59 protein-coding genes and 1 pseudogene (2 of these 60 cut by a window edge) are annotated in these 56,756 nt (G+C 50.8%); 34 read left to right on the plus strand and 26 right to left on the minus strand.

What is annotated here, in order from left to right:
• Window positions 1–36, minus strand: the 5' portion of a protein-coding gene (locus JL661_RS08870) for a TetR/AcrR family transcriptional regulator (protein ID WP_004237638.1). It extends 579 nt beyond the left edge of the window; only the first 36 of its 615 coding nucleotides appear in the window; its start codon is at window positions 34–36; its stop codon lies off the left edge, out of view.
• A gap of 93 nt (window positions 37–129) precedes the next feature.
• On the opposite strand from JL661_RS08870, the gene JL661_RS08875 reads away from it, so the two are divergent.
• On the plus strand, window positions 130–915 hold the full coding sequence (locus JL661_RS08875; RefSeq protein WP_062771598.1) for a DJ-1/PfpI family protein: 786 nt from the start codon (window positions 130–132) through the stop codon (window positions 913–915).
• On the opposite strand, the gene JL661_RS08880 is transcribed toward JL661_RS08875, so the two are convergent.
• The 3 genes from JL661_RS08880 to JL661_RS08890 all read right to left on the minus strand — a co-directional run bounded on the left by JL661_RS08880 (window position 906) and on the right by JL661_RS08890 (window position 4,044).
• Window positions 906–1,973: an alpha/beta hydrolase family protein gene (locus tag JL661_RS08880; RefSeq protein WP_062771601.1), complete on the minus strand. Its 1,068-nt coding sequence runs from the start codon at window positions 1,971–1,973 to the stop codon at window positions 906–908. The genes JL661_RS08875 and JL661_RS08880 overlap by 10 nt on opposite strands.
• A gap of 4 nt (window positions 1,974–1,977) precedes the next feature.
• The gene (locus JL661_RS08885; protein ID WP_062771604.1) at window positions 1,978–3,027 is read right to left on the minus strand and encodes a serine hydrolase domain-containing protein; all 1,050 of its coding nucleotides are present in this window, start codon (window positions 3,025–3,027) and stop codon (window positions 1,978–1,980) included.
• Between the two features lie 114 nt (window positions 3,028–3,141).
• Complete coding sequence (locus JL661_RS08890; RefSeq protein ID WP_046024562.1) at window positions 3,142–4,044, minus strand: LysR substrate-binding domain-containing protein; 903 nt, start codon at window positions 4,042–4,044, stop codon at window positions 3,142–3,144.
• 115 nt (window positions 4,045–4,159) lie between these two features.
• On the opposite strand from JL661_RS08890, the gene JL661_RS08895 reads away from it, so the two are divergent.
• The 3 genes from JL661_RS08895 (at window position 4,160) to JL661_RS08905 (ending at window position 7,075) form a co-directional block, all read left to right on the plus strand.
• Complete coding sequence (locus JL661_RS08895; RefSeq protein WP_004237632.1) at window positions 4,160–5,347, plus strand: MFS transporter; 1,188 nt, start codon at window positions 4,160–4,162, stop codon at window positions 5,345–5,347.
• Window positions 5,348–5,468: 121 nt separating this feature from the next.
• A complete protein-coding gene (pip, locus tag JL661_RS08900) occupies window positions 5,469–6,443 on the plus strand; it encodes a prolyl aminopeptidase (RefSeq protein ID WP_004237631.1) in 975 nt (324 codons plus the stop codon).
• Window positions 6,440–7,075 carry a LysE family translocator gene (locus JL661_RS08905; RefSeq protein ID WP_036417224.1) on the plus strand — a complete coding sequence of 212 codons (636 nt, stop codon included), beginning with the start codon at window positions 6,440–6,442 and terminating at the stop codon, window positions 7,073–7,075. The genes pip and JL661_RS08905 overlap by 4 nt, the downstream gene beginning before the upstream one ends.
• Here JL661_RS08905 and JL661_RS08910 read toward each other — a convergent pair.
• Window positions 7,072–7,869: a helix-turn-helix transcriptional regulator gene (locus tag JL661_RS08910; RefSeq protein ID WP_036417223.1), complete on the minus strand. Its 798-nt coding sequence runs from the start codon at window positions 7,867–7,869 to the stop codon at window positions 7,072–7,074. The two genes, JL661_RS08905 and JL661_RS08910, sit on opposite strands and share 4 nt — an antisense overlap.
• Before the next feature lie 134 nt (window positions 7,870–8,003).
• Here JL661_RS08910 and JL661_RS08915 point away from each other — a divergent pair, with 134 nt between their 5' ends.
• Window positions 8,004–9,425: an MFS transporter gene (locus JL661_RS08915; protein ID WP_036417222.1), complete on the plus strand. Its 1,422-nt coding sequence runs from the start codon at window positions 8,004–8,006 to the stop codon at window positions 9,423–9,425.
• 107 nt (window positions 9,426–9,532) lie between these two features.
• Entirely contained in the window at window positions 9,533–9,931 is a 399-nt protein-coding gene (locus tag JL661_RS08920; RefSeq protein WP_004239294.1) for a VOC family protein, read from the plus strand.
• On the opposite strand, the gene JL661_RS08925 is transcribed toward JL661_RS08920, so the two are convergent.
• Window positions 9,884–11,104: an MFS transporter gene (locus JL661_RS08925; RefSeq protein WP_062771607.1), complete on the minus strand. Its 1,221-nt coding sequence runs from the start codon at window positions 11,102–11,104 to the stop codon at window positions 9,884–9,886. The two genes, JL661_RS08920 and JL661_RS08925, sit on opposite strands and share 48 nt — an antisense overlap.
• 72 nt (window positions 11,105–11,176) lie before the next feature.
• On the opposite strand from JL661_RS08925, the gene JL661_RS08930 reads away from it, so the two are divergent.
• From JL661_RS08930 to JL661_RS08950, 5 genes are all read left to right on the plus strand, one after another.
• Entirely contained in the window at window positions 11,177–12,148 is a 972-nt protein-coding gene (locus JL661_RS08930) for a LysR family transcriptional regulator (protein WP_081113459.1), read from the plus strand.
• A gap of 3 nt (window positions 12,149–12,151) precedes the next feature.
• A complete protein-coding gene (locus JL661_RS08935; RefSeq protein WP_036417216.1) occupies window positions 12,152–12,610 on the plus strand; it encodes a nucleoside deaminase in 459 nt (152 codons plus the stop codon).
• A gap of 262 nt (window positions 12,611–12,872) precedes the next feature.
• Window positions 12,873–14,018: an MFS transporter gene (locus JL661_RS08940; RefSeq protein WP_051997309.1), complete on the plus strand. Its 1,146-nt coding sequence runs from the start codon at window positions 12,873–12,875 to the stop codon at window positions 14,016–14,018.
• A gap of 132 nt (window positions 14,019–14,150) precedes the next feature.
• Entirely contained in the window at window positions 14,151–16,310 is a 2,160-nt protein-coding gene (locus tag JL661_RS08945; protein ID WP_036417210.1) for a TonB-dependent receptor, read from the plus strand.
• Between the two features lie 15 nt (window positions 16,311–16,325).
• Window positions 16,326–17,318, plus strand: a complete 993-nt coding sequence (locus JL661_RS08950) for an ABC transporter substrate-binding protein (protein WP_032098969.1) — start codon at window positions 16,326–16,328, stop codon at window positions 17,316–17,318.
• Window positions 17,319–17,364: 46 nt separating this feature from the next.
• Here JL661_RS08950 and JL661_RS08955 read toward each other — a convergent pair whose 3' ends face one another.
• Together JL661_RS08955 and JL661_RS08960 are read right to left on the minus strand one after the other, a co-directional pair.
• Window positions 17,365–18,582, minus strand: coding sequence for a hypothetical protein (locus JL661_RS08955; protein WP_036417208.1), 1,218 nt, complete (start codon window positions 18,580–18,582; stop codon window positions 17,365–17,367).
• A gap of 102 nt (window positions 18,583–18,684) precedes the next feature.
• Entirely contained in the window at window positions 18,685–18,858 is a 174-nt protein-coding gene (locus JL661_RS08960; protein ID WP_155724825.1) for a hypothetical protein, read from the minus strand.
• A 293-nt stretch (window positions 18,859–19,151) separates the two neighbouring features.
• On the opposite strand from JL661_RS08960, the gene JL661_RS08965 reads away from it, so the two are divergent.
• Window positions 19,152–19,742 (plus strand): phosphatase PAP2 family protein, encoded by a 591-nt coding sequence (locus JL661_RS08965; RefSeq protein WP_004237617.1) that lies wholly within the window; start codon window positions 19,152–19,154, stop codon window positions 19,740–19,742.
• 56 nt (window positions 19,743–19,798) lie between these two features.
• On the opposite strand, the gene JL661_RS08970 is transcribed toward JL661_RS08965, so the two are convergent.
• From JL661_RS08970 to JL661_RS08980, 3 genes are all read right to left on the minus strand, one after another.
• The gene (locus JL661_RS08970; protein ID WP_062771610.1) at window positions 19,799–20,137 is read right to left on the minus strand and encodes a DUF2645 family protein; all 339 of its coding nucleotides are present in this window, start codon (window positions 20,135–20,137) and stop codon (window positions 19,799–19,801) included.
• An 80-nt stretch (window positions 20,138–20,217) separates the two neighbouring features.
• Window positions 20,218–21,393 carry a cystathionine beta-lyase gene (gene metC, locus JL661_RS08975; RefSeq protein WP_004237615.1) on the minus strand — a complete coding sequence of 392 codons (1,176 nt, stop codon included), beginning with the start codon at window positions 21,391–21,393 and terminating at the stop codon, window positions 20,218–20,220.
• 40 nt (window positions 21,394–21,433) lie between these two features.
• A complete protein-coding gene (locus JL661_RS08980) occupies window positions 21,434–22,720 on the minus strand; it encodes an amino acid permease (protein WP_062771615.1) in 1,287 nt (428 codons plus the stop codon).
• Window positions 22,721–22,857: 137 nt separating this feature from the next.
• On the opposite strand from JL661_RS08980, the gene JL661_RS08985 reads away from it, so the two are divergent.
• Window positions 22,858–23,847 carry a LysR family transcriptional regulator gene (locus JL661_RS08985; protein WP_004237610.1) on the plus strand — a complete coding sequence of 330 codons (990 nt, stop codon included), beginning with the start codon at window positions 22,858–22,860 and terminating at the stop codon, window positions 23,845–23,847.
• Here JL661_RS08985 and JL661_RS08990 read toward each other — a convergent pair.
• Window positions 23,817–24,467 carry a GNAT family N-acetyltransferase gene (locus JL661_RS08990; RefSeq protein ID WP_046024572.1) on the minus strand — a complete coding sequence of 217 codons (651 nt, stop codon included), beginning with the start codon at window positions 24,465–24,467 and terminating at the stop codon, window positions 23,817–23,819. The two genes, JL661_RS08985 and JL661_RS08990, sit on opposite strands and share 31 nt — an antisense overlap.
• A gap of 153 nt (window positions 24,468–24,620) precedes the next feature.
• On the opposite strand from JL661_RS08990, the gene JL661_RS08995 reads away from it, so the two are divergent.
• From JL661_RS08995 to JL661_RS09020, 6 genes are all read left to right on the plus strand, one after another.
• Window positions 24,621–25,208 carry an NUDIX hydrolase gene (locus tag JL661_RS08995; protein ID WP_004237608.1) on the plus strand — a complete coding sequence of 196 codons (588 nt, stop codon included), beginning with the start codon at window positions 24,621–24,623 and terminating at the stop codon, window positions 25,206–25,208.
• Window positions 25,205–25,708 (plus strand): DUF4274 domain-containing protein, encoded by a 504-nt coding sequence (locus JL661_RS09000; protein WP_004237607.1) that lies wholly within the window; start codon window positions 25,205–25,207, stop codon window positions 25,706–25,708. Before JL661_RS08995 ends, JL661_RS09000 begins: the two co-directional genes overlap by 4 nt.
• 64 nt (window positions 25,709–25,772) lie before the next feature.
• On the plus strand, window positions 25,773–26,135 hold the full coding sequence (locus tag JL661_RS09005) for an aminoglycoside adenylyltransferase domain-containing protein (protein WP_004237606.1): 363 nt from the start codon (window positions 25,773–25,775) through the stop codon (window positions 26,133–26,135).
• Window positions 26,132–26,647, plus strand: a complete 516-nt coding sequence (locus tag JL661_RS09010) for a DUF3828 domain-containing protein (RefSeq protein WP_004237605.1) — start codon at window positions 26,132–26,134, stop codon at window positions 26,645–26,647. Before JL661_RS09005 ends, JL661_RS09010 begins: the two co-directional genes overlap by 4 nt.
• Window positions 26,648–26,941: 294 nt before the next feature.
• Window positions 26,942–27,847, plus strand: a complete 906-nt coding sequence (locus JL661_RS09015) for a DMT family transporter (protein ID WP_004237604.1) — start codon at window positions 26,942–26,944, stop codon at window positions 27,845–27,847.
• Window positions 27,848–28,044: 197 nt separating this feature from the next.
• Entirely contained in the window at window positions 28,045–28,536 is a 492-nt protein-coding gene (locus JL661_RS09020; protein WP_036407997.1) for a P-loop nucleotide/nucleoside kinase family protein, read from the plus strand.
• Here the strand turns inward: JL661_RS09020 and JL661_RS09025 are convergent.
• On the minus strand, window positions 28,523–29,119 hold the full coding sequence (locus JL661_RS09025) for a TetR/AcrR family transcriptional regulator (protein ID WP_004237602.1): 597 nt from the start codon (window positions 29,117–29,119) through the stop codon (window positions 28,523–28,525). The two genes, JL661_RS09020 and JL661_RS09025, sit on opposite strands and share 14 nt — an antisense overlap.
• A gap of 197 nt (window positions 29,120–29,316) precedes the next feature.
• Here JL661_RS09025 and sugE point away from each other — a divergent pair, with 197 nt between their 5' ends.
• Window positions 29,317–29,637, plus strand: coding sequence for a quaternary ammonium compound efflux SMR transporter SugE (sugE, locus tag JL661_RS09030; protein WP_004237601.1), 321 nt, complete (start codon window positions 29,317–29,319; stop codon window positions 29,635–29,637).
• A 48-nt stretch (window positions 29,638–29,685) separates the two neighbouring features.
• Here sugE and JL661_RS09035 read toward each other — a convergent pair whose 3' ends face one another.
• The 3 genes from JL661_RS09035 to JL661_RS09045 all read right to left on the minus strand — a co-directional run bounded on the left by JL661_RS09035 (window position 29,686) and on the right by JL661_RS09045 (window position 32,549).
• On the minus strand, window positions 29,686–30,141 hold the full coding sequence (locus JL661_RS09035; protein WP_004237600.1) for an Lrp/AsnC family transcriptional regulator: 456 nt from the start codon (window positions 30,139–30,141) through the stop codon (window positions 29,686–29,688).
• Between the two features lie 229 nt (window positions 30,142–30,370).
• On the minus strand, window positions 30,371–31,978 hold the full coding sequence (locus JL661_RS09040) for an ABC-F family ATPase (RefSeq protein WP_073970160.1): 1,608 nt from the start codon (window positions 31,976–31,978) through the stop codon (window positions 30,371–30,373).
• Between the two features lie 118 nt (window positions 31,979–32,096).
• Window positions 32,097–32,549 carry a hypothetical protein gene (locus tag JL661_RS09045; protein WP_062771620.1) on the minus strand — a complete coding sequence of 151 codons (453 nt, stop codon included), beginning with the start codon at window positions 32,547–32,549 and terminating at the stop codon, window positions 32,097–32,099.
• Between the two features lie 117 nt (window positions 32,550–32,666).
• On the opposite strand from JL661_RS09045, the gene JL661_RS09050 reads away from it, so the two are divergent.
• From JL661_RS09050 to JL661_RS09070, 5 genes are all read left to right on the plus strand, one after another.
• Entirely contained in the window at window positions 32,667–33,410 is a 744-nt protein-coding gene (locus JL661_RS09050; RefSeq protein WP_062771623.1) for a DUF4184 family protein, read from the plus strand.
• 48 nt (window positions 33,411–33,458) lie between these two features.
• A complete protein-coding gene (locus tag JL661_RS09055) occupies window positions 33,459–33,923 on the plus strand; it encodes a YaiI/YqxD family protein (RefSeq protein ID WP_032098961.1) in 465 nt (154 codons plus the stop codon).
• A 365-nt stretch (window positions 33,924–34,288) separates the two neighbouring features.
• The gene (locus tag JL661_RS09060) at window positions 34,289–35,713 is read left to right on the plus strand and encodes an NAD(P)/FAD-dependent oxidoreductase (protein WP_062771626.1); all 1,425 of its coding nucleotides are present in this window, start codon (window positions 34,289–34,291) and stop codon (window positions 35,711–35,713) included.
• A gap of 40 nt (window positions 35,714–35,753) precedes the next feature.
• Window positions 35,754–36,242 (plus strand): RidA family protein, encoded by a 489-nt coding sequence (locus JL661_RS09065; protein WP_036414797.1) that lies wholly within the window; start codon window positions 35,754–35,756, stop codon window positions 36,240–36,242.
• Between the two features lie 192 nt (window positions 36,243–36,434).
• A complete protein-coding gene (locus JL661_RS09070) occupies window positions 36,435–37,235 on the plus strand; it encodes a hypothetical protein (protein ID WP_062771629.1) in 801 nt (266 codons plus the stop codon).
• Window positions 37,236–37,308: 73 nt separating this feature from the next.
• Here JL661_RS09070 and JL661_RS09075 read toward each other — a convergent pair whose 3' ends face one another.
• A complete protein-coding gene (locus tag JL661_RS09075) occupies window positions 37,309–40,395 on the minus strand; it encodes an efflux RND transporter permease subunit (RefSeq protein WP_062771632.1) in 3,087 nt (1,028 codons plus the stop codon).
• Entirely contained in the window at window positions 40,392–41,480 is a 1,089-nt protein-coding gene (locus JL661_RS09080) for an efflux RND transporter periplasmic adaptor subunit (protein ID WP_046024574.1), read from the minus strand. The genes JL661_RS09075 and JL661_RS09080 overlap by 4 nt, the downstream gene beginning before the upstream one ends.
• Window positions 41,481–41,608: 128 nt before the next feature.
• On the opposite strand from JL661_RS09080, the pseudogene JL661_RS09085 reads away from it, so the two are divergent.
• Window positions 41,609–41,797, plus strand: a pseudogene (locus tag JL661_RS09085) (LysE family transporter); the annotation flags it as partial.
• On the opposite strand, the gene JL661_RS18675 reads toward JL661_RS09085, so the two are convergent.
• Genes JL661_RS18675 through JL661_RS09100 form a run of 3 tightly spaced genes read right to left on the minus strand, consistent with a single transcriptional unit; the run spans window position 41,767 to window position 42,835 of the window.
• The gene (locus tag JL661_RS18675; RefSeq protein ID WP_150974907.1) at window positions 41,767–41,916 is read right to left on the minus strand and encodes a hypothetical protein; all 150 of its coding nucleotides are present in this window, start codon (window positions 41,914–41,916) and stop codon (window positions 41,767–41,769) included. The pseudogene JL661_RS09085 and the gene JL661_RS18675 overlap by 31 nt on opposite strands.
• A 12-nt stretch (window positions 41,917–41,928) precedes the next feature.
• A complete protein-coding gene (locus JL661_RS09095; protein ID WP_062771635.1) occupies window positions 41,929–42,429 on the minus strand; it encodes a hypothetical protein in 501 nt (166 codons plus the stop codon).
• On the minus strand, window positions 42,398–42,835 hold the full coding sequence (locus JL661_RS09100) for a TonB-dependent receptor plug domain-containing protein (RefSeq protein ID WP_004239337.1): 438 nt from the start codon (window positions 42,833–42,835) through the stop codon (window positions 42,398–42,400). Before JL661_RS09100 ends, JL661_RS09095 begins: the two co-directional genes overlap by 32 nt.
• 163 nt (window positions 42,836–42,998) lie before the next feature.
• On the opposite strand from JL661_RS09100, the gene JL661_RS09105 reads away from it, so the two are divergent.
• Complete coding sequence (locus JL661_RS09105; RefSeq protein WP_004239338.1) at window positions 42,999–43,604, plus strand: rhomboid family intramembrane serine protease; 606 nt, start codon at window positions 42,999–43,001, stop codon at window positions 43,602–43,604.
• Window positions 43,605–43,641: 37 nt separating this feature from the next.
• On the opposite strand, the gene JL661_RS09110 is transcribed toward JL661_RS09105, so the two are convergent.
• Window positions 43,642–44,103 (minus strand): YehS family protein, encoded by a 462-nt coding sequence (locus JL661_RS09110; protein WP_004237586.1) that lies wholly within the window; start codon window positions 44,101–44,103, stop codon window positions 43,642–43,644.
• 140 nt (window positions 44,104–44,243) lie between these two features.
• On the opposite strand from JL661_RS09110, the gene JL661_RS09115 reads away from it, so the two are divergent.
• The 6 genes from JL661_RS09115 to nemA all read left to right on the plus strand — a co-directional run bounded on the left by JL661_RS09115 (window position 44,244) and on the right by nemA (window position 50,846).
• Window positions 44,244–45,641 (plus strand): amidohydrolase, encoded by a 1,398-nt coding sequence (locus JL661_RS09115; protein WP_062771641.1) that lies wholly within the window; start codon window positions 44,244–44,246, stop codon window positions 45,639–45,641.
• Window positions 45,638–46,468 (plus strand): haloacid dehalogenase-like hydrolase, encoded by an 831-nt coding sequence (locus JL661_RS09120; RefSeq protein ID WP_004237584.1) that lies wholly within the window; start codon window positions 45,638–45,640, stop codon window positions 46,466–46,468. The genes JL661_RS09115 and JL661_RS09120 overlap by 4 nt, the downstream gene beginning before the upstream one ends.
• A 152-nt stretch (window positions 46,469–46,620) precedes the next feature.
• On the plus strand, window positions 46,621–47,550 hold the full coding sequence (locus JL661_RS09125) for a Dyp-type peroxidase (RefSeq protein ID WP_004237582.1): 930 nt from the start codon (window positions 46,621–46,623) through the stop codon (window positions 47,548–47,550).
• A 132-nt stretch (window positions 47,551–47,682) separates the two neighbouring features.
• Window positions 47,683–49,035, plus strand: a complete 1,353-nt coding sequence (gene yegD / locus JL661_RS09130; RefSeq protein ID WP_049241034.1) for a molecular chaperone — start codon at window positions 47,683–47,685, stop codon at window positions 49,033–49,035.
• A gap of 37 nt (window positions 49,036–49,072) precedes the next feature.
• Window positions 49,073–49,669 carry a TetR/AcrR family transcriptional regulator gene (locus JL661_RS09135; RefSeq protein ID WP_036417191.1) on the plus strand — a complete coding sequence of 199 codons (597 nt, stop codon included), beginning with the start codon at window positions 49,073–49,075 and terminating at the stop codon, window positions 49,667–49,669.
• Window positions 49,670–49,745: 76 nt separating this feature from the next.
• A complete protein-coding gene (gene nemA / locus JL661_RS09140) occupies window positions 49,746–50,846 on the plus strand; it encodes an alkene reductase (protein ID WP_036417189.1) in 1,101 nt (366 codons plus the stop codon).
• A gap of 41 nt (window positions 50,847–50,887) precedes the next feature.
• On the opposite strand, the gene JL661_RS09145 is transcribed toward nemA, so the two are convergent.
• The 4 genes from JL661_RS09145 to JL661_RS09160 are packed head-to-tail and all read right to left on the minus strand — an operon-like array spanning window position 50,888 to window position 55,679.
• Entirely contained in the window at window positions 50,888–51,634 is a 747-nt protein-coding gene (locus JL661_RS09145) for an ABC transporter ATP-binding protein (protein ID WP_036417187.1), read from the minus strand.
• Window positions 51,631–52,614 carry a FecCD family ABC transporter permease gene (locus tag JL661_RS09150; protein WP_015422705.1) on the minus strand — a complete coding sequence of 328 codons (984 nt, stop codon included), beginning with the start codon at window positions 52,612–52,614 and terminating at the stop codon, window positions 51,631–51,633. The genes JL661_RS09145 and JL661_RS09150 overlap by 4 nt, the downstream gene beginning before the upstream one ends.
• Window positions 52,611–53,522, minus strand: coding sequence for an ABC transporter substrate-binding protein (locus JL661_RS09155; protein ID WP_036417185.1), 912 nt, complete (start codon window positions 53,520–53,522; stop codon window positions 52,611–52,613). Before JL661_RS09155 ends, JL661_RS09150 begins: the two co-directional genes overlap by 4 nt.
• 9 nt (window positions 53,523–53,531) lie before the next feature.
• On the minus strand, window positions 53,532–55,679 hold the full coding sequence (locus JL661_RS09160) for a TonB-dependent receptor plug domain-containing protein (RefSeq protein ID WP_062771644.1): 2,148 nt from the start codon (window positions 55,677–55,679) through the stop codon (window positions 53,532–53,534).
• Between the two features lie 540 nt (window positions 55,680–56,219).
• Here JL661_RS09160 and JL661_RS09165 point away from each other — a divergent pair.
• A protein-coding gene (locus JL661_RS09165; RefSeq protein ID WP_046024580.1) for a YeeE/YedE family protein crosses the window boundary here: on the plus strand, window positions 56,220–56,756 show its 5' portion. 456 nt of this gene lie beyond the right edge of the window; only the first 537 of its 993 coding nucleotides appear in the window; it begins with the start codon at window positions 56,220–56,222; its stop codon lies beyond the right edge, outside the window.

Below are 56,756 nucleotides of genomic sequence, written 5' to 3' on the forward strand. Positions count from 1 at the left end.
ACTGTCGTAATTCCGGGGTCTGCCTTTTTGTGCCATTTGATTACCGATCAGTATAAAAACAATTTACATCATTGTACCTCATGCATTATTTTACCGGTTAGTAAATAAATATTGTCACGGAGTATTTTGATGTCTGATCATGATTATGCAGTTGAAACTATTTACGGGCTGAGCACGCCTTCCATTCAGGCGCTGATCGCTGCCGGACGCGCATCACAGCCCGCATTACTGAAAGTCGGCATTTTTGTCTGTCCGGGTTATATGCCGATGGATATCAACGGTGCGCAGTCTGTTTTTACGATTGCAGGGGCGGAAATCTATTTTATCTGGAAACGCCGGGAGCTGGTGGAGGGCTATATCGGCTGGCCGACGATGCCGACAATGACCTTCGATGAGTGTCCGGATGATCTGGATGTACTGGTGACCGGTATGGTGCCGCCTGAGGTGATTGAAGATCCGGAGGTGATCCGCTTTTTCGCGCGGGCAGGGCAAAAAGCAAAATATGTGATTGGCACCTGTTACGGTTCGCTGATACTGGGTACAGCCGGATTACTGAAAGGCAGAAGGGCAACCAGTAACAGTAATGTGGTGCCGATGCTGCCGGATGTCGGGGCTGTTGCCGTCGGCGGCAGTGATGTGGTGATAGACGATACTATCTACACCTCCGGCCCGGCTACCGGTTCGTTTGATGCCTCATTACTGGTGCTGAAAGCCCTGCGGGGTGAGGAACTGGCTGCGCTGGTTGAACTGGCGATTGAATATGACCCGCGCCCGCCGTTCCGCACCGGCTCCCCGCAACTTGCAGGGCCGGAAATGACCGCCATATCACAAAGTATGACCGCGCCGCTGAACCGGCAATATCACGAAGCGGCGAAACGGGGCTATGCCCGTTATCAGCAGATGATTCAGGACTGACAAACCGGGTAATAGGCTGTCAAATCCGGGATTTTGTTTTTTATCCAGTCAGTGATAAGAGACAATGCTCCCGGATGATAGGCTTCCCGTCCGGCATACAGAAACTGCCACTGGCGCAGTACCGGCCAGTCGCTGCTGAGCTGATAATTATAGGCGGGTGCCTGTAATAAACCGTGCCCGGCCTGCGGAAAGACAATGACTTTTGTCTTTGGATTATCTTTCAAAAGTGACTGATAACGGCAGGAATTCTGCCGGGCATCGACATTCAGATCTTCCGCGCCCCATACCGCCAGCACACGCCCGTTCATCTGAGGGATTGCCGGGGTGGCATCACTGAGATAATTTTTGACCACAAATTCAAAGCGGTCGGGTGTCATATCACTACGTTGTGCCGGGTCTTTTGAGCCATTGCGGCCAAATATCCGGTCATTCTCTGCCTGTTCTGCTGCCAGCAATTGTTTAATGTCTCCCGGCGATTTTCCCTGCTGTGCGTAGCGCAGCCCCTGATAAAATTGTCCCTGATCCCGCCAGTTCACCGCACCGCCGATAATCACGGAAAAATCAGGCTGCGATTGTGCCGCCGCTGCCGGGATCACCCATCCTGCCTGGGAGAAACCAAGAAAGCCAATCTGCACCGGGGTATTCTGATAAAGGGATTGCAGCAATGTCAGTGCGGCCACGGCTTCCTCTGCGCGATCATCCATTGATTGATGCAGCCAGTTTCCCTGACTGTTACCGATACCGGCTTTATCCCAGGAAAATACTGCAATACCGGCTTCCAGCAGGGTATTAAACAGCGGGTTATATCCGTTGTCTGAATATCTGTCCTGCGGGCCATCACCGTGGATTATCACGGCAACCGCTGCCGGATGTCCGTTGCCGGGCAGCAGCAGGGTACCGGAAAGCCTGTTTCCCTGTGAGGTGAAGGTCAGTTCTTTTGCCACTGCATTGTCAAAATCAAAATCATCAAGATGGCTGGTAAAAAACAGTACCAGTCCGGCAATCAGTAACAGCAGAGCAAGCCCGGCAAGTGTCCGGCGGAAATAACGCGCTATCATGTTGTTATTCTTCGTCCCCGCGAACAGTGATCATCGCAGGGAATGCAGGGCGGAGAAAGGCGGCAGCAGCGGCTCGGGCCAGCGTTTCGGTATCGCATTCTTCGCTGTTGGATAACGCGACGATAGTGGTGTCTGATTTTGTCAGCCGGATAAAGTAAGTACTGGTACCCATCCAGCCTCCGGCATGTTCCAGACTCAGCTCACCGAAATGATGAAGGGTATGTAACCCCGCAGCATAAGGCTCATAATCCGTAACGGGTGTGCCGTTTTCTGTCAGCGGGGAAAGGGTTTCTGCCATCTGTTGTATCAGAGCAGTACCACCAATACGGGCAGTGCGGTAGTTTTCGCCCCATTTCATCAGGTCAGCGGCACTGGAATGTACCGCGCCGTCGCCGGTGTGTGTCCACGGGCTTTCAGAAATCCGCCACTGACCGGCAGCTTTGCCGTAGCCGGTGGCAATGGTCTGCGGTGCCGGATATTGCTCAACAATAAAAGTATGGTTCATTTCCAGCGGTGCAAAAATCCGTTCACGGGCAAAATCAGCAAATGACTGCCCGCTGACCCGCTCAATAACCGGAGACAGCAAAAAATAGCCGGTATTACTGTAATCATGACGGGTACCGGGCGGAAAATCCGCTTCTGTCTGACTGACCAGATCCGCCAGGGTTTCCTGTGGTGTCAGCGGATCATAAAAGCCGGTTTTGCGGGCAAAAGCCAGATCCATATAATCCTTCAGGCCGCCGGTGTGGTGCAGCAGGTAGCGTAATGTCACCGGACGTGCATATTCGCCCAGCTCCGGTAAAACAGATAAAACAGAATCACTGAGCGAAACTTTACCTTCCTGCACCAGTAACAGCAGCGAAAATGCGGTGAATTGTTTGGAAACGGAGGCTAAGTTGAAAATAGTGTCCGGTGTTACCGGCGTGTGGGTTGCCACATCCGCCATGCCCCGGCAGCTGTACCATGTTGCGCCGTTATCGGTATGTACCATGACGATAACACCGGGCTCATCCGGCGAAAAGCCTTCTGTCAGCGCATTCAGTGCCGTTTGCATTATTGTTTCTCTCTTATTTTTACAGGGCAGGTTTATTTTAAGACTAATTGCGCTGAAAAATATTGTCGAGAAGATACTGAGATGCGCCGTCAGCGGCTTAAGGTAGTATTCAGATTAACCGGTACGTTTAAAACACTGGCTGTGTTGCAGAACAAAGTCGATAAAACAGCGCAGCCGGGGAGAAAGTGCCTGACTGCGGTAATACACCGCATTAATCGGTAGTTTGTTTTCATAAGTGTATGATGTCAGAACCTGACGAAATTCCCCGTTTTCGCGCATTTCGTGTGTCACAAAATCGGAAATACAGGCAATTCCCGCGCCGGAACGTGCCAGATTGCAGATAATTTCCCCGCTGCTCGCAGCCAGTGACGGGGTAATTTTCAGTCCCTTTTTGTTGCCGTCATACAGCGGCCAGGTATTCAGGCTTTCCGGCGCGATAAATCCCAGCAGAGTATGCTGTGCCAAATCTTCCGGCGTTTTCGGTTCGCCATGCTGCTGAAGATAACGCGGACTGGCCAGAATCCGCTGGCGGGTGTAGCCCATCAGCGTGGCATGCAGGGAAGAATCTGCCAGCGGACCGAAGCGGAATGCGATATCGGTTTGTTTTTCCAGTAAATTGGTGATGCCTTCATAGTTAGTCAGTTCAAGGCGGATTTGCGGATAACGTTCATGGAATTGTGTCACCAGCGGTGCTATCACATGGAGCTGAACTGGCGTTGAGGCATCAATACGCAGTGTGCCGGAGGGGATCTCTTTGTGGTTCATCAGCACATCTTCCGCTTCCTGTGCCAGTTGCACCACATCACGGGCTTTTTGTAAGAACAATGCGCCTTCTTCACTCAGTTTAAGCCGCCGCGTGGTGCGGTACAGCAGCGTACTGTTCATCTTTTCTTCAAGACGCAGCAGGGCGCGGCTGATGGCGGATACGGTCAGCCCGTTTTGTGCGGCAGCGGCTGTGACGGAGCCGCTGTCAACGACGGCAATAAATGCCCGCATTTCTTCCAGGGTGATTTTCATTATTGCGTTTTATTCAATTGTTTTTTGCAGATTAGCGGCTGTTTCCGCAAAAATCAATGTGGCAGAATCGCCGTCCTGACAACACTGTGACGTTGTTTTTTATTCTGAGGACATTATGCGAACAAATACTGCTCTGTTATCCCTGTCTGTCGGCGCGTTTGCTATCGGGGCAACGGAATTTTCCCCGATGGGTATGCTGCCGGAAATTGCCGGGTCACTGGCTGTTTCCATTCCTGCCGCCGGGATGCTGGTTGTGGTGTATGCACTGGGCGTGATGCTGGGTGCTCCGGTGATGACGTTACTGCTGATCCGGCGTTCGCCCAAAGCGGCACTGATTTTCCTGATGAGCATCTTTACGGCAGGTAATGTGCTGTCGGCACTGGCGCCGGATTACAATACACTGCTGTTTGCCCGCTTTATCACCAGTCTGAATCACGGCGCGTTTTTCGGCATCGGTGCGATGGTGGCGACACGGGTGGTAGCCAAAGGCAAAGAAGCCGGGGCGATTGCAGGTATGTTTATGGGGCTGACCATTGCCAATATCGGCGGCGTTCCGGCGATCACCAAACTGTCTCAGATGCTGGGCTGGCGTGAATCCTTCTTTGTGGTCAGTCTTCTCGGCCTGCTGACAATGGCGGCGCTGTTGCGATCACTGCCGCGTAATATGCAGGGACAAGAACTTAATCTGCGCCGTGAATTACAGGTACTGACCCGTCCGGCGGTATTACTGGCAATGTTGTGTACTGTGCTGGGTGCCAGTGCCATGTTTACGTTTTATACCTATATTGCCCCCGCACTGACCTTTATCTCGTCTGTGCCGGAAACGCAGATCAGCATCATGCTTGTTCTGGTCGGACTGGGCTTCACACTGGGGAATTATCTGGGCGGTGTATGGGCAAACCGTTCGGTTTCCCGCACATTGTACGGATTATTTGCACTGCTGGCGCTGACGATGGTTCTGTTTCCGCTTATGGCCCGTGACACTGTCACTGCGGGGATTATGCTGGTTATCTGGGGAGCGGCCAGTTTTGGTATCGTTCCGCCGCTTCAGGTAAAAGTGATGCAGGTAGCCTCAGAAGCGCAGGCGCTGGCCTCATCAGTCAATATCGGTGCCTTTAATCTCGGCAATGCAGTCGGTGCCGCGCTGGGCGCATCGGTGCTGGCAAACGGTGGTGATTATGCCGGTGTCAGTTATGCAGGGGCAGCGGTAGCCGCCGCCGGATTAGTGGTGCTGCGGATAACCTTACGCCGGACAAAATCGCAGAAGCCTGCTTCAGATGCAGAGCAATGCACGACTATATAAATGAATCAGCAGGTTAAACCAGTATGGCAGTCCGTGATGTAAATCCACGGACTGCTTGTCTTTTATGCGGGTTATTGATTAGAGTGGTGAATTCTGTTTACTGCTAACCGGTGATTTTGCTATGACAACCTCTTCTGACACAACATTCCGTACGTTGTATCCGGCCATTGAGCCTTATGAGACCGGGTTTCTCGATGTTGGTCATGGTCACCGGATCTATTACGAACGCACCGGCACACCCGGTGCGAAACCGGCTGTTTTCCTGCACGGCGGACCCGGCGGCGGAATCAGCCCGGAATACCGGCGCTATTTTGATCCAGCCCGTTATGATGTGCTGCTGTTTGACCAGCGCGGTTGCGGGCGTTCAACACCGCATGCGGAAATTTCCCATAACACCACATGGGATCTGGTGGAGGACATTGAGCGGCTGAGAAAGCATATCGGTGTCAGTAAATGGCTGGTATTCGGCGGCTCCTGGGGTTCGAGCCTCGCACTGGTATACAGTGAAACGCATCCGCAGCAGGTCAGTGAAATCATTTTGCGCGGTGTGTATACCGTGACAGAGGCGGAACTGAACTGGTATTACCAATTTGGCGTTTCACAGATGTTCCCGGAAGAGTGGGAAGCCTTTTTGGCACCGGTTCCGGTGCAGGAACGGCACAATATGATTGCTGCCTATCATAAACTGCTGACCGGTGATGATGTTCAGGTTCAGCTGGCGGCGGCCAAAGCCTGGACTCTGTGGGAAGGGAAAACCACCACACTGCTACCGGATGCAGAGCACGTTGGCGAATTTACTGATGACCATTTCGCCATCGCCTTTGCCCGGCTGGAAAATCACTATTTTTATCACCGGTGCTGGCTGGAGGAAGGTCAGTTGCTGCGTGATATTCACCGGCTGCAGGGTATTCCGGGAATTATTGTTCACGGCCGTTATGATATGCCGTGTCCGGCAACCTTTGCGTGGCATCTGCATAAAGCCTGGCCGGGATCGGTGCTGCACCTGATTGAAGGTGCAGGGCACGCGATGTCTGAACCGGGGATCCGGGATCAGCTGCTGCGGGCCACAGACTATTTTGCCGGTCAGGAGCCATGACCGGTAATCTGCAGGGTATTTTGGGGCTGGTGATCACCAGCTCCGTGCTGATTGCCATTCCGGGGCCGAGTATTTTGTTTCTGGTCGGCCAGGCGTTATCTGCCGGGAAGAAAAATGCCCTGAAAGGCGTGGCGGGAAATGCCATCGGTATGTACAGCATTGCGGTATTGCTTTCTTTCGGAATTGGTGCGGTGCTGATGTCTTCTCCGCAGATCCTGATGATTATCCGTCTGATCGGGGTACTGGTTTTGCTGCTGATTGGCTGGCAGTATGTCCGGGCATCCCGGATCAGTATGGCGATGGATATGCCGGCGAATAAAGGCCGTCAGTCGTTGTTTGCCGGTATTATTGTCGGTGCCGCGAACCCGAAATCCGTGATTATGTTTGGTACGATTGTTCCCGGATTTACCGGTGAAATTCCGCCGGAGATGTCCGCTACCACTGTGTTGCTGCTGATGTCGCTGATCCCGATAGCCCTGGGCATTGTTATCGATATTATCTGGGTTTATGCCGCACATGCTGTTAAATCCGCATCATTTTTCCGGGGAAACAGTCTGCGCTGGTTTAATCTGTGCGGCGGTATCCTGATGATCCTTATGGCATTACTGCTGGCGGTGGCATCGGTGATTTAATCTTCACTGGTAACCGGCGTATACACCAGTAACCGGTTGGATTTATCGATATCAAATGTCAGGGACGCATACTCGTAGGTTTCCCGTCTGCCGTTAAATTCAATTTCACGGATACCGTTACAGGGCTGATATATTTCGTGTTTATTCCACAAGATGTCAAAAGCCGCAGATTCCTGACATAACGCCGTTATCATCCGCTGAATATTGGGGTCATGCTTTGTTCTGGCATAATCCCGGCGGAAACTGGCCAGCAGACGCTGAGCATCGGTTTCCCAATCAATAAAGCGGGTCTGATAGCGGGGATCGGTAAACAGCAAATAGAGAAAGTTACACATCCCGGGCTGTGCTTCAGAAAAGTGCAGGTAACGATCTGCTTTTTCATTATACGCCAGCACATCCCAGTGCAGATTCAGCACATAGCAGAGATAATTATCCGGAAAATCATCCAGCATCCGGGTGATAACCGGCGGCACATGATGCTCTGTATCACCGGAAGCTTCCGGAGCCCGCTGGTGAGCCAGCAGATACAGGTGCTGGCGTTCTGCTTCATTCAGACGCAGTGTCCGTGCCAGGTTGTCCAGAAAGCGGGTGGATACTCCGATTTCACGCCCTTGTTCCAGCCAGGTGTACCAGGTCAGGCCCACCCCGGCAAGTGCGGCGACTTCTTCGCGGCGCAGACCGGGAGTACGGCGGCGCGAAGTATGCGGCAGCCCCACACATTCCGGGGTCAGACTTTCGCGTTTTGTGCGTAAAAAATCAGCCAGTTCCGGCCGCGTGCGCGGGTTTTCACTCATTATCAGATGCCTTATGCTATGTTGCCCTGAGTTCCTGTCACTATTAGTAATAGTATAAACGGTTAAATTGTAACAGAATAACGACCTGATTATAGTCTCATTCCTGCTTTTAAAAATGGCAAAATGAGAAAAACATGAATCAGCAGCAACGTATTGCACTGTTTGTATTAGTCCTCGCCGGGTTTGTCACTATTTTTGATCTGTTTGTCGTCAATGTGGCGATAGTCAGTATCGAACGCGGCTTACAGGCTAGTTTCACTGAACTGACACTGATTATTGCCGGGTATGAACTGGCTTTCGGCCTGCTGCTGATCACCGGTGGGCGGTTGGGCGATATTTACGGACGCCGCCGGTTATATCAGGCCGGAATGGCCTTTTTTACACTCGCGTCACTGTTGTGTGCTGTCGCACCGACAGCCTTATTACTGGTGATTGCCCGTTTTATCCAGGGACTGGCTGCCGCATTACTGTTCCCGCAGGTGTATGCAGGTATTCGCCTGAATTTTGATGAAACACAGGCAAGAAAAGCATTCGGCTGGCTGGGGATGACGCTGGGGCTGGCCGCGATTGCCGGTCAGGCACTGGGAGGCTGGCTTATTACCCTGAATCTGTTTGATATGAGCTGGCGGCTGATTTTTCTGGTTAATCTCCCTGTTGGTATTCTGGCTCTGGTATTGTCCCGCCATTTACAGGAGGGGCGCGTTGCGGACGGACTCACCACTGACTGGCCGGGCGTACTGTTATCCGCTGCCGGAATTACCGCATTTCTGTTACCGCTTCTGATGTTACCGGTTTGGGGCCTGACACTTTTCAGTGCCGGATTGCTGTTTACGGGTATGGTTCTGTTGTTCTGTTTTGTCCGTTATCAGCAGCATTTATCACGCACCGGACAAACGCCGCTGTTTGATATTGCGGTATTGAGTAACCGGCCATTTGTTACCGGCACCGGCGCTGTGCTGTGTGTCTATGCCACCTCATCCGCATTTCCGCTGATACTTTCCCTGTTACTGCAAAACGGTATGGGGGCTACACCGCTGGAAGCCGGGCTGATTTTTGTACCGTCCAGTATCGGCTTTGTTATTGCCTCCTTTATTACCCCGCGAATGATTATCGGACGGGGCGAACCGGTGATTTATTACGGTGCATTAGGGTATGCCGCCAGTTATCTGGTATTAATTGCCGGGCTGAATTTCCTGCCGCAAAGCACCGCAAATACGATACTCAGCCTGTTTCTGTTTTTGGTCGGGTTCACACAGGGCATGATTATGACCCCGATGCTGAACATTGTGCTGTCCCGGGTTACACCGGCACAGGCTGGGATGGCATCCGGACTGACGGCCACATTACAGCAGATTGGTGCGGCAACCGGTGCAACCGCAGTATCGGTTATTTTACAGTTTTCACTCCGGCACAGCGGAGATACGGTACTGTTATCCACCCCGGCCGCAGTTTACAGTGTCAGCCTCGGGTTCAATGTGCTGATGGCACTGTGTGCCGCATATCTGATTTACCGCATAACACGCGCCCGGCAGCCGGAAATAGTTTCCTGTCTGTAGTGCATCATTACGGATGTATTAAAAAAAGAAAATACCCCGAATTGTGTATTTTCAGCCAATGTGATACCACGTAATGTACGAATAACAGCGATACAGGGAGTTGTCTGATGATTACAATTTCACACCTTGACCATCTGGTTCTGACGGTGGCCGATGTTGAAAAAACCTGTGATTTTTACCGTCGCGTACTGGGGTTTTCGGTCATTACGTTTCGCGGGGATCGCAGGGCTTTAGTGTTTGGCCGCCAGAAAATTAACTTGCATCAGGCAGGAAATGAATTTCTGCCGAATGCGGATAAACCGGTACCCGGTTCAGCAGATCTCTGTTTTCTCACCGGGACCCCGGTTGAACAGACGCTGGCGCATCTGGCAAAAGAAAAAATTGTTGTGGAAGAAGGGCCGGTGGAACGCACGGGGGCAACCGGCCCGATAATATCAGTCTATTTCCGTGACCCGGATTTAAACCTGATCGAGATTGGCCTGCCGGTGACGTCCCGGCCGGTATAAGCGGATAACAAAACCGCAAATCAATATCAGCACTATTGCAGCACAGATGAGTGCTGCAATGACATTTTCCTGTAAGGAGAACGCAGACACCATCATGCCACCGGCAGCAGACCCGGCAGCAATACCGGTGTTGAAAAAGGCGATATAAAGTGACCCGGTTATTTCAATCGCTTGTGCGCTGTAGCGGATCATCCAGTTCATCAGCGTCACAGATACGCCGCCGTATGCCATTCCCCAGAGCGTGAGAATAATGATGTGTGATGCAGGAACGGCAGGCAGCAGGAGTAACCCTGCCAGGCTCAGGGCAATACCGCCGGTAATGCAGAATACGGCACGGAACAGATGACGACCGGACAATAACCCCAGCACGAAATTACCGGCAATACCTGCAATGCCGTACAGCGCCAGTAACCCGCTGAGTTCATGTGCCTGCAACTGAGGATCCCGTTGCAGAATCGGGCGGACAAAGGTAAATGCCATAAAGTGGGCAGTCACCAGCAGTAATGTGATCAGCAAGCCTGTCCGGATAACCGGGCGGCGGAGCTGGGTCAGAAAATCGCGGACAGCTGGTGCCTGAACCGGCGGCAGAGAGGGAAGATTCAGCATCAGCAGCAACACGGCCAGGGAAAACAGGCTCATGATACCAAACACACCACGCCAGCCGACCCATTCACCGAGGATCACCCCGGCGGGAATTCCCAGTACGGATGCAGCGGCAACACCGGCAAATATCAGAGAGGTGGCAAGCGCCACATGCTGGGAATCGACCAGCCTGACAGCTATTCCGCCGGCGATTGCCCAGATCCCGCCGATGCTCAGCCCGACAATAATCCTGGCCGCGACCAGAACAGAGAAGTGGGTGGCTGTTGCCGCACAGATATTGGCCACCATTAATAACAGCATCAGTATCATCAGCAGATAACGACGGTTCAGGCGGCCGGTGAACAGAATAATCAGGGGGGAACAAAGCGCAGCGACCAGGGCCGGTATGGTTAGCATCAGGCTGACATACGCCTGCGGCACCCGGAACTCTGCCGCAACCGGTGTCAGTAACCCGACCGGCAGCATCTCTGTGGTGACCACGGCAAACGTTGCGAGGGTCAGCGCAACAACAGAAAACCATCCCCGGCGGGCAGGCGGCAATGAAGGTGATAAACAATGACTGTCTGACATACATTCCTCATGGTAATAACTTTACTTGAGAAGAGAGTCTATCTGCGCCAGTATGACAGATAAATATCATCTTTGGCCAAACACCGGGGACAAATCGTGGCAGATAAAAATGGTTTACTGCTGGATAACTTATTCGATGTGCTGGTTTTTGTACGGGTCAGTGAAACCGGTAATTTCACATCAGCAGCTGAAAAACTACAGATTTCACGTTCCGCTGCCGGAAAATGCCTTCAGCGCCTGGAAAACCGTGTCAGTACCCGCCTGCTTCACCGGACCACACGGCGGTTGCGTCTCACAGAAGAGGGCGAATGTTTTTATCTGCATGCCAAACGGATATTATCCGAGGTGGATGATGCGGAAAATGCATTATATGAAGGCAGACAAAAACCTTCCGGCACATTGCGGGTCGCTGTTCCTGTGGTTTTTGGCCGCAATTATGTGATGCCGGTGATACAACAGTATGCCGCACAATGGCCCGATGTTGATATTGATGTCAGTTTTTCTGATGATTACTGTGATCTGATTCAGGAAGGTATTGATGTGGCCGTGCGTATCGGCGGTAATGATGATAGCCGCCTGGTGCGTAAAGTTCTGGCGCCGCATCGCCTGGTGACCTGTGCGTCACCGGGTTATCTGGAACGGCACGGTATACCTGAAACACCGGAACAGTTAGCAGCACATGAGTGTCTTATCTTCCGCCACCGGGGACGAAATGTTCCCTGGCAGTTTATGCGGGATAAAAACGTTCAGTTGCATCCGGTCAGCGGCCGGTTCAGTCTGGGAGATACCGGCGCGGTTCTTGATGCTGCACTGGCTGATGGCGGAATTTGCCAGTTGGGTGCTTTTCTGGCCGGGCCTGAGATAGCGAAAGGGGCATTGCAGCCGGTACTGACTGCATTTACACCGCCCGGAGAACCCGTGAGTGCGGTATATCCGTCAAAACAATTTCTGGCGCCGAAAGTCCGCGAGTTTCTCAATACACTGGAAACACAATGGCAGGGGAAAGCCATATGGGAATCCCCGTTAATCAATCATAAGGAATAACTGATGACAGATAGTGAATTTCTGGCTCAGGCGATAGCACTGGCCCGCCGGAATGCCGAAAAGGGCGGTCGCCCGTTTGGTGCCGTTGTGGTCAGAAACGGGGAAATTGTCGGTGAAGGGGTTAATCAGATGCTTGAGCTGCATGACCCGACCGCTCATGCGGAATTGCTGGCTCTGCGCCATGCCGGTAACAACCTCCGGCAGACCCGGCTGGAAGATTGTGTGGTGTATGCCAGCGGACAGCCATGCCCGATGTGTCTTGCCGCAATGCGGATGGCGGGTGTGACCCGTGCTGTCTATGCTTATTCCAATGCGGATGCGGAACCTTACGGTTTATCAACAGCATCCATTGCACTGGCTTTACGGGCCGATCCGCATGAACAAACGGGCTTCTCTTTTACACAGCAAAAACCGGAAGGTGAGCCATCACTGTATGATTTCTGGCAGCAAAAACAGAACTGATTATAGTTGCCACTGATGCTGCCGGGTTTCCGGCAGCCGGTATTCCTGATACCATACCCGCCGGTATCCTCTGCTGGTTTCGTATTTTTACCTTCTGTATTTTCCGCTCTGTTTTACATCCCTCTTATTTATCCTCTGAATATGCTGCTGTTTGTCTGCAGTGCGCCCTCAGTCTGCCAGTCATTTCGCCTGTTTTATTTTCCCCTGATGAGTGAATTCAATCCGTAACCCGTTTATTTTCATTTTGTTATACAGGATTTTTATGATTTCACCTTACACATTGCCGGTACTGGCATTCACGGTATTTTTTACCGGCGTTACTGAATTTATGGTTTCACCGATGCTCACGCCGCTGGCGGCTGCATTTGATGTCACACCCGCACAAGCCTCATGGCTTATTGCAGTGTATACCTTATCGTATGCAGTGGCTGCACCGGTGCTGGGACGATTATCAGACCGTATCGGCCGTTACCGGATGTTACGTGCTGCATTATTGCTGTTTGTGGCAGATGGTATCGCACTGGCACTGGCACCGTGTTTCAGTGTGGCTGTGGGCTTGCGTATTCTGGGCGGTCTGGCCTCTGCTGCGCTGATCCCATCTGTTTTTGCACTGATTGCAGAACAATTTCCGCATGACAGACAGGCTTCCGCGATGGGACTGGTGATGACGGGTATGACCGCCGGTATTATCTCCGGCCCGGTGATTGCCGGATGGCTGACAGTCCGCTGCGGCTGGTATGCACCTTTTCTGCTGACTGCCGCCGGAAGTCTGGTCATGTGGATAGCCTGTTGTTTTGTGTTTCGCGGTGTCAGCCGGACTTCCTCTCAACCGTCAATCCGGCCCGGTAAATGTTATTCACGGGCATTATCGGGGCTGATCACGGCAAAAGGTCTGTGGAACGGTACTGCAGTGGTTATGTTTGTTCTCAGTGGTGAATTGCTGCGTGACCGGTTCGGGCTGAATACAGAAACGATAGGGCTTATCAGTGCAATATTCGGTGGCGGATTACTGACCGGGAATCTTCTGATGCCGCTGCTCCGGCGTTTAAGCGGTACAGATACCCGGCTGCTGCTCATCAGCCTGATAGTGATGAGTGTGATGATTGCCGGATTTATCAGCGGAACAGGCGGGCTTCCCGGGATGATGTTGTGGATGTTATTGCAGGGATGCGCTCTGGGAATTGCCGCTCCCGTCAGTACAGCCATCATTGCTGAGCATGCCGGAATACGTAAAGGAGAGGCTCTGGCATTGTCAGAAAGCATGAATAATCTGAGCATCTTTATTTTATTACCGGTGGCCGCAGCACATCAGGATAGTCAGATATTATTACCCGCAGTTACCGCGCTATTATTTTGCGCTACGGCACTGACGGGGTACATTCTCAGTCCGATATATTGCAAAAAGTAATAATAACGAGAGAAATTATCTCTTCCGGAACTCATTGATACCGATCACGTTTACCCGAAGCGAAAATCAATATCATTTACGCTGTATATATAAATATATAACGATGACAGTAAAACGATAACGGATGGTTCTATGAAGACTAACTATATTTCGCGGGCACTGCTGCCTGCGCTGATTTCTGTTGCCCTTTTTCCGGCGCAGCAGGCACTGGCAGATACCATAATTGTGACGGACAAGCCTTCTCATATCACCCCGCAAACACAAGCCGGTGCCGGTTTTGTGGCGACCGATATTGATATGGGGCCGCTTGGTACCCGCCAGTGGCTGGATATTCCCTACAGCAGCAATACGGTCAGCGAAGCGATGATCCGTAATCAGCAAAGTAAAAGTGTCAGTGAAATGCTGAAATATCTGCCGTCTTCTCAGATGCAGGCCCGCGGCGGCATGGATGTGGGCCGTCCGCAGAGCCGGGGAATGCAGGGTAGTGTGGTGGAAAACAGCAGACTGAACGGCCTGAATATTGTCTCCACCACCGCGTTTCCGGTGGAAATGCTGGAGCGGCTGGATGCCGTGAACAGCCTGACCGGTGCAATTTACGGCCCGGCCAGCCCTTCCGGTCAGTTTAATTTTATCTCTAAACGGCCGACTCAGGATCCGCTGCACCGGGTGACGGTAGGATATCAGAACCGTAATGCTTACAGTGCACATCTGGATCTTGGCGGTCAGGTGGATGAAGAGAAGACTTTCGGCTACCGCCTGAATTTACTGGATGAAGAGGGTGAAGGTTATGTCCGGAACAGTAAAATCCGCCGTCAGCTGGCCGCTGTTGCCCTGGACTGGCAGATCCGGCCGGGAACACAGATACAGCTGGATGCCAGTCACTATCATTTTGTGACCAAAGGATTTCCCGGCAGCTTTGGTTACGGCCCGGATATTGATTTACCGAATGCGCCGGACAGCTCCAACCCTGACCTTGCACTCAATACCGCCGGTAATGACCTGACGACAGATTCCGTCAGTACCCGTTTTACCCACTATATGAATGATGACTGGTCACTGAGCGGCGGTATCGGCTATCAGCAGGCAGATCGGGCAATGCGCTCTGTTTCGTCGCAAATTCTGGACAGCAAAGGGACTATCAGCCGTTCAATCACGGATTCTCCGGCAGCCGGTCGTTTCCGTGTGCTGAGTAACAATCTCGCCCTGAACGGTCAGTTTGATACCGGCTCCGTAAACCATGATGTTGCTCTCGCCACCACCGGTTATACCTGGTCAATTTACAGTGCCAAAGAGCGGGGTAAAACCTTTCAGCTCGGCAATACCAATATGTATGACCCGTCTTCCATGACCGAACCTTCCGATGGCCGCATCAGAACCGGCGGGGAACGTTACAAAGCCAGTGAAAACCAGCAGCAGAGTATTATCATTGGTGACACTGTCACGTTTAACCCACAATGGTCTGCCATGGTGTATGTCAGTCAGAGCTGGATCACGACCCGTAACTTCGATAAGCAGGGACACAAAACTGACCGTGATCAGCAGACCGGTACCAGCCCGAATATGGCGCTGATGTACAAAATCACTCCGGATGTGATGACCTATATCAGTTATGCCGATTCTCTCCAGCCCGGGGATACCGCGCCGGATGATGATAAAGTCAAAAACCGGGGTGAAACACTCAGCCCGTACCGCAGTACACAATATGAATGGGGTATTAAAGCCAATACCGGCAATATGAACCTGAGTGCCGCAGTTTTCCGCCTCAAACGGCCGTTTGCTTATACCGATAGCGACCAGATCTTTAAAAAACAGGGCGAACAGGTAAATGACGGGCTGGAACTGACTGCCACCGGCAATGTCTGGCAGGGGCTGAATATCTACAGCGGTGTCACGTTCCTGAAAGCAGAACTGACGGATACCGGAAACAGTAAGACTGAGGATAAACGGGTTGTAGGGGTGCCGAAAGTACAGGCAAACCTGCTGATGGAATACAGCCTGCCATCTGTTCCGCAGTGGGTATACAGTGCCAATATTCATTACACCGGCAAACGGGCAGCAAATGATACCAACACCAGTTGGGCGGACAGCTACACCACACTGGATCTCGGTGCCCGCTATACCACTCAGATAGAAAATGTACCGGTCACACTGCGGATCTCTGCGGATAACGTTACCAACGAGCATTACTGGGCGTCTATTTTCCCCGGCAACAGTAACGGTAAAAATGGCGGCGCCAATGCCTTTACCGGTGCAGGCCGTGAATTCCGGGCTACCGTATCATTTGATTTTTAGCACGGAGGCAGCGTGATGCGGCACTATTTATCAGCGTTATGCCTGTTATTTGTCAGTACCTGCGCTTTCAGTACCCCGGCGGAAACCCCGCCGGAACCGGCACTGCGGATAGCAACACCGTGGCCGGCGCAGAATGCGATTATTATGATGCTGGGTTACGGCAGTAATATCACCGGAACCTCGCGGGTTGCCAAACAGATCCCGCTGTTCCGTCAGATGCTGCCGCAGATTGATGATGTGCCGGTCATCGGCACCACCGGCGGAAATGAGCTGAATATTGAACAAATTCTGAGTCTGAGGACAGATATTTTATTTATTCATGACGGGATCCGCGTTCCGCAGCAGGAGGTGCTGGCACAGGCCGGTGTCCGTGTGCTGGCTTTTAAAGCCAACAGTATGGATGCACTGCGGGAGCGGGTAAAACTGACCGGTGAGGCGCTTGGCCCGGATGCGGCAGAGAAAGCGGCGCAATATGAGCGCTATTTCCGTGACAATATCCGCCGCGTGCAGGAACGGCTGAAAAATGTTCCGGCGTCTGCCCGTCTGCGGGTGTATCACAGCATGGGAAACCCGTTATATACCTCAGGGCGGCCATCGCTTAATCAGGACTGGATGGATCTGGCCGGCGCAGTCAATGTGGCAGAAAACTGGTTTCCGGCACACAGCAGTGCTAACGGAGAGGTATCATCAGAGCAGATTATCGCGGCTGATCCGCAGGTGATTATTGCGATGAACCGGCGGGATGCAGAATTTATTCAGCAATCGCCGCAATGGCAGTCAATTGATGCCGTGCGTAACGGGCGGATCTATACCAATCCGCGTGGTATGTTCTGGTGGTGCCGCGAAACGTCAGAGGAGGCATTGCAGTTTCTCTGGCTGGCTACAGTGCTGTACCCGGACGCCTTTGCGGATATTGATATGAGAAATGAAACAGCCACGTTTTATCAGACGTTTTATGGGATTACGCTGACACCGCAGCAGATCACGGATATTCTGCAACCGGAGTGATCCGGATATGCCGTCGCCGGTTTCCGGTGACGGCATTGTACCTCTTTTATACTTTCACAAATTCAATATGCTGCAGCAACCCGCCGCCGGAAAGGGAACGGTCCTCATGTAATGTCAGCACAATATCGCCTTCCTCAAGGTTCACCCGGGTCTCCCGGTAAATGACCGGGCCGTAATTTGACCCGGATTTATACGGTGTCAGCACCGTTTTGGTTAAATCTGTCAGATGGGTATCGGTAACAATTTTTCCGGCCTGTTCAATCCGCAACTGAGTTTCATAATCGAAACTAAGGGAATTGGTCATATAGGCATAGTACAGGCGGATATGGTACTGCCCGGCGCTTCTGACCGGCAGTGTGACCGGGTCTCCGACTCTGTCATAACTGCGGGGTTTGGCGGCGGATAAATAATTGTAGCTGCCGTTAGCAGAAGAATTTCCGGCGGTCAGGAACAGATTGCCGAGATAAACCATATGGTTTTCAGCATTAACCGGATTGGCAGCGATATCGCTGCGTTCAGAACAGACCCTGGTGGATTTTTGTTGCGCGCCGTAAGTCAGATGATCCTGAATATTGGTGTACCCGGATGTCCAGTAAATAACGGAGCGTTTGGCCTGGCTTTCCGGATCATAAAAATCATCATTTTCGGTGTAATTATTGATTTCTGCAGTCAGCACGTCTTTAAACATAATATCCGCCTGTTCCGTCAGAGTTTTGCTGTATTTTTCCAGCATATCAGAGGCATAGCCCCAACTCTTGCCGAATACCAGGGTATCGCGCAGTGTAAAGAAATAGAGCAGGCAGGACAGGGCACACACGCCGCACAGCCGGACAATACCTATTCTTTTTGCGGTATTGATGCTGAGAATGCATAAGCGGCTCATACTTGCGATGGCAATCTTATTGCGTACCACAATCAGCTGGCGCGCCTCTTCTGTCGGTGAATTCTGCCAGGAGCTGATAGCATCCTGCAGGCTTTCGGCATCTTTGCGGACGGCCTGATATTCTGATTCCAGCCATTCAGAGGTATTTTTCATCAGTGTTTCCTGAATAATACCAATAACATCCACTTCCTTTGGCTCTGTCATTTTTTTATAAACCAGTTTCAGCACCATGCTGAGAATGGTGGTGGCAATTCCCTGCGGTGAAGCGGCAGGTACGGCGAAAGAGGCGGGCGGGATCATATTCAGTGCCTGTAACGTCAGCATATGCAACTGTGGCTGGGTACTTTCTGCGGCAAGGTGAAAGGCAGAAGTCTGAGTCATAATGTTTCTCCGGCAGATAATAAACAGATAAGGGGAAATCAGTTTATGGCTGCTTATCTGCCGGTAACAGACTCATTTTTATCAGATTTATGAGAAACGCTATTACAGAGGTTTTTCCATAACCTGCGGGTGATATTCACTGACCGGGTAAACATTCAGTTCTGTTTCTGAATCCCGGGAAGCAGAAAAATGATAGCGGTACGCGGAATATCCGGCATTGCTGAGTGCGGCGATCTCATCCGGTGTGACTGCCCGCAGTGTGAGTGTTGTTGACATAAATAGTTACCTGCTGGTTTTACGCTTTTAAAACAGCCTGCCGGATAAATTAAACCGGAACCTGAAGGGTTTATAAAATATTATCCGTCAAATCAATAGAGTGACACTATTTTGCTGAAAAATTAGGAATTTTCCTTATTGTGATAAATGACTGTAGTAGCTTGATATTATTCTGATTTTACAATTCAACATAAAATGACACGATAGTATTTCGTGCCCTGGTATGCTAAAACACGGTGTGCTGAAAATCAGAAAAGCAGTTTAATTGATTTTTTTTAAAAGGAAATTTTCAGATGATGTTTATCGACAGGGTTATTCACCTGGTGCTCAGTGGTATTATTATCGTAGGTGTCTATCAGTTTTATTTCTTTACGCAACGTCATATGGTCAGGCCGGTTAAAACATTTAACTCTGCACTGGATGAAAAAATTCCTTTCTGGCCCTGGTGGTCCTGGATCTACAGCTTTCTTTATTATCCGGCGATTCTCTATCTGAACTGGATTATTCAGGATTCACGTCAGTTTATCATCATCGTATTCAGCTATGTTATCCTGTTACTGATGCAGATGTTTTTCTTTGTGGTGTATCCGGTTGCCACGCCGCCGCACTGGCGTGAAATGAATACCGGGAAGAAAGCATCCGAAAAATTCCTGCTGTTTGTGCAGAAATTCGACGATACATCCAACTGTTTCCCGAGCATGCACGTCTCTGTTGCCACATTAACCGCACTGCTGGCCTATGCCACACTCGGACCATGGGTATTCATGTTCCCGCTGTTAATCGCCTTATCCTGCATGTTTACCAAACAGCATTATATTATTGATTTACCGGCAGGTGCCGTACTCGGCTGGCTGGCTTATCAATGTTATGTAGTATTAATATAATACCCTCATGACTTAATTGCCGCATTCAGTGCGGCATTTTTTTTGCCGGATTCCACTCAGATAGCAGGGCATTGCAGATAAATACCGGAAAATAACCACCACCATCTGAGCAGCAGGATAATGACTCCGGCACTGTGGATCAGCATGCGGAAGCGTTTTTTCTGCAGAAATGCACGGCAGGTGATGAAAAGCAGAGGGGCAATCATCAGCAACCCGCAGGGCGCAAGGATACCGCGTTCAGAGTCATAAGGTAATCCGCAGACATCTGCCGCAGAGCCGTCATCCAGCATCCAGTCATATTCACTGATACTGAAAAAATTCAGGCTGAGCCAGGCGAGGATCATATAGATGATAAGTCCGGCAATATCGGTAAGGTAAGTTTGTCGCAAGGGCATTTGTTGATTCCGTTCAACAAAAAACCTGCAAAATGCAGGTTTTTCGGTATACCTTACTATTGCTTGTTTCCGGCGGAATATCAATGCGCCATACGTGCAAATCCATCCGCCAAATCACGCTTCAGGTCATCAACATCTTCCAGCCCGATTTGCAGGCGCAGTGTCCGTCCGCCCGGATTCCACTGTGTGACGGTGCGGTATTCTGCGCAATCAAACGGCGTGATCAGGCTTTCAAAACCACCCCAGGAATAACCCATGCCGAAGATGGAGAGGCCGTCCAGCAATCTGCCGACATCATCCTGTGTAAATTTCGGATCCAGTACCACCGAGAACAGGCCGGAAGAACCGGTGAAGTCGCGTTTCCAGATCTCGTGCCCCGGGCAATCCTCAAAGGCCGGATGCAGCACGCGGATCACTTCCGGACGTGATTTCAGCCAGTGTGCAATATCCAGCGCCCGTGACTGCGCTTCTTTCAGGCGGATTGACAGGGTACGCAACCCGCGCAGTGCCAGGAAACAATCTTCCGCACCCGGCAGCATTGCCATCAGATCATAGGTTTCCCGCAGTTTCGGCCACCATTCCGCGTTGGCGGAGACAATTCCCATCAGCAGGTCGGAATGGCCGCCCAGGTATTTGGTACCGGCCTCAAGGGAGAGGTCACAGCCCATATCGTGCGCTCTGAAAAACAGCGGGGTTGCCCAGGTGTTGTCAATAATCGTCGCGATATTATATTTTTTCGCCACCGCCGTAATGGCCGGAACATCCTGAACCTCAAAGCTCTGCGATCCCGGAGATTCCAGGAAAATCGTGCTGGTGTTGCTTTTTATCAGAGACTCAATATCACCGCCGATCATCGGGTCGTAATAGGTGATGGTGATCCCCATTTTTTCCAGCAGACCTCGGCAGAAATTGCGGGTCGGACGATAAACACTGTCCGGCATCAGCAGGTTATCGCCGCTTTTCAGTGTGGTCAGCAGTGCCAGTACAATGGCGCCCAGCCCGGACGGTGACAGCACAGTTCCTTCGGCGCCCGCAAGGGCGCTCCAGGATTGCTCGAGGTTTTTAATGGTTGGCGTGCCCGCAGTACCGTAGTTAAACTCAGCCCGGTTATTGAGCAGGGCATCCATAGTCGGGAAAACCACGGTAGATCCCCGGTAAACCGGGGCATTAACAAAGCCGGATTGTGACGCCGGGTCGCGCCCCAGCTGCGTTATCTGTGTATCAATATGAAAATCTGAAACGGTTTTTTTAGTCATAACATCCTCACGCGTAATACGTCATTATTCATTTACAGCGTTATTCGAAAAACTTAAAGAACGGAGAGAGACACAACAGCACGCCGAAGAAGATAATAAACCAGACTGTTGCACCTTTGAATTTATGTAAGACCGGCACACGGTAAACCAGATAGCACGGGATCAGGCAGGAAACCACGCCGAATAACGGCCCGCCGAGCTGCATAAAGAACAGAATCGAGAAGCGGGTGGAGACCCAGAACCACAGGGACAGAATCACCCCGATACACACACCGTAATGCAGCACGGTCTGATTAATACGCTCCTGCGGCATAAAGCGGGTCAGGATATTCACCACAATGCCTTTGATTGCTTCCTGGAAACCCAGATAAATGCCGAGAAACGCGGTCAGAATCGCGAAAATATTCAGCATTGCGGTCATCACTTTAACAACTGCCCCCGGAATCACCTGTGCGGCAATCGCCAGTGCTGAAATGTTCTGCTCAAATGCGGAGACGGCCTGGTCGTGGCTTATCGAGAACGTAAACGAGAAGGCAAAGAACAGAACAGCAACGGCCAGAATAATATATGCCACCCGGTTTGCCCGTACCGCGCGGTAAGTTGCGACACGCTTGTCTTTTTCCAGTCTGCGGTAGGCAATGTTCATCGGGCTTAAAATCTGCACGAACAGAATGGAGAACAGGGTAAACGGCAGTGTCAGGAACACATCCCGCAGGAACGGCAGGAAGTCCGGGAACGCGCTGATATTGGCAAAGTTCCAGTAAGGCACCATTACAATCCCGAGTAATACGATAATCCCGAATTTTACTATTACCATCGGGCCGGAGACCTTAAATAACAGGCGCTCCCCCTGTGCGGCGATAGCCACCAGAACTGTCAGGATAATCAGCCCGTACCATACCGAATCGGATAACAATCCTTCCGTTAAACCGAAGGTTTTGATGTAAGAGGCACTGTCAAAGGTCACGGCGAGTGAATAGGAGAACATGCCGTGCAGCAGCATCAGGAAGTAGGCGATACCAAGGGCAACCCCCCAGTTTTTCCCCAGATACTGCGTGATAACGCTGGCATAGTCTTCACATTCTTCCGATTCCGATAATGTCCGCAGATATAAATTCTGCAGCCAGTAAATCGCCGGGTATGACAATAATGTGGCGGCAATAAATACCCAGATGCCTTTAATACCAATCTGAACCGGCATAAAAACAATCCCGGAACCGATCGCCATCCCGATACATAATACAACCCACCCGGCATCATATTTGGTAAAGGGTATCTTTTTTAAATCACTATTTGCATTTGCACCTGTCTGAATGCTGTCTTGCATAGTCAATTCCTCAACGTTATAGATTTAATTATTTAAAAAGTCAGGAACAACGTGAATATATTTATGTTGTATGGATACAGTGTTATAAAGCCATTGTTATAGTAAGGGGTAACACGCAGGCTGAACAGGGTACGACTATGCTAATAAATAAAAACACTTTTGCGTTTAAAGCAAAAATTGACAGCTACGCGATTTTTCGCCATCTGGAGCTGTTTATCAAAATTGTGGAGTGCAACAGTTTCAGCGGTGCGGCACGAAAACTCAATGTAACACCGTCGTCTGTCAGCCGTGGCTTACAGCAGCTGGAAGAGCAGCTCGGTGTGGTTCTGCTGAAACGAACCACCCGCAATTTTATCCTGACTGAAGCCGGACGTTATTTATTGCAGAGGGCGCAACAGTTACTGACAGATCTCGATGACTCATTAGTGAATACGGCGAGTTTTTATCAGCATGCACAGGGACAGCTAAAAATAACCTGTTCAATTGCCTTCGGCGTCTGCCATTTAATGCGGCTTTACAGCGAATACCGGGAAATAAATCCGCAGGTCAGCTTATCCGTTGATCTGAACGATGCATTAATTAATTTAAATGAAACTGACTTTGATATTGCATTGCGTATTACCAGTCATCCGCCGGAAAATTTTGCATTACGGAAACTATGCAATATAAATTGGATCTATTGCGGCAGCCGTCATTATTTTGAACAAAACGGGATCCCGCAGTCACCGGCGGATATTGCCCGGCACAATTGTTTAATTAATCCGAATATCCCGGACACCTGGCGGATGAATGATAAAGACGGTGTAGCCTATCCGCTGGCGATCAACAATATGATTGAGGTCAACAGCAGCCTGGGATTACTGGAGGCGGCGCGCTGTCATCAGGGGATTGTCTGCCTGCCGACCTATATGCTGGGAAACTATATTGATAACGGTGAATTATTGCCGGTATTACTGGATTACAATCCGAAAACCACGCCGTTCGCGCTCTATGCACTTTACAGCCCGGCGCACACCCATGCCCCGAAAATCCGCACCTTTATTGATTTCCTGGCGGATAAGCTGCCGCTTGACCCGCCGTGGGACAGCTGGATGCATCAGGACAGAGCAGGGAGTTCCCCGGCATAAACATAATAGGTTTCAGTCACGTCATGGCCGCCCCAGTCATAGGCTTGCGCGGCGATACGCTGTAATCCTTTGTGTTCATAAAAACCGAAATCGGAATCACTGTCTGTCCAGAGGAAATAACGGGCGGATTGTTTTTCCCGCAGATAATCCATCGCCAGCTGCCAGAGCCGGTTACCGATACCGTGTCCGCGGAAGCGGGCATCTATCATAAACAAATTCAGAGAGGCATCGAAATTTCCGTCACAGGAAGCCAGCAGATTTCCGTTGATAATCAGCGTATTCAGATACATATCAAACAGGGTTTCTTCCTGCGGGTCACGGGCGATAATATTTTTCAGGGCAGAATACTGACGGGTTTTGGCGTGGACTTTCTCCCGCAAATCGGCAGATGCCGTGACCGCCATAATACCGGCGATGGTATCGCCATCCCGCACCACAAAAATTCGTGATGAGGTCAGAATGACATCATCCAGCAAAAATTCCGCCATCGGCAGAACTTTCTCTTTCGGGATCCAACTACGGTAATCCCAGGTGGTGATAATTAATTCATTAATTTGTGCGATATCTGCATCAGATATTGTGTGTAATTCGCTGTAACTCAGTGCCTGAGTGTCACTCATGCAACCCGCCTTGTTTGTGGATTATCTGCGGCAGATTATATCGTCAGCATTAATATGCCTGCAAATAATGCTGGCAGTTTTGCCATTGCCGGAGGCGGATAAAGCGATTAGAGTGTTCTGCAAACCCGCAATTTTGCTGACATCCGGTGAACTATGACTTCCGAACAGAGCACTGTCCGTATTATTGATACCATCACGCTTTCCGATAACTGGTATATCCTCAAAAAATATGTCGTTGATTATCTGCGCCGCGACGGCACCCGCCAGCGTCTGGAGCGGGAGGTCTATGACCGCGGTAACGGTGCGGTTATTCTGCTGTATAACCGCCAGAAAAACAGCGTCATTCTGATCCGTCAGTTCCGTTTGCCGGTGTATGTCAACGGCCATGACGGCTTTCTGATTGAAGCGGCCGCCGGTCTGCTGGAAGAGCAGGATCCGGTATCCCGCATCAAAGCGGAAGCAGAGGAAGAGACTGGTTTTCGCATTACCGATGTTGAAAAAGTCTTTGAAGCCTTTATGAGCCCGGGAGCTGTCACCGAGAAACTTTATTTTTTTATTGCCGAATACGAAGACAATAACCGGCAGACGGCCGGTGGCGGCCTGCCGGAAGAGGGCGAAGATGTGGAAGTGCTGGAAATGCCGTTCCCGCAGGCTCTCGCAGCGATCAAAAGCGGTGAAATAAATGATGGCAAAACGATTATGTTGTTACAGCATCTGGCGTTGTCGGGGAGAATGGCATGACGGACGAAGAAAAAGAACAGAAAGAAGCACAGTTAATCCGTGATTTTCTGACAAATGCAACGCCGGAACAGCGGCACTTGTTTATCGCCCGGTCTAATTATGACAGTAATTATGATGCACTGAACGAACTGGCGGCGGATCCGCAACTGGATCGGGCATCCGCACTGCTGATGTACTGGTCTTTGGGTGCTGCCTGGTATGTGCAGTATGGCCATGATGATGATGTACCGGACTATTCACGGCAAACACTGGCATTGATCCGGTTAATTGAAACCCGCTATTCTGCGGGGTTTTATGCCGATCATGGTATCTGGTTTGACCCGATGCAGTCAGAAGGCGGACGGCCGGATGACTACCCGGACCTGCCGGTCAGGCGGCCTGTGCCTGACACCATGCTGATCGCCGCACCCGGTGATGTGTATGTTGATTTGGATGATGAGGCTTATGATGACGGTTTACCATTACCGCTGGCAGAGCAGTTGTATGCACTCTATGAATAGCATTTGCTGATGAAAATCAACCTGAATCATGTCCCGGTTACTATCCGCAGCCAGGTTGCATAATATGCCGTTACTTAATGGTGATGCGGCAGTGATATTTGACGCCGTTCCGCAGACCGATCTGAAACGGGCATTTTCCGCGACACTTGCACAATGGAACACACCGGAGGATTGGGAAAATGATGAGTGCAATATCATTCTGGCTTTGTCGCGCATTGCTTATACTCTGACAACCTGGCACATTGCATCCAAAGCAGACGCTGCGGCGTGGCTGGCTGAATCAATTTCCGATCCGCAACTGCAGCAACTGTTGCAGGCAGCAAAGCATAGCTATCTGACCGGTGAATCATTTCCGGTTTCTGATAAACAGGCAATCAGTTGCTGCATTCTTTCTCTGCGGGCTTTATGTGACGAAAAATTATCATGAAAACAACAAAATACCTCCCGCTGATTTTGTCTCTGCTATTGCCGTTATCAGCGGTTGCTGCACAATTATCACCGGAAAATGTGGTATTGGATTTCTACCGTCTCAATTTGCAGGATCCGCCTTCTGATGGTTATGCAAAAAGCCAGGATTTGTATGTCAGTCCGGCGTTGCAGGAAAGCATCAGTGAATCCCTCAGTTGTAATTTCGATGGTCCGGGCACTGATCAGGCGTTCTGCGACCAGCCGCGTCCCTGCAAAGAAACCGAATATAGTTATATCTGTCTGTGGGGAGAGCATTGGGTGGAAAATGATGTCAATTATTACACCAAGTCACAGGATTACCCGGATTCGTGGATGACAGAGCGCGCGGCACATACTGAATCACAAACCCCGGATACTGCCACAGTGCGCATCACACTGGGTAAAGCACCGGAGCCGCTGCGGTCATTCCGGGTAAAACTGATTCAGCAAAACGGACAGTGGAAAATTGATAGTATTGTGATGCTTGAGTGAGGCTGTGGGGTTATACCCGGCAGGCTTATATTCATTCAGGTTCAGACAGCATTACAACAGGGAAAATACCGGGGAAAAATTGCGTCATACTTAACACCCGTTCTTCCTTCTGGTATTAATGAGCGCAGATCTTTTCCCTTCTTTCAAACCGGGTGTAAACTGGCAGAAATGCAGATTGCATGAGGTCAGTCCGTCTGCGGGCATCCGGCATATTATTCCGGTTATGGTACTATAAAAACAGGAGCCGCACGCGGGGTACAGACGGGTACTGCCGTGAAGTGGTCACAGGATATTATGGCTTTACGGGAAAAAGACAATGCCATCGCCATTACCGGCCTGGTCATTTTAACACTGATCTGGAGTTACAGCTGGATCGCTATGAAGCAGGTCACGCACTATATTGGTGCGTTTGACTTTACGGCGATGCGCTGTGTATTCAGTGCCATTATGTTATTACTGGTGCTGTATATCCGCGAACGCGCGATGGGGCGGAAAATCCGCTTTACGCCATTCCGCTACACTCTGGGGATAGCCGTCCTTCAGACCTGCGGTATGGTCGGGCTGGCACAATGGGCGCTGGTCAGCGGCGGTGCGGGGAAGGTGGCGATCCTCAGTTATACCATGCCGTTCTGGGTGGTGATTATGGCAGCAGTATTGCTCGGTGAGCGGATGCGCCGCCTCCAGTATGCGGCTATTTCAGTTGCCGGTGCAGGGCTATTGTGTGTGATCCAGCCCTGGACGCTCGATTTCGCCTCTATGAAAAGTGCCTTTCTGGCCGTGGCATCCGGTATCAGCTGGGGAGCGAGCGCGATTGTGGCGAAAAAACTCTACAGCCGCTATCCGCAGGTGGATTTACTCTCTCTCACCACCTGGCAGATGGTGTATGCCGCAATTATTATGACCGTGGTGGCGTTGTTGGTGCCGCAGCGTACGATTGACTGGCAGCCGTATGTCTTCTGGGCACTGAGTTACAGCGCTATTCTGGCGACCGCCGTTGCCTGGAGTTTATGGCTGTTTGTGCTGAGAAAATTACCGGCGGGGATTGCCAGCCTGAGCACACTGGCGGTGCCGGTCTGCGGTGTGCTGTTCTCATGGTGGCTGCTGGGTGAGGAGCCGGGCAGCACAGAAACGGCAGGGATCGTGATGATTGTGCTGGCACTGGCGGTGATAAGTATTAAACGGCCGAAAAAAACTGCCTGACATCCGCAGCAGACTCTGCTAAAACAGAATCACTGAAATGATGATTATTTCAAAAAGGTTAATACCATGAATTCATACAGCACATCCGGCATGATTATTATCTCCGCACCATAGCGGGGGATGTGCTGTATTCAGAACCCGCCGCCTGAGCGGGTTTTTTATTGCTCTCTCAGCGGCATAACAGACAGGGAGCAATCATGTCAGAAACACAATCCGCCGCCTCACTGCATTTCCTCTGCGGCAAAATCGCCTCAGGGAAATCGACACTGGCACAACAATTAGTCCGCGAACAACAGGCGGTTCTGTTGTCAGAAGATACCTGGCTGGCGGCGCTGTATCCGGGACAAATCACACAGCTGGCTGATTATATTGAAAAAAGTCGTCTGCTGAAATCCGCCCTGGAGCTGCATCTGGTGACATTATTACGACAGGGAGTAACACTGGTTCTGGATTTTCCGGCGAATACCCCGGTACAACGCCGGTGGCTGAAAGGGCTGGCAGAGCAGGCCGGATGCAGCTATTGCTGCCATGTGCTGGATGTGAGTGATGAAGAGTGTAAACGGCGGCTGGCCGCAAGGAATCTGAACGGGGAAAACCCGTTTGCCACCTCAGCGGAGCAGTTTGATCTGATTACTGCACACTTCAGTTATCCGTCAGAAGAAGAAGGGCTGGTCATCAGCGGCCGGTGAACCGCTTAAGCTGGTCGGCCAGCAGGGTTTTGACCAGCCAGATGGCTTCTTCACAGACTTTTGCTTTCAGCGCCGGGTCAGCAAACATCATCAGGCACAGTGACTCGGTTGCACCGAAAATCATCACAGAAGTCCATTCCGGGATCCGGAAATTATCCGGCAGCCAGCGCTGCAGTGCACGTTGCAGGATCTGGCAGAAAAAATCCTGCACTTCGCGGCTGATCCCCGCATATTCAGGATAGGCTTTCAGTGCCGCCACGGTGGCATTGAAGGCTTCCCCGTCATCCGCCATCACATCAAAATAGGTCGTGATAAAGACAGAAACGGCCTGATCGAGGTCCGCTATCGGCTGTTCCATCCCGGTATTCATCCGTTCAGTCAGAACATCATCACTGTATTTAAACAGCGCGTGCAGCAAAGACTTGCGGTTGCCGAAATGTTTGTAGGTTACCGGCTTGGTCACGCCCGCCTTTTCCGCAAGGGTAATGAGGGTCAGGGCATCGGTGCCTTCCGCCAGGATAATGCTGTTGGCGACATTGAGCAGCTGTATCTGGCGCTCGTCGCGCTGTAAACGTCCGGACAAATCTGCCTCCTCATTGATATTAAAGTCGTTCTGTCTGCCGGAAAGTGTATCACAGAGTTCCCGGTCGCGGTCAGCTGGCAGAAAAGATCGAAAAAAGATCGGAAAGGTGTTTACAAGTTACCAAAGGTAACATATAACTATACCAAAGGTAACTTATAAACGTTTCACCTGCAACCAGAAATCAGTGAGGATGTACCATGCCGTGGATTTTATTAATTACTGCCGGATTATTTGAAGTCGTCTGGGCATTTACCATGAAACAATCAGAGGGTTTCACCAAACTGGGGCCGTCAGTGATCACCATTATTGCCATGCTGATAAGCTTCGGGCTGCTGGCAATGGCCATGCGGGCACTGCCGCTGGGGACGGCTTATACCATCTGGACCGGAATTGGCGCTATCGGTGCCTTTATCGTCGGGATTGTGGTGCTGGGTGAACCGGCAAATATGATGCGGATTATCGCAGGGGTATTAATTATCTCCGGGCTGGTGATGATGAAATTAGCCAGCCCGGCATAAAAGATTCAGTACTGTGTTGCTTGCCGGCAGATATTGCCGGCTTTTTTGTTACAACAGGGGCAGTTCCCGCGCCGGGATCACATCTTTCATTACCAGGGTGGAGGTCAGGCGCTGAACCCCCGGCATGGCGGCCAGGCGGCTGTCATATAATTTCTGAAAGGCATCGATATCTTTGACCACAACGGTCAGCATATAGTCCGGATCGCCAAACAGCCGTTTGGCTTCGATAATCTGCGGAATATCCGCCACCGCTGTCTCAAATTTGCTCATACTTTCCTGGTTGCCGTCTTTCATAGTGACAAACACCAGTGCGGAAAAATTCAGCCCCAGCACGCGCGGATCAAGCTGTGCGCGGTAATCACAGATAGCCCCGGATTGCTCCAGTGCTTTCAGCCGCCGGTGGCAGGGGGACAAACTAAGACCCACGCGATCTGCCAGTTCAGTGACAGTTAATCGCCCGTCGAGTTGTAATTCAGAAAGAATCTTCCTGTCAAAGCTGTCCATTGATGATTTTCTCCCTAAAATAAGGTAAATCAGGGTCTGATTAGCAAGCACATTCTACCCGAATACAGATATTCTTCCTATCAGTTTCCGGTACAGGACAGAGGTATGCGGGAACTGGTTTCTGAAAAATGTCAGATATGCCGGCAACCGCCCCCGCCGGGTCTGACGAAAACAAAAAGCCCCGTTTCATGGCTCTGAAACGGGGCTTTTCTTATTGGCAGAACGGGGATCAGTTATTTTCTGATTCAATACCGCGGCTGCGCAGGTACTCATCGTAACTGCCGGTAAAGTCAGTGACTTTTTCCGGTGTGATTTCGATGATACGGGTCGCCAGGGAGCTGACGAACTCACGGTCATGGGAAACAAACACTAATGTTCCCTGATATAATTCCAGCGCCATATTCAGGGATTCAATAGATTCCATGTCGAGGTGGTTGGTCGGTTCATCCATAATCAGAATGTTTGGTTTGGTCATCATTAACTTACCAAATAACATCCGGCCTTTTTCACCCCCGGATAACACCTGTACGGATTTTTTAATGTCATCCTGGGAGAACAGCAGGCGGCCCAATACACTACGGACTGATTGCTCATCATCACCCGGCTGCATCCACAGGCTCATCCAGTCGAAAACCGTCATATCAACTTCAAAATCGGTGGCGTGATCCTGCGCGTAGTAACCGATATTGGCGTTTTCAGACCACTTATAACGACCGGTATCCGGTGTCAGCTCACCGACCAGGGTTTTCAGGAAGGTGGATTTACCCACACCGTTCATACCCAGAACCGCGACTTTTTCACCCACTTCCATCATCATATTGACGTTTTTGAACAGCGGGGCGTTACCGTCATAACCTTTGGACAGGTTTTCCACTTCCAGCGCATTACGGAATAATTTTTTATCCTGCTCAAAACGGATAAACGGGTTCTGACGGCTGGACGCTTTAATCTCGGTCAGCTGAATTTTTTCAATCTGTTTGGCGCGGGACGTTGCCTGACGGGACTTGGAGGCATTTGCGCTGAAACGGCTGACAAATGACTGCAATTCACTGATTTGTGCTTTTTTCTTCGCGTTATCCGCTAACAGTCGTTCGCGCGCCTGAGTAGCAGCAAACATATATTCATCGTAGTTGCCCGGATGCACATTCAGGCTGCCGTAGTCCAGATCGGCCATGTGCGTGCACACCATATTCAGGAAGTGACGGTCATGGGAAATGATGATCATGGTGCTGTTGCGCGCATTCAGTGTCTGCTCCAGCCAGCGGATGGTGTCGATATCCAGGTTGTTGGTCGGTTCGTCGAGCAGCAGAATATCCGGGTCCGCAAACAACGCCTGTGCCAGCAGCACACGCAGTTTCCAGCCGGGTGCGATTTCACTCATCGGGCCGTTATGCTGTTCCAGCGGGATCCCCACACCCAGCAGTAATTCACCGGCGCGGGATTCAACGGTGTAGCCGTCCATTTCAGCAAACTGCACTTCGAGATCCGCCACGAGCATACCGTCTTCTTCGCTCATGTCCGGCAGGCTGTAGATGCGGTCACGCTCCTGTTTGACTTCCCACAGTTCGGTGTGACCCATAATGACTGTGTCGAGCACAGAAAATTCTTCATAGGCGAACTGATCCTGTTTCAGTTTACCCAGACGTTCGTTCGGGTCGAGAAACACGTTGCCGCTGCTTGGCGCCAGATCACCGCCGAGAATTTTCATAAACGTGGATTTACCGCTGCCGTTTGCGCCGATCAGGCCATAGCGGTTACCGCCGCCGAATTTGACAGAGATATTTTCAAACAGCGGCTTGGCGCCGAACTGCATCGTAATATTGTTGCTGATTAACAAGACGAATACTCATAAGTTAAAGGAGAAAATAAACGGCGGGCATTATGCCACAGATGGGCGGCGAGGCACAGATGTATAAAAAAAAGGGCGGTGACCCTGCAGGCCACCGCAGTACATATTATTGTGAGTTCGGATCCATGGCATAGATTTCACCGGATCCATCTTCCGGCAGACCGTAATTCAGAACATCATAGATCCCCAAATCGGTTTTACAGACCTTTTTATTGATGACTTTATCGCCTTTATAGACCGCCAGGCCGGTAAATTCCCAGCCGCGGCCCATTCCGCTGTATACCACATAGTTAAACGGGCCGTTTTCAAAGCGGATATACGCCGAACCACCGCCGCTAAACATGGTTTGTCCGACATAAACACCATTTTTCGCATTGCTTTTTACCGGCAGGGTAATTTCCGGTTTTGCCAGCGTCCCGTAGCGGTATGCCGGCGTTTTACCTTTTTCCACCACCACACTGACATATTTATTATTTTCCAGCTGGCAGGTAAACTCCTGAGCCAGCGCCGGGGCCGATAACAGCCCGGTTACGATCATCCCGGTAAGATACTTTTTCATTTTTCTGCCTTTACAGGTTATTGTCCGGAGTCCGGCGTGTTATTAATTGTTGTGATCGGCTATTTATTAGCATAAAAATGAATTTATTTCCGGTTTTCCGGAGCAGGATAAGTATATATGCCATGGACTTTTGCACATCCGGCGATTGTTTTTCCGCTGAAAAAATCCCGTTACGGGCGGTGGCTGAATCTGCCCGCACTGATTACGGGCAGTGTATCGCCGGACTTGCTGTATTCTTCCGGGATGTACCGCGCAGCGGATGAGGCGCATCATTTTACCGGCTGGTTTTATACCGGACTGCCGGTGTGTCTGGCGGTTCTGCTGATTTTTCACTGGTTATCCGTGCCGCTGAAAACCGTGTTACCGTTTCCGGTGACTGACCCGCTGACCCGTTCTCTGCGGAAAAACAGTGTCATTTTGTTGTCTCTGTTTATCGGGGCGGCCACACATATTATCTGGGATGCATTTACCCATGAAACCGGCACGATGGTGCGGGCGCTGTCCGTTTTGCAGGTACCGTTGTTGCAAGGTATGACTGACGGGCAGGAGATTGCGGTATATAAAGTGTTGCAGCATCTGGGATCACTGCTTGGTACCGGCTATCTCTGTCTGAAATTTGCACAGTATCAGCGGGCACTGCCGGAAGCAGAGAAGCGCGGGAATCTTATCCGGCTTATCCGTCTGATTGCACTGGCAGTTCTGGCGGCACTGTGTACGGCGCCGCTGGCGTACCGTCTGGCGCAGACAGCAACCGGTGTTCATATAAATCGTTTTGTCTTTTATGAATTGTCACTTTCTGTCTCCTTTTTTGCCGGGCTTGTTGTCCTGGTGGCACTTTTTCAGGTTATCAGAAAGCGTTAATACGTTATGATCGCGGATTAAATTTTGCAGTACAGAGGAAAATAAACAGTGGCGATTTGGGTGGATGCGGACGCCTGTCCGAAAGTTATCAAAGAGATCCTTTACCGGGCAGCGGATCGGGAAAAAACGGAAGTCACCTTTGTGGCCAATCAGCGGCTGGTGGTACCACCGTCACCATTTTTAAAAACATTGCAGGTCTCAGCCGGGTTTGATGTGGCCGATAATGAAATTGTCCGCCGCGTGCAGAAAGATGATCTTGTCGTCACCGCTGATATTCCGCTGGCCGCTGAAGTGCTGGAGAAGGGCGCGGTGGCACTGAACCCGCGCGGCGAACGTTATACCCCGGCGACTATCCGTGAGCGCCTGACCATGCGTGACTTTATGGACACCATGCGGGCTTCCGGCATCCAGACCGGCGGTCCGGCGGCGCTGAACCAGCGTGATCGCCAACTGTTTGCCAATGAACTGGATAAATGGTTTCTGCAGTGTAAAAAACGCACGCCATCCGCCTGATTTTTCCCTCATTATTAATATATTTATAAAACGCCGGGTGCTGCTGTGGCATCCGGCGTTTTATTTTTATTCCTGATGTAACAACTTCTTAAAAAAGCTCATTACTTAGCCTTATCCACTATAATAACAATGGTTTATGATATTTCCCGCTGGTTTTATCGCAGACGATCCGGCCTGAATCCTGTTTATCACCTCGTCAAATCCGATACTTTATATCGGCAATTCCTGATAAAGCTTACCTTAAGTCTCGTTATTATTAACATCACACTATATTCATTAACATTACAATGATAATTGTTATAATTAGTGTGCTACTTAATTAAAAAAATGCCACACAAATATTACAGATAATGATGAGGCTTTAGATGAAAATCTCACGCAGAAAGTTAATTTTAGGGGTTGGTGCTGCCGGCGTACTGGCAGGTGGTGCTTCAGTATTAGTTCCTATGGTTCGCCGCGACGGCAAATTTGTGGAATCGACTTCACGCGCAAAACATGTTGACGGCACCGAAGGTGCATTACCGAAAGAGTCCGATGCAGTCATTATCGGCGGCGGCATGATGGGGATCATGACAGCGATTAACCTGGCGGAAAGAGGCATGAGCGTCACCGTCCTGGAAAAAGGTGAAATCGCCGGTGAGCAGTCCGGACGTGCTTACAGCCAGATCATCAGCTACAAAACATCAAAAGAAATTTTCCCGCTGCACCATTACGGCAAAATGTTATGGCGCGGTATGAATGAAAAAATCGGAGCGGATACCAGCTATCGTACCCAGGGCCGTGTTGAGGTACCGTCAAGTGCGGAAGATCTCGCAAACTCACAGGCCTGGGTTGAGAGTGCCAAAGAGTGGGCTGCTGATTTCGAAGCACCGCTCAACACCCGTTTCATTCAGGGCGACGAACTGAAAAAACGCCTGGTTGATGCCAAAACAGACTGGCCGATTGCCGGTTTTGAAGAAGATTCAGGCAGTGTTGACCCGGAAACCGGTGTACCGGTTCTGGCGCAGTATGCCAAGTCTCTGGGTGTTAAAATCTACACTAACTGCGCGGTCCGTGGTATCGAAACTGCCGGTGGTAAAGTCTCTGATGTGGTCACAGAGAAGGGTGCAATCAAAACCTCTCATGTGGTCCTGACCGGCGGTATCTGGTCACGCCTGTTTATGGGTAACCTGGGCATTGATATCCCGACACTGAACGTCTATCTGTCACAACAGCGTGTTTCCGGCGTTCCGGGCGCACCACGCGGTAACGTGCATCTGCCGAGCGGCATTCACTTCCGCGAGCAGGCAGACGGCACATATGCCGTGGCACCGCGTATCTTCACCAGCTCGGTGGTGAAAGACAGCTTCCTGCTGGGGCCGAAATTCCTGCATCTGCTGGGTGGCGGTGAGCTGCCGCTGGAATTCTCCATCGGTGAAGATCTGTTCAACTCATTCAAAATGGCAACATCCTGGAACCTCGATGAAGTCACACCGTTCGAGACTTACCGCATCGCAACCGCCACACAGAATACCGAACACCTGGATGCGGTATTTGCCCGCATGAAAGCGGAATTCCCTGTATTTGAACAATCGAAAGTCGTTGAACGCTGGGGCGCGGTTGTCGCACCAACCTACGACGAACTGCCGATTATTTCTGAAGTGAAAGAGTATCCGGGTCTGGTGATCAACACCGCGACTGTCTGGGGTATGACAGAAGGTCCGGCATCCGGTGAAATCACTGCGGATATCGTGACCGGTAAAAAACCGGTTATTGACCCGGCTCCGTTTAGTCTTTCACGTTTTAGTTAATTTTCTGATTACTTACGTTGATACTATTAAGAGGCTTAATATGCGTTACAAAAGTTTACTGTTAGCTCTTCCGCTGGTCTGGGGCGCGGCTCACGCGTCAGAAGGTGTTGTTCATCATAAACTGAACGGTATGCCTATCTCTGAATCTGTGGAAATCAGCAGCAGCAAAAATATTATTTTCCTCAGCGGTAAAGTACCGACCAAAATTTCCAAAGACGCACCGGAAGGTGTTCTGGCGTCATACGGCAATACTGAAGCACAGACCATCAATATCATGGAACAGATCAAGGCGCACCTGGCTGGCTTAGGTCTGGAAATGAAGGATGTGGTGAAAATGCAGGTATTCCTGGTCGGCGGCGAAGAGACTGACGGTAATATGGATTTCGCGGGCTTTATGGCCGGTTACTCCAAATATTACAACGACAAAGATTCCGGTAACACATTACCGGCGCGTACCACTGTTCAGGTTTCTAAATTAGCAAACCCGGCATGGCGTGTAGAGATCGAAGTGACAGCTGTTCGTCCGTAATGGTATCAGCGCGTTAACAGCGGGTTTGCCTCCGGAAGGGGCAAACCCGTTTTTTATTACCTGATATCAGAACATTATCCGGCCTGATGCATTCCGGATACCCCGTGGTTAAATTATAGAACTGTCCTGTACCTTATTCTGATGTAAAAAAGAAGCCCGGACATATTGCCGGAATACTTCGGAGAAATAAGAATGACCACAGCAAATTCTGAAAAACCGCGTAACGGATATTTGACGGATTATCAGTACAATGGGGTATGGCGTAAAGGGATAAAATTTCCGGAAGGGAAACTGAGCTATTATGACCAGTATGATATTGTTATTGAAGGTATTACCTGGCAGTCACCTGAACAGATTGACAGCGAAAATATAATTCTGGTTCCGGCAGAAGAGGATATCGTATGGAACAGCCGGATCGGGATATATGGTTCGCGGGGTTCTGAAGCCAGTGAGACCGTTTATCTGGAAGGAACCGAAATTAAACCATTCGGCGGCAAAATAGACAATTCCGGAACACAAACCCGGGTTGTGTTCGAAGAAGGCAGTGTTACCCGTTATAATAATTATCAGGCTGTCATCGGCGGCAAAAAATATACGGATTTACCTGTTGATTCCGCCAATAATGCGATCGGCCTGACGGTTAAAATGGGTGAATATGACGGTGTGGTTTTATCCGGGCTGAATGACCGCAGTCAGCCGGTCACAATTTTTGAAAAAGACCGCGAAAATAAACCATTACAAGGTTTTGTTATTTTTCACGGCAGCACATCTACCTGTATCATGTTTCGTAAAGGTGACCTCACTGCCTTTGCTGCCGGGTATAAATTGTACTATGAGGATACCTTTACCACCGCATCAATTAACCTTGAGCCGATTCATATCCGTTTTGAATCCGTAGGTAAAAATATCCGCACAGAAGTACGTTTGGTTGCCCTTGACAGTAATGGTGCAGAGGGGGAAACCTTATTCCGGGGTCGTTATAATCAGGGATAAACTTTATATTCCTGGTTTTACTGTGTTAAAGCTGCGAACAACCAGTAAATTACTTATTGTTCGCAGCGGGACTTTACCACTCCTTCACATCCCGGTCGGCTTTGGTGACGGAAGTCAGTTTTGCCAGACGCGGTAATAATGCTTTTTTCAGATCATCCATAAAAGTATAAATGACCGGTACAAACAGCAGGCTGAGAATCGTGGAGCTTATCAGGCCGCCGATAACCGCGATGGCCATCGGCGCGCGGAACCCTGCATCTGCGCCGGACGTCAGTACCAGCGGGACCATGCCGGCAATCATGGCAAATGTGGTCATAATTATCGGGCGGATCCGCTCGCGTCCCGCATCTTTTACCGCCTGTTCACGGCTGAGCCCGGCGCGCTCTTTTTCCAGGATAAATTCCACCAGCAGAATGGAGTTTTTTGTCACAATGCCCATCAGCATCAGAATGCCGATAATCACCGGCAGATCGATCATTGCCCCATACAGCACAAGGGCGATGATCGCGCCGCCGACAGAAAACGGCAGGGCGGCGAGAATGGTGACCGGCTGGAGAAAATCTTTAAACAGCACAATCAGAATCGCCAGCACCAGCAGAATACTGAACAGCATGGTACTGCTGAAACGCATAAACATATCATTCATATATTCCATATCGCCGTATTCCAGTTGTGACACTGTCGCCGGGAGGTTCTGATACTCCGGCAGCGCCATCACTGCATTCAGTGCTTCACCGAGTGATAAACCGGTCAGATTAGCTTCCACCGACATTTTCCGGGCGCGGTTTATCCGGTCGATTTGTGCCGGCCCATCACTGAAATCAATGGCTGCCACCGCTTTCAGCGGTACATTTCCCTGAGCCGTGCTTCGTACGGATAAATCATTCAGCACACGGATATCATTCCGCTGGTATTCAGGCAGTACCACCTGTAATGCCAGTTGTCTGTCCGGAAGATTGAATTTGGCACTGCGGGAGCCTGATTCCCCCATGGTAGCGACCCGCAGCGTGTCAGCGATTTCACTGACACTCACGCCGGTCCGCCCGGGGCCGTCAGGACGCGGTGTGACAATCAGCTCTTTGCGCAGCAGCGGTTTTATCACCTGCACATTACTGAATCCCGGCAGGCGGGCAATACCGTTACGCAGATTTTGCATGGCACTTTCCAGTTCAGCCGGGTCTGTGCCGGTGAAAACCAGCGAAAACTCTTTGCCGCCGTTACTGTTGCTGAAGTTATAACGGGCATCCGGCAGTTCACTGAACAGCGGGGCGATTGCGTGCTCAAATTCCTTCTGTGACAGTTCACGGCCACCGGGATCAACCAGTGTCAGAATGATTTCCCCCTTATGCTGCGCGATACCATCCGCATCATCCGCCACACCCGCAATGGTATAAACGGATTTTATCTCCGGCCGGTCTTTCAGGGATTTTGTCAGTGTCCGCAGGCGTTGCTGTGTCTGCTCAACCGGCGTGCCGGGCGGCAGTTCCACTTCAATCTGTGTCACACTGATATCGCCCTCCGGCATAAAGCCGACAGGCAGCCGGGTCACGGAAGCCACAGAACCCACCAGAAATACTAATGCCAGCGCCAGTGCGGTTTTCCGGTGTTTCAGTGTTGCAGATAACAACCCGGTGTATTTTTCTATCCAGCGCGGTACGGCTGATTCCGGATGCGGTTTCTTTGACGGTAACAGGATATACGCGGCCATCAGCGGCGTAACCAGCCGTGCAACCAGCAGAGATGAGAACACCGCCGCAGATACCGTCACTCCGAACGGCACAAAATATTTGCCGACAAATCCGCCGATAAAACTGACCGGCAGGAAAACCGCCACAATGGTCAGTGTGATCGCAACAATCGCAAAACCAATAGCATCAGAGGCTTTGAGTGCAGCAAGATACGGGCGCTCACCGCGCTCAATGTATTTCTGGATATTCTCGATTTCCACAATCGCGTCATCAACCAGGATCCCGATAACCAGTGTCAGTGCAAGCAGGGTGATGCTGTTGAGACTGTAATCAAACAGTGCCAGCACAAAAAATGCCGGTAATATGGATAACGGCAGCGCCACTGCCGCAACCAGGGTTGCCCGCCAGCTTTTCAGGAAGAAAAAGACAATCACGATGGTCAGGAATGCCCCTTCCAGCAGGGTTTTAATCGTCAGCTGATAGCTTGATTCGGTATAAGTAACGGTGGATGAGATCAGTTCAATCGTCAGTTCCGGATGTTTGGCGGCGATCTCCGTCAGGGCGGCATTTACCTGTTCCGCCACGGCGGTATCACTGGCACCTTTGGCGCGGAATACAGCAAACCCGGCCACATCACGGCCATTGAGCTGAGAAATACTGCGGGTGGTTTTTTGTCCGTTATAGATCTCCGCAATATCACCCAGTTTTATCCATTGCTCATTTTCAGCAGGCAACTGAATGCTTTTAATATCATCAGCCGTTGTTTTTTCACCCAGTACACGGATGGTATGGGCCAGCGAATTATACTGCGATGAGCCACCTGCCGCGTTCTGATGCACACCGCGCAGCCATTCATTCACAGTAACCACCGACAGATTCAGGGCAGAGAGTTTGTCCGCGTCCGGTTCAATGCGGATCACCCGGTCAGCGCCGCCCTGACGGCTGACTTTCTGAACGCCGGGTAACATAATCAGCTGCTTACTGATGGTGTCATCAATAAACCAGGAAAGATCGGCTGCCGGAACGGTATCGGATGATACGGCGTAGCGCAGTATGGCACCGCCTTCGACGTCTATCCGGTTAATCAGCGGTTCATCAATGCTTTGCGGCAGTTCTCCCCGAATTTGTGAGATCTGCTCGCGGACATCATTAGTGGCAATATACGGATCAACATCGAGGTTAAATTCCACCGTAGTTGAGGAAATACCTTCTGTTACGGAAGACGAAATATGACGGATGCCGGGAATGCCGGAAACGGCCCGTTCGACCTGTTTGGTCACCGCATTTTCCAGCTCTGACGGCGAGGAGCCGTCCTGAGTGACCGTCACTGTCACAATCGGGAAGTTAATCACCGGATTGGCTGTTACCGGCAGTTGTGCAAAAGAAAATAACCCGGCAATGGTCAGCGCCAGAAAAATAACAATGACCGGAACCGGACGGGTGATAGCCCATGAGGAAAGCTGTAATTTCATTGTGCGGCCTTCACCGGTGTGACGGTGTCATTATCAGTTAAAAATGCCTGCGCATTGACCACCACATCCGCATCCGGCGGAAGCGAACTGAGGACCGCAATCTGCCCGTTATCGATAGCACCGGTCTGCACCGGCTGCTGCATCACTTTGTTATTTTTCACGATAAACACCGTACGTTCACCTTTTGCACCGGTGCGTACCGCACTGTAAGGCAGGCTTTGATACTCACGGGGCGCGGCGGTGTATGTCAGTACGCCGGTCTGTCCCTGCCGTAAATCAGTACCGTCCATAACCGTGATCCTCACACGGCCGGACTGTGTCAGAGAGGAAAGTACCGGTGAAATAAACCGGACAGTGCCGTTCAGTTGCCGGTTATTCGCCGTTTTCATCGTGACTGCGGTGGTTTCCTGCATTTGTGCCAGTTCATCAGCCCCCGCAGTGGCCTCAAATTCGATCTCACCGTTTTCGATCAGCTTAAACAGCAGGGTGTTATCAGACAGCATGCCCTGTACCGCGTGGCGCTCACTGATAATCCCAGCGGCCGGAGCATAGATTTTTGATTTATCCTCCTGGCTTTTTTCCCGTGCCAGTTGCGCCTGTAACTGACGCAGTTCTGCCTGCCCGGCATCAACCAGTGCCCGCTGGGCCTGGGTGTCTGATTTGGCTTTTTCAAATTCACTGGCGGAAATAACGCCGCTGCGGGCGAGTTTTGTCATCCGGGTCAGATCACGCTGAGATTGCGCCGCCAGCACACTTTGCTGCCGGATATACGCGGCTGCTTTTTCCGTTTCTGCCTGCAACTGCCGGACAGCGGCACTTTGCAAAGGGGATTCCAGGGTTGCCAGCAACTGATTTTTCTCCACCGGCTGACCTTCCTCAGCAAATACTGCCGTCACCGTCTGTTGCTGCAGCGGCGAGCCGATAGCAATTTCATTTCTGGCCACAAATTTTCCCGGCAAGGTAATGACCGGTGCAGAGCGGATTATTTGCGGATGCGTCACACTGACCCGCACATCATCTGCCAGGCCGGCAGGTGATACAGAAAATAAAAAGAGTGTGGTTACTATCAAAATACGGTTTTTCATCGTGGTACAATTTCCGTCCGGAAGCATTGCCCGCTAAAATAAACTAAATAGTCTAATTTTCCTTAAACCCGCGTTAAGCCGCGATTTTTCGTTAAGCTGAATTAAGCTTTTCCGGGGAGCCCCCCGTTATGGATCCGCTGCACAGCATTGCCGTCACGCTTTTTTTGTTTGTCCTGACTTTTTTCAATCCTGGGGCAAATCTGTTTATTGTGGTGCAGACCACACTGAGTTCCGGACAAAAAGCGGGGCTGACCTGCGGTTACGGCGTGGTGCTGGGCAATGCGATTTACTCGGGGCTGGGATTATTCGGGCTGGTGAAGGTGTAGGTCAGCCCCGCACGGTGGCTGTAAACTGAGGTATCACTGTTTTGTGTTGTTCCGCTGAGGTTGTTGGTGGTTTTCAGTGAGGAATCATCATAACGGCCGCTTAAAATCAGGCTCCATTGCTGCTAGCGCAGATGATCCTGCATATAAACACCATAGCGCCGGTAAGTCTGTCCGGTGGAGGTGGATGATGTCATGTGCGGCGTAAACTGCGGGCGGTAGTGAGAACCGTACGGATCAAATGTTACCGTTTGCGAGCCTGACCAGTCCTTATCCAGCTTACCGGTCTGAAGATCAAAGCCGGTCAGAATTTCATGGGATACCGGGCCGGTGAGAGTTTTGTAAATCAGTTGGTTATCTGCTGCCAGGGTTCTGGCCCGGGACGGGGAATCCTGATACACCGCTGTCAGCAGGCGGTTATCCTGCACAAATCCGCGCGTAAAATCACGGCGGATATGCGTTTTCACATCCGCATAGCGGAGGTTCTGTTTCAGTGTCAGTGAATCCGATACCTGCCAGCTGACCAGCGAAGTAATGGATTGCTGTGTCCGGCCCGATTTTTCATGATCAGGATTACTGTAGTTGCGGTGCCTGTCAAGACAGCAGCCAGGAATCAATTTGTGCACCCCAGATCCCGCTGTTACCAGCGACCCGCAGGCCGTCGAGATAATAATCCGCATCAAACCCGCGCATTTTCGAAAAATCAATGCTATTGCCGAAGCCCCCGAATTTTTCACTGGCCACCCCGGCGCTGTAGCGCAGCGCTTTGCTGAGGGACTCAGCCGGCAGGGTATCGAGCTGATCACGGCGGATCACTGATACAAACTGCGGCGTTTCCGCCAGTGCGGCGGAGCCTTTTGTTGCCGAGGACTGACGCAGGGCACCATAACCGTGCGGCTCATAATGAACATCATCCGCAGCGGTGACATACACCACATCGTCCGGTTCCGCTGAAACAGACGGAGCAGACAGCAAAGAGGCAGAAAAAACAGATGTAATAACGACAGGGTAAGAACTCAGTAATCGGCGCATGAGGGTTTTTCTCAGTTGATCAGAACAGCGGCAGTACATACATTGACCGACCATCAGTCAATAATGGTGGTAATTGTTTTCATTTGCATTTAAAAAATCAGGATGGAAGGGACACAAAATTTCGCTATAGTGGGGCGGATTCCATCACCCAACGGACCGGGAAATGACAAAAAATACACTGAATAACACAGAACAGTCTGCACAGAGCGGTATAAAAATCTATCTGAGAAACGGGCTGTATTTTGTGCTGTTTTTAATGGCAGTACAGTTACTGACCACACTGACCGGCGGGGGATTAACTGCGCTGGGTATTGAGCCGCGTACGGTTAACGGGCTGTTCGGTATTTTCCTTGCGCCTTTTATTCACAGCAGTTGGGGGCATTTATTCAGTAACCTGCCACCGCTGTTAATTCTCAGTGTGTTACTGATGATCCCGTCAGTGAAACATTATATTAAGGCGTCCCTGTTTATTATTATCGTCGGCGGATTACTGGTCTGGTTATTCGGGCGGACGGCCGTACATGTCGGGGCGAGCGGCTGGATATTCGGTCTGTGGGCGTTACTGATTTATCAGGGGATTTTCCGCCGCAAACCACTGGATATTATTATCGGCATTGTGGTGCTGATTTATTACGGCGGCATGATCAGCGGACTGTTTCCGGGACAGCAATTCGTCTCAGTTGAATCCCATCTGAGCGGTGCCGCCGCCGGGGTTTTATTCGGCTGGCTGCAATACCGCAAGCAGAAACAGAATAACAAACCGGTATAACACTCTGCCGGGTGATAACACCCGGCATCATAATCTGTCAGCCGCGGATGCGGGATGTCAGACCTTTCAGGAAATAACGCAGCAGCTGATCACCGCAGTCGCGGTAATTTTTATGATCCGGATTGCGGAACAGAGCGCTGATTTCCGGTTTTGACACCCGGAAGTCGGCACGCTGAAAAATATCAGCCATATCCGTATCCTTCAGTTCAAACGCAACGCGCAATTTTTTCAGGATAATATTGTTGGTCAGACGGGCATCTACCGCCGGTACCGGGCGGCTTTCATCTTTGCCGCGGCGGAAAATAATCAGTCCGTTGAGAAAATGACCGGTCACATTATCATCACAAAGCTGATAATCCGCTTCATCTTCTTTTTTCAGCCAGTCGCTCATCTGCGCTTTGGTGACAGTTAATCCGGCAAGTCCGGTGATTTCGGCCATTTTTGCGTCACTCAGATCCAGCATGTAGCGGACACTGCGCAGAACATAGTTATTCAGCATAAACAGGGGTTATCCATGGAAGGAGTTATAAACCCTGCAATACTAGTGATTATCCGTCCGCATTTCAATGAAATCCGCTGGTTGGAAGTGGATTAATGGCGGTGATATAGTAGGTTTTTCCGTTCAGTCATGAGGTTACTATGTCATTGTCCCGCGCGTTTGCCACCACACTGCTTGCTGCTGCCTGCTCCGCTTATGCTGCCGACCCGGCAGATCTGATGATAACGGACGGCACTGTGCTGACCATGAACCCGGAAAATACGGTGTTTGAACACGGTACCGTGGTGGTCAGTGACGGAAAAATTGTCGCCGTCGGCGGCCCTGAGCTGACAGCGAAATATCAGGCAAAGAAAGTGCTGGATGTAAAAGGCGATATTGTCATGCCGGGGCTGATAAACACCCACACTCACGGCTCAATGACGGTTTTCCGCTCTCTCGGGGATGATGTGCCGGATCGTCTGCACCGCTATATTTTCCCGCTGGAAAATAAACTGGTTTCCCGCGATATGGTGCGCACCGGTGCCAATCTGGCCAATATCGAAATGATTAAAGGCGGCGTGACCACCTATGCGGATATGTATTATTTCGAAGATGAGGTTGCGAAGACCGTAGATAAGGCGGGTTTACGCGCCGTGCTGGGTGAGACCATCATTAATTTCCCGGTTGCGGATGCACAGACGCCGGAAGAAGGGATCGCGTATGCGGTACGCTTTATCAATGAATACAAAGATCATCCGCGCATCACACCGGCATTCGCCCCGCATGCCCCGTATACCAATACCACTGAAAACTTACAGAAAATCGCGGCACTGTCTGAAGAGCTGAATGTACCGGTGATGATCCATCTGGCGGAAACGGATCGCGAAAAAGAAGAGATAGCCAAACGCACCGGCGGGAAAAGCCCGGTACAGTATATGGCGGATATCGGCGCGCTGAATAACCGCCTGCTGGCGGCACATGTCATTATGGCCGATGATAATGACCTGGATCTGCTGAAAAAATATGATGTCGGGGTGGCACACAATATCAGTGCCAACACCAAATCCGCCAAAGGTGTGGCACCGGTCACGCAAATGCTGGAAAAAGGGATCCGCACCGGTCTCGGTACCGACGGGCCGATGTCCTCCAATACATTAACCACCATGAATGAACTCAATCTGGTCGGTAAAATCCATAAACTGGAAACCAAAAACCGCGCGGCCATGCCGCCGCTGACCGTGGTTGAAATGGCGACCAAGGGATCGGCCCGTGCACTGCATATGGATGATAAAATCGGCTCGCTGGAAACCGGAAAACTGGCAGATATCATTGTGGTGGATACCAAAGCACCGAATATGGTGCCGGTGTATAGTCCGTATGCCGCCCTGGTTTATGGCGCAAACGGCGCCAATGTCCGTCATACCATTGTTGACGGTGTGATCCTGATGGAAGACCGGCAGTTACTGACCGTCAATGAAAATGAAATTATTCAGGATGCACAGCGTCTTGCGGAAAAAGTCCGTGAAACCGTGCGCGCTTCAGGGGAAGAGGTGAAATGACAGAAAAACTCAAATGTGCGCTGATTTATGATTTTGACGGCACCCTGGCTGAAGGTGATTGTCCGGAACACGGGCTGATGCCCGCATTGGGTATCAGTGACACGAAAGCATTCTGGCGGGAAGTGAAGCGGTTTGCCAAAGCAGATGACGGCGACGAAATCCTCTCCTATATGGGATTACTGGCCGCCAAGGCCGCGAATAAAAAGTCAGAGGAACTGAGTATTGAAAACCTGAAGAAACACGGTGCGACGATTCCGTTGTTTCCCGGGGTGACAGAGTGGTTCACCCGGATCAATGCCTGGGCCCATGAGCAGGGGCTGGACCCGGAACACTATATTCTGTCCAGCGGACTGGACGGTATGATTCGTGGTACGGCTATCGGCCATGAATTCCGCGATATTTTTGCCTGTAAATATCACTATTCCGCTGACGGAAAAACAGCACAGTGGCCCGCTCAGGCTATCAACTACACCACCAAAACACAGTTTTTATTCCGGATAAACAAGGGAATACATAACTCGTGGGATAATGTGGCGGTTAATCATTTTATCGAGCAGGAAGAACGCGCTGTGCAGTTCCGCCATATGATCTATTTCGGTGATGGTGATACCGATATCCCGGCCATGAAGATGGTGCGTTATCAGGGCGGTTTCTCACTGGCAGTGTTTGATCAGAAGAAATGGGGCAACCCGGAAACACAGAACAAGGTCGGCAAGCTGATCGCAGAAGAGCGGGCAAATTATGTGGTACCCGCAAACTATGAGGAAGGCAGCCAGCTGGATGTGACCGTAAAAGGACTGTTACAGCTGTTCCGCCGTAAGCGCTGATATCTGCAAACCCTTATTGGTGACACTGTCACATAAAATACGGGTATTACATGTCCGTTCAGAATATTTTTGCCCGGTCACCGTCCGTAGCCTGTCAATTGGTGTACCATAACGACAGATACTATTCAGAATAAGAAATGTATGGAGAAAGTATGAAATACCAAAATGTGACTGACACGCCCGGTGAGAATTCCTATTTCCTCGTTTTTAATCTGACAGATACCCCGCAAACGCGGGAGACGGTTGTTACGCTGTGTAATAACCTGTCCGGTATTCTGCGCAGCATCCGTAACCGCTTTCCGAAACTGGAAGTCAGTTGTGTGATGGGCTTCGGGGCGGATGCGTGGCAAAAACTGTTTCCGGATGCGGGCAAACCCCGTGAACTGAATACTTTTGAAGCAATTAAGGGACCGCGCTTTACCGCCGTATCCACCCCCGGTGATATCTTCTTTCATATCCGCGCCCTGAATGTGTCCGCCTGTTACGAGCTGGGCTCTATTATCAGCCGTGCTCTGAGCGGTGCAGTGACCTGTGAGGATGAAGTTCACGGTTTCCGTTATATGGACGGACGCGCAATTATCGGCTTTGTCGACGGGACAGAAAACCCGGAATTTGAGGATGAGCGCAAAGAGTATGCGGTTATCGGCGACGAAGATCCGGGATTTGCCGGCGGCAGCTATGCCTTTGTGCAGAAATACATTCACGATATGGATGCCTGGCAGAGCCTGAGCACCGAAGATCAGGAAAAAGTCATCGGCCGTCATAAATTCAATGATGTCGAACTGACCGATGAGCAGAAAATCCCCGGCTCCCACAATGTGGTGACCAATATTCAGGACGAAGAGGGCAATGACCTGAAAATAGTCCGCGCCAATATGCCGTTCTCCAACCCGGCCAAAAATGAGCACGGTACCTATTTTATCGGCTACGCCCGTTATTTCTCCACCACCCGGCGGATGCTGGAAAATATGTTTGCCGGAAAAGAAACCGGTGCCACCGATGAATTACTGAAATTCAGTACCGCCGTGACCGGTACACTGTTCTTTATTCCGTCACCGGCCATGCTGGATGATGTTGAATAACTGACCTGATCCGGGAGATCACTCCCGGATCATTTTTCCCGCCTGTTGTTTCCGCGTTTTTTATTGGTATTTCCCCGTTGTCTGCGGTAAAGTTTCCGGCTTTTTTCCGGCATGGCAAACAGCGGAGGCATTATGTTTATTGGTTTTGATTACGGAACATCCAACTGCTCAGTGGCAGTGATGAAAGAGGACACTCCGGTGTTATTACCGCTGGAGGGGGATAATGTCTATATTCCGTCCACCCTGTGTGCACCGACACGCGAATCCGTCTCCGAACACTTATTCCGTCACCGCGATATTCTGCCGTCAGATAATACCGGCGAACAGTTATTGCGCCGCTCTATCGCCTTTAACCGCGAAGAAAGTATTGAGCTGGTGCCGGAGGATATTTTGTTCGGCCAGGCTGCGCTGGAACTCTATCTTAATGATCCGCGTGACGTGTATTACGTCAAATCCCCGAAATCCTTTCTCGGCGCCTCAGGGCTGCATGATGTGCAAATCAGCTTCTTTGAGGATCTGGTCTGCGCCATGATGGCGAATATCAAATCTCAGGCAGAGCGTTCAACACAGGAAACTATCACCGAAACGGTGATCGGCAGACCGGTTAACTTCCACGGACTGGGCGGCGAAACCGCCAATCAGCAGGCGGAGGCCATTCTTCTGCGGGCGGCAAAACGTGCCGGTTTTCAGCAGATTACCTTTCAGTTTGAACCGGTGGCGGCCGGGCTGGAATATGAGTCGGTACTGAATACGGATCAGACGGTGCTGGTGGTGGATATCGGCGGCGGTACCACCGACTGCTCACTCATCCGCATGGGGCCGGGTTACCGGGGTCAGGCCGATCGCACCGGCAGTCTGCTGGCACACAGCGGGCAGCGGGTCGGCGGAAACGATCTTGATATCTATCTGGCCTTTAAACAGCTGATGCCGCTGTTCGGGATGAACAGCCGCGCGGCTTCCGGTATCGAAATGCCGCTGATGCAATTCTGGAACCCGATCGCCATTAATAATGTGGAAGCACAGAAAGAGTTCTACTCCCGTCAGAATCTCACACTGTTACAGCAACTGAAGCGGGATGCGGCAGAGCCGGAAAAACTGCTGCGTCTGCTGGAAGTGTATAACCAGAGCCTGGGTTACAGCATTGTCCGCCGGGCGGAAGAGGCAAAAATCGCGCTTTCCGCCTCACCGGAATACCGTGCGGCAATCCGCCTGCTCAGTGAAACGCTGGAGACAGACATCAGTGCGGCGGAGATGGAAGAATCGATTTCCTCCCCGAAAGATAAAATGATTTCCCTGGTGAATGATGCAGTGCAGCAGGGCGGCGCAACGCCGGATGCTATCTTTATCACCGGCGGATCAGGCCGGTCGCCGGTGTTATGCCGCGCGATTGAGGCACAATTACCGGGTATTCCGGTGGTCAGAGGAAACGATTTCGGCTCGGTAACCGCCGGTCTGGCACGCTGGGGCGAAATTTGTTTTAAATAAACTTGCAACAGACCGGTCGGTCTATTAAAGTATTGTCATGAACAAACACACTGAACATGATACCCGCGAACATCTTCTGGCTACCGGCGAACGCCTGTGTCTTCAGCGCGGCTTTACCGGCATGGGGCTGAGTGAGCTGCTGAAAACGGCCGGGGTGCCGAAGGGCTCGTTTTATCACTATTTTCGCTCCAAGGAATTATTCGGCGTAGCTCTGCTGGAACGCTATTACGAAGATTACCTGGAACGCCTGACCGGTCATTTTGAGCACGGCCCCGGGAATTACCGTGATCGCTTTCTCGCGTATTACGGCGATATTCTGAAAAATGCCTGTCAGCACAGCCGTATTCAGGGCTGTCTGACGGTCAAATTATCCGCCGAAGTGTGTGATTTATCGGAAGATATGAATGCCGCGATGGATAAGGGCGTCAGTAAAGTGATCGCACTGCTGGCGCAAACCCTGGAAAACGGACGAAAAGAAAATTCGCTGATGTTTCAGGGCGATGCGCAGCACGCCGCACAGGTATTTTATTCATTATGGCTGGGGGCAAATTTGCAGGCAAAAATTTCCCGCAGTACCGCGCCGCTGGAAAGTGCACTGGCGCATGTTGAAACACTGATTACCGCGCCTGAGTAATTTTTTCGCAGGCGTTTTTATTTATCTGAAAACTAGTCGACTGGTCTAATCCGGAGATACTATGTCACAACAACCATTGTCACAGAAAAAACTGTTTACCCCGCTGAAAGTAGGCGCCTTTACCGCACCGAACCGCGTATTTATGGCGCCGCTGACCCGGCTGCGCAGTATCGAACCCGGCGATATCCCGACCCCGCTGATGGGTGAATATTACCGCCAGCGTGCCGGTGCAGGGCTGATTATCTCGGAAGCCACTCAGATTTCGGCACAGGCCAAAGGCTATGCCGGTGCGCCGGGTCTGCACAGCCCGGAACAGATTGCGGCCTGGAAAAAAATCACGGCCGGTGTGCATGACGCAGGCGGCCACATTGCTGTCCAGTTGTGGCATACAGGGCGGATTTCTCATAACAGCATTCAGCCGGGACAACAGGCACCGGTAGCGCCGTCTGCGATCAGTGCCGGTACCCGCACCTCACTGCGTGATGAAAACGGTCATGCTATCCGTGTTGATACTTCCATGCCGCGTGCGCTGGAAACCAGTGAAATCCCGGGGATTGTGAATGATTTCCGTCAGGCGGTAGCTAATGCCCGCGAGGCCGGGTTTGATATGGCAGAGCTGCATTCCGCTCACGGTTATCTGCTGCACCAGTTCTTATCACCGGATGCCAACCACCGTACCGATCAGTACGGCGGCAGCCGCGAAAACCGCGCCCGTCTGGTGCTGGAAGTGGTGGATGCAGTCTGTGCAGAGTGGGGACCGGAACACATCGGGATCCGTGTGTCACCAATCGGTTCTTTCCAGAATATGAGCAACGGCCCGGATGAAGAGGCGGATGCCCTGTATCTGATTGAGGAACTGAATAAACGCAATATCGCCTATCTGCATATGTCTGAACCGGACTGGGCAGGCGGCAAGCCGTACAGCGAAGATTTCCGTCGTAAGGTTCGTTCTCTGTTCCGTGGTGTGATTATCGGTGCCGGGGCTTATACCCCGGAAAAAGCAGAAGATCTGATTGAAAAAGGGCTGATTGATGCGGTGGCATTTGGCCGTGATTATATCGCCAACCCGGATCTGGCCGCGCGTCTGGCGAAAAAAGTACCGCTGAACCCGCAGCGTCCGGAATCCTTCTACGGCGGTGGTGCCGAAGGGTATACCGATTATCCGTTTATGTCATAAAAACATTAATCCGGCGGCAGAAAACAGCCGCCGGGTTATTTTTACGGACGGATAATCGTATGTGCATACACTGTACTGTAACCATCCATCTCTATTTTGCGGAATTCCACATCAAAGACTTCATTTAATAAAGAGGATTCCAGCAGTGCGGCGGATGAACCGAAATAGCGCAGTTGTCCCTGTGATAACACAATAACCGATTCAAAATAGCGGAATACCATATCCAGCTCGTGCAGACACACCACCACCAGTTTTTCTTTTCCCTGTGCCGTTAAATCTTCAATCAGCTGCATGCGGTGTTTTATATCCAGCGCCGCACCCGGTTCATCGGCAAATATCACCGGCGGATCACACATCAGTGCCATTGCGGTCAGTACCCGGCTTTTTTCCCCGCCTGATAATATATGCCAGTGTTTATCCAGTAACGGCTGTAATTCATATTTGCGGCAGGCGGCTTCTTTTGCGGCTTTCGGGTCAGATGCCCGCTCTGCGGCCAGTGAAATTAATTCCTCTGTGCGCTGATCCCAGCAGGGATTAAAACTCTGCGGAATAAGACCGATTTTCTGCATCCGCGCCGCTCCCTTATAACGGCTGATATTTTTCCCGCCCAGGGTAACGGCGCTGAATACCTCCGGGTCAAGCCCGGATAAGGCCTTTATCAGGGTGGATTTACCGGAGCCGTTCGGGCCGATAAGGGCAATGCTGCCTCTGGCGGGTAAATGCAGGAAATCAACCGTCAGTATTGTTTTATCCTGTTTACGGACGTTCAGTTTATTCACTGTGATCATGATTTTCTCACCCGTTTCGCCAGCAGATAAATAAAGAAAGGGCCGCCGATAAAGGCGGTGATCAGCCCGAGCGGTATTTCCCCCGGCGGCAGCAGGCTGCGTGATAATGCATCGGAGAACATCACCAGTGCCGCACCAATAACAGCGGAGGCGGGCAGTACATATTTATGACGGGCACCGACCTGCCAGCGGGCAATATGCGGGGCAATCAGCCCGATAAAACCAACAACGCCGCCGAGTGAAACGGCAATTGCCACAATGGCGGATCCGGCAATTAAGGCCAGCACGGTAAACCGTTCAACGGATAAACCGAAACTCATGGCCATTGTTCTGTCCAGTCCCATTAAATCCAGCCCGTCAGATAACAGATAAACGGATAATAAAATGGCGGCCAGGGTTAATATCAGGCTGATGATCAGACCTTCTCCGGACGGAGTTTGTATTCCGCCCAGAATCCAGCTTAATACCACCTGGAGGCTGGTACTTTCATCGGATAATGCCATCATCATAAACGAACGGGCGGCATTTAATACCGCACTGACCGCCACCCCGGTTAATAACAATGTGGCGGTATCCAGTGAACCGGCAATCCGGGAGACAGATAACACAATAAATATCGCCGCCAGTGCGCCGCTGAAGGCAAACAGCGGCAGCGATACCGCCAGCGGTAATCCGAGCGGCACTAATAATGCCACTGTTCCGCCGATCGCGGCACCGCCGGAGGATCCTAATAACCACGGCTCTGCCAGCGGATTGCGGAATACTCCCTGAAAAATGGCACCGCTTAATCCCAGTAATGCGCCGGTAAATCCGGCGGTAATCACACGCGGTAAACGCCATTCTGTTAATAAGCGGGATGTCAAATCATCACTGTAAAACAGGGCGCTTACCACCTTCAGCGGACTTTCCCATGTATGTCCCGCACAGGCGGAGAAAATAAATGCGGCGAAGAAAATGAGTAACAGACTGACTATTTTCACTGTCTCAGGCTCCATTGCTCAAAGATGTCAGACATATATTCAATGCCATCAATAATCCGCGGGCCGGGAATAAGCACATACGCACTTTTGACCGGATAAATATCATTATTTTTAACAGCTTTCATTTGTGACCAGCCGGGAAGTGTCAGTAAATCCCGGATTTTGTCTCCGGAAATGGTGTACAAAATAATATCCGGGTCGGCGGCGATAACCGCTTCCGGAGATACCTGTTTCAGCGCCGGTCCGGCCTGTTTATATTCCTCCAGCGCCAGGGTTCCGCCCGCTTTTAAAATGGAATCGGCGGTGTAACCCGGTGTTTTTTTATACACCTGCGGCCTGGCAACCAGTAATAACCCGTTACTGACCTGACCGGTGATCATAATGACCCTTGGTGCGCGGTAACCTGCGGGCTTTTGCTGAACATTGTGCAGCCGCTGTTCTATTTCTGCCGCCACCTGTTCGCCTTTTTCCGTTGTTTTGGTGACCTGTGCCACCAGACGGATATTATGAATAATTTCCTCAATACTGTTTCCCTCCAGCACCAGCACAGGAATGCCGAATTTACGCAGCGGTGTTAATAACTGATGCGTGGCCTGGCGGGCAGGGGTCATAATCACCAGATCCGGTTTCTGTTCAATGATCCGCTCAAGGGAAAACCCGAGGCGGCCGCCGATTAACGGTTTATTTTTGATTTCATCCGGGAAATAGGTGTAGGCATCAATACCGGCGATATTGTCAGCCAGTCCGAGGATCGCCACAATTTCGGTATTTGATGAAAAGATAGTCACAATACGCTGCGGTTTTTCGTTCAGCGTGACCGGCGCAGATAATTGCGCCATCATACTGAAAGCAGGCAGAGCACGGCACAGGGCCATGCTCAGAGTGATAATTATAATCAGGACTTTCATTATTGCCGGTTAAAAACGGTATGTCACACCGGCAATAAATGACCGGCCCGGCATAGAGGTTCCCAGACTGCCGTTGGATTTTGACGGCAGCATAATATACGGGTCTTCATCCAGGGCAAAAAATACCGGATGCTCGTTTTTATCCAGAATATTGTCTATCCGTCCGTACAGCGTCAGTGACTGGCTGATATCCACATCCGCCTGAAGATTCCAGACCATAAACGGCGCTTTGCGCATCACATAAGAAGAATAAGGGCGGACATCCGGGATAATTCCTTCCTCTGTTTTATACCACATCGGTCCGCGCAGAATTCCCTGTAACTGGAGGCTCCACGGATAACGGGCATTGGTAAAATAGAGCTCGTTAATAAACGCCGCCTGATACTGATACATGCGCTGAACTTTATTACTGTTATTAGTTGCGGTTATTTTGGCGCCTTTATCTTCCATATCGAAATTCCAGCTGCCGTTTAAACGCATGACCCAATCCCAGTCTGTCTGCCAGTCAAATACACGGTTAACGGTGGCACGGCTGTTAATTTCCAGCCCGCGTACCACAATATCATCGTCGCTGTTGGCGTACTGATAGACATTCGGTGCCAGAACGTTGGTCTGTATTCTGTTCTGAATCGTATTTTGGAACAGGGCAATATCGACGGAATTCAGGGAATCACCAAGTGTCGCGCCCACTTCAAACTGACGGTTACTTTCCGCTTTCAGGGAACTGTTGCCCAGATATTGCGTACCGGACAGCGTAATATAATCCGCGCCCAACTGTGTGGCGGTCGGCGCACGGTAGCCGGTGGCGACAGAGGATTTCAGGTTCAGCCAGTCATTGACCTGATAGTTGGTACCGAGACTCCAGGTTAACTTATTATATGAGGCACTGCCGGTGAACTGATTATCCAGGTTCGGTGTTTTATCGAAATTGGTTTTCCCGTAGGTATAACGCATCCCGCCGCGGATTATCCAGCTGTCATCAAATAAACTCTGCCGGTCATCGAAATAAACGGCATACTGATTTTCAGTCTGGTTATTATCATACGGCGCGGATTGTTTCAGCGGGTTGCCGCTGACACTGACCTGATCCCGTTCTGAACGCAGACGGCTGTATTCGTAATCCACCCCTAATAACAGATCGTTCTGCTCATGGAGTTTAATCACCGGCTGGAATTTCACGCCGTAAATATCCAGTTGGCGGCGGTTATGATCACTGCGGGTTTTTGCGGTTAACGGTGATGCCCAACGGAAATTATCCACATCCTGCACAAAATAGGCGTGGCTGTTCATTCTGAAAATACTGTCGTCAGTGCCGTTTTTCCAGACCACATCCGCTGAACGGTTATAACGGGTATCTTTGGCGTAAATATTCCCGGTTGATCCCCGGAAACCGCCGTCATAAATACCGTCAGTCCGCAGTGACACATCGAGCAGGTTACTTTCGTTGATCTGCCAGCCTAAATTACCGCTTAAACCAAAGCGTTCCCAGTTGGTATTTTCCTGTTTGTGGCCGCCTTTCCCTGAATGGTAATCATCGCGGCGTCCGGCTTCAAACCCGATATAGCCGTAAATATCGCCGTCATCATTCTGAAAACCATAGCCGCCGTAAGTCTGTGCCAGTCCCCAGGATCCGGTTTCTGCTGAGATTTTCCCGCCTTCGTCGGTTAATCCGTTTTTCAGGAAAATATTAATCACGCCGCCCATCGCCTGGGAGCCGTAAATAACCGAAGAAGGGCCCCGGATAACTTCAATCCGGCTGACATCTTTCGGTGATAATTTGGATAAGTTCGCGGTTCCTGCCCGGCGGCCGTTAACTAATACCAGCACCTGTCCGGCAAAATCTTTTCCCTGACCATCCGTTGCAGCACCGCGGATATTAATGGATGTCTGCCCGGGACTCCATTCACTGAAAAAGCCGACGCTGTTCTGTGCCAGTAATTCGGTCAGGCTTTCCGCCCGTGAGCGTTCAATCTGGTCGCTGTCGATAACCTGGGTGGTAACGGTGGATTTTCGCTGCTGTTCTTCACGCCCTGAAGCGGTGACGATTAGTGTGTCACTGTCCGGATCCTGTTTTGCGGTATTTTCCGCCCCGGCGGAGAATTGTGAATATGACAGGATCAGTGAAACCAGTGCCAGTTTCCTGCTGTTTATTTTCATTGTTAAAAACTCATTTTTATATAATGCCTGACCAAAACACCGGCTGTTACCGGTGAATTTCCCTGAAACAACTTTTCTGAAACAAATAACATCAAGTGTTAATGCGATCCGTTTTCATCTTAAGAAAACAGGAAAGGCTAAGTCACTAAAAAATATGACTAAAAGTCCGAAACGGGAAAGCGGTCAAGGTAATTGAAAATAAACCGTTATAATCACATGGGTGAATTATAAAAAAGGTGAGCAAATGTTGAAAATATGCTGCGTTGTTAAAAAGTCGGCGGCACCGGTAGCGTTGCCGCTTTTCCGGATTGGCGGTTTAATTCTCTGTTGCGCCAGAAGATTTACGGTCCCGGTTATCAGTGCGTTGTGTTCCTTACCGTCTAGTGTCTGAACAGGGTAAGAGAGTGTTCACCGCCGGGACAGCAGATATATCTGATAAGAGGTTAACTATCCTTAACTTGATTTTGCGCCATAACGGCGAATAATGGGGCGGGTAAAATTCACAGATACACGCAGTTGTTTATTCCCCGGGGTTTCTTCATGGTCAGTGGTTTATTTATCGGCATCCTGTTCGGCGGATTGCTCCAGTCAGGTCAGTTCTGTTTTGTTTCCGGATTCAGAAACATTCTTTACCAGCGAAATACCCGGTTTCTTACCGCACTGCTGATTGCGGTCACTATTCAGTCCGCAGGTTTCTTTGCTCTGGAATCCGCCGGATTATTACATATACCGGAAGGAAATCTGCCAATCACCGCAACACTTGCCGGTGGTCTTTTATTTGGTGCGGGCATGGTACTGGCCGGTTGTTGCGGCAGCGGCGCATGGTTTCGTTCCGGTGAAGGATTAACCGGTACCTGGATTGCCTTATTTGCCTTTGTTGTTACCATGGCGGCCGCTCAGAAAGGCAGCCTGAAACATTGGTTTGAACCCTTATTACAGCATCCCGCACAGCCGGATACGATTTATAAAACACTGGATATCTCTCCGTGGTTTCTGGTCGCGTTTTTAATTATTCTCACCGCCGGATTACTGATTTATCAGCATTATCATCCCCGTTATACGCCACCTTCACAGGGA

Source organism: Morganella morganii, assembly GCF_019243775.1.
GTDB lineage: Bacteria > Pseudomonadota > Gammaproteobacteria > Enterobacterales > Enterobacteriaceae > Morganella > Morganella morganii.

Bases quoted from the DNA above. Each gene is read 5' to 3' on its own strand.
- JL661_RS09035 (WP_004237600.1), bottom strand. From the start codon at position 30,141: ATGGACAGCTTTGACAGGAAGATTCTTTCTGAATTACAACTCGACGGG.
- JL661_RS08970 (WP_062771610.1), bottom strand. From the start codon at position 20,137: ATGCCCTTGCGACAAACTTACCTTACCGATATTGCCGGACTTATCATC.
- JL661_RS09065 (WP_036414797.1), top strand. From the start codon at position 35,754: ATGCGTTACAAAAGTTTACTGTTAGCTCTTCCGCTGGTCTGGGGCGCG.
- JL661_RS09050 (WP_062771623.1), top strand. From the start codon at position 32,667: ATGCCATGGACTTTTGCACATCCGGCGATTGTTTTTCCGCTGAAAAAA.
- JL661_RS08985 (WP_004237610.1), top strand. From the start codon at position 22,858: ATGCTAATAAATAAAAACACTTTTGCGTTTAAAGCAAAAATTGACAGC.
- JL661_RS09120 (WP_004237584.1), top strand. From the start codon at position 45,638: ATGACAGAAAAACTCAAATGTGCGCTGATTTATGATTTTGACGGCACC.
- metC (WP_004237615.1), bottom strand. From the start codon at position 21,393: ATGACTAAAAAAACCGTTTCAGATTTTCATATTGATACACAGATAACG.
- JL661_RS08890 (WP_046024562.1), bottom strand. From the start codon at position 4,044: ATGAAAATCACCCTGGAAGAAATGCGGGCATTTATTGCCGTCGTTGAC.
- JL661_RS09080 (WP_046024574.1), bottom strand. From the start codon at position 41,480: ATGAAAAACCGTATTTTGATAGTAACCACACTCTTTTTATTTTCTGTA.
- JL661_RS08925 (WP_062771607.1), bottom strand. From the start codon at position 11,104: ATGTCAGACAGTCATTGTTTATCACCTTCATTGCCGCCTGCCCGCCGG.
- JL661_RS08880 (WP_062771601.1), bottom strand. From the start codon at position 1,973: ATGATAGCGCGTTATTTCCGCCGGACACTTGCCGGGCTTGCTCTGCTG.
- JL661_RS09000 (WP_004237607.1), top strand. From the start codon at position 25,205: ATGACGGACGAAGAAAAAGAACAGAAAGAAGCACAGTTAATCCGTGAT.
- JL661_RS09045 (WP_062771620.1), bottom strand. From the start codon at position 32,549: ATGAAAAAGTATCTTACCGGGATGATCGTAACCGGGCTGTTATCGGCC.
- JL661_RS09070 (WP_062771629.1), top strand. From the start codon at position 36,435: ATGACCACAGCAAATTCTGAAAAACCGCGTAACGGATATTTGACGGAT.
- JL661_RS09125 (WP_004237582.1), top strand. From the start codon at position 46,621: ATGAAATACCAAAATGTGACTGACACGCCCGGTGAGAATTCCTATTTC.
- JL661_RS08990 (WP_046024572.1), bottom strand. From the start codon at position 24,467: ATGAGTGACACTCAGGCACTGAGTTACAGCGAATTACACACAATATCT.
- JL661_RS09135 (WP_036417191.1), top strand. From the start codon at position 49,073: ATGAACAAACACACTGAACATGATACCCGCGAACATCTTCTGGCTACC.
- JL661_RS09155 (WP_036417185.1), bottom strand. From the start codon at position 53,522: ATGAAAGTCCTGATTATAATTATCACTCTGAGCATGGCCCTGTGCCGT.
- JL661_RS09105 (WP_004239338.1), top strand. From the start codon at position 42,999: ATGACAAAAAATACACTGAATAACACAGAACAGTCTGCACAGAGCGGT.
- JL661_RS09075 (WP_062771632.1), bottom strand. From the start codon at position 40,395: ATGAAATTACAGCTTTCCTCATGGGCTATCACCCGTCCGGTTCCGGTC.
- JL661_RS09010 (WP_004237605.1), top strand. From the start codon at position 26,132: ATGAAAACAACAAAATACCTCCCGCTGATTTTGTCTCTGCTATTGCCG.
- sugE (WP_004237601.1), top strand. From the start codon at position 29,317: ATGCCGTGGATTTTATTAATTACTGCCGGATTATTTGAAGTCGTCTGG.
- JL661_RS08940 (WP_051997309.1), top strand. From the start codon at position 12,873: ATGATTTCACCTTACACATTGCCGGTACTGGCATTCACGGTATTTTTT.
- JL661_RS09020 (WP_036407997.1), top strand. From the start codon at position 28,045: ATGTCAGAAACACAATCCGCCGCCTCACTGCATTTCCTCTGCGGCAAA.
- JL661_RS09110 (WP_004237586.1), bottom strand. From the start codon at position 44,103: ATGCTGAATAACTATGTTCTGCGCAGTGTCCGCTACATGCTGGATCTG.
- JL661_RS08935 (WP_036417216.1), top strand. From the start codon at position 12,152: ATGACAGATAGTGAATTTCTGGCTCAGGCGATAGCACTGGCCCGCCGG.
- JL661_RS08910 (WP_036417223.1), bottom strand. From the start codon at position 7,869: ATGAGTGAAAACCCGCGCACGCGGCCGGAACTGGCTGATTTTTTACGC.
- JL661_RS09060 (WP_062771626.1), top strand. From the start codon at position 34,289: ATGAAAATCTCACGCAGAAAGTTAATTTTAGGGGTTGGTGCTGCCGGC.
- pip (WP_004237631.1), top strand. From the start codon at position 5,469: ATGACAACCTCTTCTGACACAACATTCCGTACGTTGTATCCGGCCATT.
- JL661_RS08920 (WP_004239294.1), top strand. From the start codon at position 9,533: ATGATTACAATTTCACACCTTGACCATCTGGTTCTGACGGTGGCCGAT.
- JL661_RS09100 (WP_004239337.1), bottom strand. From the start codon at position 42,835: ATGCGCCGATTACTGAGTTCTTACCCTGTCGTTATTACATCTGTTTTT.
- JL661_RS08965 (WP_004237617.1), top strand. From the start codon at position 19,152: ATGATGTTTATCGACAGGGTTATTCACCTGGTGCTCAGTGGTATTATT.
- JL661_RS09015 (WP_004237604.1), top strand. From the start codon at position 26,942: ATGGCTTTACGGGAAAAAGACAATGCCATCGCCATTACCGGCCTGGTC.
- JL661_RS09160 (WP_062771644.1), bottom strand. From the start codon at position 55,679: ATGAAAATAAACAGCAGGAAACTGGCACTGGTTTCACTGATCCTGTCA.
- JL661_RS09115 (WP_062771641.1), top strand. From the start codon at position 44,244: ATGTCATTGTCCCGCGCGTTTGCCACCACACTGCTTGCTGCTGCCTGC.
- JL661_RS08885 (WP_062771604.1), bottom strand. From the start codon at position 3,027: ATGCAAACGGCACTGAATGCGCTGACAGAAGGCTTTTCGCCGGATGAG.
- JL661_RS08875 (WP_062771598.1), top strand. From the start codon at position 130: ATGTCTGATCATGATTATGCAGTTGAAACTATTTACGGGCTGAGCACG.
- JL661_RS08945 (WP_036417210.1), top strand. From the start codon at position 14,151: ATGAAGACTAACTATATTTCGCGGGCACTGCTGCCTGCGCTGATTTCT.
- JL661_RS08950 (WP_032098969.1), top strand. From the start codon at position 16,326: ATGCGGCACTATTTATCAGCGTTATGCCTGTTATTTGTCAGTACCTGC.
- JL661_RS08895 (WP_004237632.1), top strand. From the start codon at position 4,160: ATGCGAACAAATACTGCTCTGTTATCCCTGTCTGTCGGCGCGTTTGCT.
- JL661_RS09145 (WP_036417187.1), bottom strand. From the start codon at position 51,634: ATGATCACAGTGAATAAACTGAACGTCCGTAAACAGGATAAAACAATA.
- yegD (WP_049241034.1), top strand. From the start codon at position 47,683: ATGTTTATTGGTTTTGATTACGGAACATCCAACTGCTCAGTGGCAGTG.
- JL661_RS09005 (WP_004237606.1), top strand. From the start codon at position 25,773: ATGCCGTTACTTAATGGTGATGCGGCAGTGATATTTGACGCCGTTCCG.
- JL661_RS08995 (WP_004237608.1), top strand. From the start codon at position 24,621: ATGACTTCCGAACAGAGCACTGTCCGTATTATTGATACCATCACGCTT.
- JL661_RS08905 (WP_036417224.1), top strand. From the start codon at position 6,440: ATGACCGGTAATCTGCAGGGTATTTTGGGGCTGGTGATCACCAGCTCC.
- JL661_RS08955 (WP_036417208.1), bottom strand. From the start codon at position 18,582: ATGACTCAGACTTCTGCCTTTCACCTTGCCGCAGAAAGTACCCAGCCA.
- JL661_RS08915 (WP_036417222.1), top strand. From the start codon at position 8,004: ATGAATCAGCAGCAACGTATTGCACTGTTTGTATTAGTCCTCGCCGGG.
- JL661_RS08960 (WP_155724825.1), bottom strand. From the start codon at position 18,858: ATGTCAACAACACTCACACTGCGGGCAGTCACACCGGATGAGATCGCC.
- JL661_RS08980 (WP_062771615.1), bottom strand. From the start codon at position 22,720: ATGCAAGACAGCATTCAGACAGGTGCAAATGCAAATAGTGATTTAAAA.